At 49.4% G+C, this 57,671-nt stretch carries 49 protein-coding genes, 1 tRNA gene and 1 pseudogene (2 of these 51 only partly in view); 33 read left to right on the forward strand and 18 right to left on the reverse strand.

From position 1 onward, the window contains the following. Positions 1-852: the 5' portion of an RluA family pseudouridine synthase gene (locus ACTHUG_RS01115; protein WP_440385958.1), read on the reverse strand. Its footprint begins 135 nt before the window's first position; the window shows 852 of its 987 coding nt (coding positions 1-852); the start codon lies at positions 850-852; its stop codon lies beyond the left edge, outside the window. A gap of 515 nt (positions 853-1,367) precedes the next feature. Here ACTHUG_RS01115 and ACTHUG_RS01120 point away from each other — a divergent pair. Further along, positions 1,368-4,259, forward strand: a complete 2,892-nt coding sequence (locus tag ACTHUG_RS01120) for an Rne/Rng family ribonuclease (RefSeq protein WP_440385959.1) — start codon at positions 1,368-1,370, stop codon at positions 4,257-4,259. Between the two features lie 233 nt (positions 4,260-4,492). Then, positions 4,493-5,212 (forward strand): hypothetical protein, encoded by a 720-nt coding sequence (locus ACTHUG_RS01125; protein ID WP_314512747.1) that lies wholly within the window; start codon positions 4,493-4,495, stop codon positions 5,210-5,212. A 119-nt stretch (positions 5,213-5,331) separates the two neighbouring features. On the opposite strand, the gene mscL is transcribed toward ACTHUG_RS01125, so the two are convergent. Next, a complete protein-coding gene (gene mscL / locus ACTHUG_RS01130) occupies positions 5,332-5,775 on the reverse strand; it encodes a large conductance mechanosensitive channel protein MscL (protein WP_440385960.1) in 444 nt (147 codons plus the stop codon). Positions 5,776-6,223: 448 nt separating this feature from the next. Further along, positions 6,224-7,012, reverse strand: coding sequence for an enoyl-ACP reductase FabI (fabI, locus tag ACTHUG_RS01135; protein ID WP_003748060.1), 789 nt, complete (start codon positions 7,010-7,012; stop codon positions 6,224-6,226). 208 nt (positions 7,013-7,220) lie between these two features. Between fabI (ACTHUG_RS01135) and ACTHUG_RS01140 the strand changes: the two are divergent. After that, a pseudogene (locus ACTHUG_RS01140) lies at positions 7,221-7,535 on the forward strand (polyphosphate kinase 1); the annotation flags it as partial. Positions 7,536-7,594: 59 nt separating this feature from the next. On the opposite strand, the gene fabI (ACTHUG_RS01145) reads toward ACTHUG_RS01140, so the two are convergent. Further along, the gene (gene fabI, locus ACTHUG_RS01145; RefSeq protein ID WP_003748060.1) at positions 7,595-8,383 is read right to left on the reverse strand and encodes an enoyl-ACP reductase FabI; all 789 of its coding nucleotides are present in this window, start codon (positions 8,381-8,383) and stop codon (positions 7,595-7,597) included. Positions 8,384-8,591: 208 nt separating this feature from the next. Here fabI (ACTHUG_RS01145) and ppk1 point away from each other — a divergent pair, with 208 nt between their 5' ends. The 7 genes from ppk1 (at position 8,592) to ACTHUG_RS01180 (ending at position 20,375) form a co-directional block, all read left to right on the forward strand. Continuing rightward, positions 8,592-10,649: a polyphosphate kinase 1 gene (ppk1, locus tag ACTHUG_RS01150; RefSeq protein WP_440385961.1), complete on the forward strand. Its 2,058-nt coding sequence runs from the start codon at positions 8,592-8,594 to the stop codon at positions 10,647-10,649. 102 nt (positions 10,650-10,751) lie between these two features. After that, the gene (locus tag ACTHUG_RS01155; protein ID WP_440385962.1) at positions 10,752-12,767 is read left to right on the forward strand and encodes a prolyl oligopeptidase family serine peptidase; all 2,016 of its coding nucleotides are present in this window, start codon (positions 10,752-10,754) and stop codon (positions 12,765-12,767) included. A gap of 235 nt (positions 12,768-13,002) precedes the next feature. After that, positions 13,003-14,928: a site-specific DNA-methyltransferase gene (locus ACTHUG_RS01160; RefSeq protein WP_440385963.1), complete on the forward strand. Its 1,926-nt coding sequence runs from the start codon at positions 13,003-13,005 to the stop codon at positions 14,926-14,928. 10 nt (positions 14,929-14,938) lie between these two features. Beyond that, the gene (locus ACTHUG_RS01165; RefSeq protein ID WP_440385964.1) at positions 14,939-17,566 is read left to right on the forward strand and encodes a restriction endonuclease; all 2,628 of its coding nucleotides are present in this window, start codon (positions 14,939-14,941) and stop codon (positions 17,564-17,566) included. Positions 17,567-17,856: 290 nt separating this feature from the next. Next, the gene (gene acpP, locus ACTHUG_RS01170; RefSeq protein ID WP_003679644.1) at positions 17,857-18,093 is read left to right on the forward strand and encodes an acyl carrier protein; all 237 of its coding nucleotides are present in this window, start codon (positions 17,857-17,859) and stop codon (positions 18,091-18,093) included. A 161-nt stretch (positions 18,094-18,254) separates the two neighbouring features. Continuing rightward, entirely contained in the window at positions 18,255-19,502 is a 1,248-nt protein-coding gene (fabF, locus tag ACTHUG_RS01175; protein WP_003748072.1) for a beta-ketoacyl-ACP synthase II, read from the forward strand. Between the two features lie 183 nt (positions 19,503-19,685). Further along, complete coding sequence (locus tag ACTHUG_RS01180) at positions 19,686-20,375, forward strand: hypothetical protein (RefSeq protein ID WP_440385965.1); 690 nt, start codon at positions 19,686-19,688, stop codon at positions 20,373-20,375. Between the two features lie 55 nt (positions 20,376-20,430). On the opposite strand, the gene ACTHUG_RS01185 is transcribed toward ACTHUG_RS01180, so the two are convergent. Next, positions 20,431-20,760 carry a rhodanese-like domain-containing protein gene (locus ACTHUG_RS01185; protein ID WP_070824119.1) on the reverse strand — a complete coding sequence of 110 codons (330 nt, stop codon included), beginning with the start codon at positions 20,758-20,760 and terminating at the stop codon, positions 20,431-20,433. A gap of 52 nt (positions 20,761-20,812) precedes the next feature. Next, positions 20,813-21,469 (reverse strand): protein-L-isoaspartate O-methyltransferase family protein, encoded by a 657-nt coding sequence (locus ACTHUG_RS01190; RefSeq protein WP_440385966.1) that lies wholly within the window; start codon positions 21,467-21,469, stop codon positions 20,813-20,815. 182 nt (positions 21,470-21,651) lie between these two features. Between ACTHUG_RS01190 and tpiA the strand changes: the two genes are divergently transcribed. The 5 genes from tpiA (at position 21,652) to ACTHUG_RS01215 (ending at position 24,030) form a co-directional block, all read left to right on the forward strand. After that, positions 21,652-22,425 carry a triose-phosphate isomerase gene (gene tpiA, locus ACTHUG_RS01195; RefSeq protein ID WP_003748082.1) on the forward strand — a complete coding sequence of 258 codons (774 nt, stop codon included), beginning with the start codon at positions 21,652-21,654 and terminating at the stop codon, positions 22,423-22,425. A gap of 7 nt (positions 22,426-22,432) precedes the next feature. Next, positions 22,433-22,792, forward strand: a complete 360-nt coding sequence (secG, locus tag ACTHUG_RS01200; RefSeq protein ID WP_036492092.1) for a preprotein translocase subunit SecG — start codon at positions 22,433-22,435, stop codon at positions 22,790-22,792. Between the two features lie 15 nt (positions 22,793-22,807). Then, positions 22,808-22,893, forward strand: a tRNA-Leu gene (locus ACTHUG_RS01205). A 90-nt stretch (positions 22,894-22,983) separates the two neighbouring features. After that, positions 22,984-23,541, forward strand: coding sequence for a UbiX family flavin prenyltransferase (locus ACTHUG_RS01210; RefSeq protein WP_440385967.1), 558 nt, complete (start codon positions 22,984-22,986; stop codon positions 23,539-23,541). A gap of 54 nt (positions 23,542-23,595) precedes the next feature. After that, positions 23,596-24,030, forward strand: a complete 435-nt coding sequence (locus ACTHUG_RS01215; RefSeq protein ID WP_036492087.1) for a pyridoxamine 5'-phosphate oxidase family protein — start codon at positions 23,596-23,598, stop codon at positions 24,028-24,030. A 63-nt stretch (positions 24,031-24,093) separates the two neighbouring features. Here the strand turns inward: ACTHUG_RS01215 and ACTHUG_RS01220 are convergent, their stop codons facing one another. Both ACTHUG_RS01220 and ppk2 read right to left on the reverse strand, forming a co-directional pair. Next, positions 24,094-24,342: a hypothetical protein gene (locus ACTHUG_RS01220; RefSeq protein ID WP_070824122.1), complete on the reverse strand. Its 249-nt coding sequence runs from the start codon at positions 24,340-24,342 to the stop codon at positions 24,094-24,096. A 113-nt stretch (positions 24,343-24,455) separates the two neighbouring features. Next, the gene (ppk2, locus tag ACTHUG_RS01225; protein WP_003748092.1) at positions 24,456-25,385 is read right to left on the reverse strand and encodes a polyphosphate kinase 2; all 930 of its coding nucleotides are present in this window, start codon (positions 25,383-25,385) and stop codon (positions 24,456-24,458) included. 166 nt (positions 25,386-25,551) lie between these two features. Between ppk2 and ACTHUG_RS01230 the strand changes: the two genes are divergently transcribed. The 11 genes from ACTHUG_RS01230 to ACTHUG_RS01280 all read left to right on the forward strand — a co-directional run bounded on the left by ACTHUG_RS01230 (position 25,552) and on the right by ACTHUG_RS01280 (position 35,495). Continuing rightward, a complete protein-coding gene (locus tag ACTHUG_RS01230) occupies positions 25,552-27,333 on the forward strand; it encodes a chorismate-binding protein (protein WP_440385968.1) in 1,782 nt (593 codons plus the stop codon). A gap of 101 nt (positions 27,334-27,434) precedes the next feature. Further along, positions 27,435-28,292, forward strand: coding sequence for a ParB/RepB/Spo0J family partition protein (locus ACTHUG_RS01235; RefSeq protein WP_070849077.1), 858 nt, complete (start codon positions 27,435-27,437; stop codon positions 28,290-28,292). 280 nt (positions 28,293-28,572) lie between these two features. Further along, entirely contained in the window at positions 28,573-28,926 is a 354-nt protein-coding gene (locus tag ACTHUG_RS01240) for an ATP synthase subunit I (protein ID WP_188214028.1), read from the forward strand. Then, entirely contained in the window at positions 28,916-29,782 is an 867-nt protein-coding gene (gene atpB, locus ACTHUG_RS01245) for a F0F1 ATP synthase subunit A (RefSeq protein WP_003748099.1), read from the forward strand. The genes ACTHUG_RS01240 and atpB overlap by 11 nt, the downstream gene beginning before the upstream one ends. A 64-nt stretch (positions 29,783-29,846) precedes the next feature. After that, positions 29,847-30,083 carry a F0F1 ATP synthase subunit C gene (gene atpE, locus ACTHUG_RS01250; RefSeq protein WP_003748101.1) on the forward strand — a complete coding sequence of 79 codons (237 nt, stop codon included), beginning with the start codon at positions 29,847-29,849 and terminating at the stop codon, positions 30,081-30,083. Positions 30,084-30,156: 73 nt separating this feature from the next. Further along, complete coding sequence (locus ACTHUG_RS01255) at positions 30,157-30,627, forward strand: F0F1 ATP synthase subunit B (protein ID WP_003708446.1); 471 nt, start codon at positions 30,157-30,159, stop codon at positions 30,625-30,627. Positions 30,628-30,631: 4 nt separating this feature from the next. Continuing rightward, a complete protein-coding gene (locus ACTHUG_RS01260; RefSeq protein ID WP_440385969.1) occupies positions 30,632-31,165 on the forward strand; it encodes a F0F1 ATP synthase subunit delta in 534 nt (177 codons plus the stop codon). 10 nt (positions 31,166-31,175) lie between these two features. After that, positions 31,176-32,723: a F0F1 ATP synthase subunit alpha gene (gene atpA / locus ACTHUG_RS01265; RefSeq protein ID WP_003748105.1), complete on the forward strand. Its 1,548-nt coding sequence runs from the start codon at positions 31,176-31,178 to the stop codon at positions 32,721-32,723. Positions 32,724-32,747: 24 nt separating this feature from the next. Continuing rightward, positions 32,748-33,623 (forward strand): F0F1 ATP synthase subunit gamma, encoded by an 876-nt coding sequence (gene atpG / locus ACTHUG_RS01270; protein ID WP_440385970.1) that lies wholly within the window; start codon positions 32,748-32,750, stop codon positions 33,621-33,623. Positions 33,624-33,661: 38 nt separating this feature from the next. Further along, positions 33,662-35,059 carry a F0F1 ATP synthase subunit beta gene (atpD, locus tag ACTHUG_RS01275; RefSeq protein WP_003748111.1) on the forward strand — a complete coding sequence of 466 codons (1,398 nt, stop codon included), beginning with the start codon at positions 33,662-33,664 and terminating at the stop codon, positions 35,057-35,059. A 10-nt stretch (positions 35,060-35,069) separates the two neighbouring features. Further along, the gene (locus ACTHUG_RS01280) at positions 35,070-35,495 is read left to right on the forward strand and encodes a F0F1 ATP synthase subunit epsilon (RefSeq protein WP_036492070.1); all 426 of its coding nucleotides are present in this window, start codon (positions 35,070-35,072) and stop codon (positions 35,493-35,495) included. Positions 35,496-35,870: 375 nt separating this feature from the next. On the opposite strand, the gene ACTHUG_RS01285 is transcribed toward ACTHUG_RS01280, so the two are convergent. The 6 genes from ACTHUG_RS01285 to ACTHUG_RS01310 form a co-directional block, all read right to left on the reverse strand. Then, entirely contained in the window at positions 35,871-37,583 is a 1,713-nt protein-coding gene (locus ACTHUG_RS01285) for a flotillin family protein (protein ID WP_049323103.1), read from the reverse strand. 91 nt (positions 37,584-37,674) lie between these two features. Next, the gene (locus ACTHUG_RS01290) at positions 37,675-38,361 is read right to left on the reverse strand and encodes a hypothetical protein (protein ID WP_440385971.1); all 687 of its coding nucleotides are present in this window, start codon (positions 38,359-38,361) and stop codon (positions 37,675-37,677) included. Positions 38,362-38,594: 233 nt separating this feature from the next. After that, on the reverse strand, positions 38,595-39,260 hold the full coding sequence (locus ACTHUG_RS01295) for a YqiJ family protein (RefSeq protein WP_440385972.1): 666 nt from the start codon (positions 39,258-39,260) through the stop codon (positions 38,595-38,597). A 214-nt stretch (positions 39,261-39,474) separates the two neighbouring features. Then, a complete protein-coding gene (locus ACTHUG_RS01300; protein WP_440385973.1) occupies positions 39,475-40,137 on the reverse strand; it encodes a PspA/IM30 family protein in 663 nt (220 codons plus the stop codon). A gap of 42 nt (positions 40,138-40,179) precedes the next feature. Next, positions 40,180-40,941, reverse strand: coding sequence for a hypothetical protein (locus ACTHUG_RS01305; protein WP_440385974.1), 762 nt, complete (start codon positions 40,939-40,941; stop codon positions 40,180-40,182). A gap of 71 nt (positions 40,942-41,012) precedes the next feature. Beyond that, positions 41,013-41,513, reverse strand: a complete 501-nt coding sequence (locus ACTHUG_RS01310) for a hypothetical protein (RefSeq protein WP_004518995.1) — start codon at positions 41,511-41,513, stop codon at positions 41,013-41,015. 181 nt (positions 41,514-41,694) lie between these two features. Here ACTHUG_RS01310 and polA point away from each other — a divergent pair, with 181 nt between their 5' ends. From polA to ACTHUG_RS01335, 5 genes are all read left to right on the forward strand, one after another. Beyond that, complete coding sequence (gene polA / locus ACTHUG_RS01315) at positions 41,695-44,490, forward strand: DNA polymerase I (protein WP_440385975.1); 2,796 nt, start codon at positions 41,695-41,697, stop codon at positions 44,488-44,490. A 45-nt stretch (positions 44,491-44,535) separates the two neighbouring features. After that, positions 44,536-46,491: a tetratricopeptide repeat protein gene (locus tag ACTHUG_RS01320; RefSeq protein ID WP_440385976.1), complete on the forward strand. Its 1,956-nt coding sequence runs from the start codon at positions 44,536-44,538 to the stop codon at positions 46,489-46,491. A 183-nt stretch (positions 46,492-46,674) separates the two neighbouring features. Then, positions 46,675-49,962: a DUF2339 domain-containing protein gene (locus ACTHUG_RS01325; RefSeq protein WP_440385977.1), complete on the forward strand. Its 3,288-nt coding sequence runs from the start codon at positions 46,675-46,677 to the stop codon at positions 49,960-49,962. Positions 49,963-50,209: 247 nt separating this feature from the next. Then, positions 50,210-50,563, forward strand: coding sequence for a helix-turn-helix domain-containing protein (locus ACTHUG_RS01330; protein ID WP_204788040.1), 354 nt, complete (start codon positions 50,210-50,212; stop codon positions 50,561-50,563). A gap of 16 nt (positions 50,564-50,579) precedes the next feature. Beyond that, positions 50,580-51,047 (forward strand): ImmA/IrrE family metallo-endopeptidase, encoded by a 468-nt coding sequence (locus tag ACTHUG_RS01335; RefSeq protein WP_239651999.1) that lies wholly within the window; start codon positions 50,580-50,582, stop codon positions 51,045-51,047. Between the two features lie 467 nt (positions 51,048-51,514). Here ACTHUG_RS01335 and ACTHUG_RS01340 read toward each other — a convergent pair whose 3' ends face one another. After that, positions 51,515-51,961 (reverse strand): DUF1775 domain-containing protein, encoded by a 447-nt coding sequence (locus ACTHUG_RS01340; protein ID WP_440385978.1) that lies wholly within the window; start codon positions 51,959-51,961, stop codon positions 51,515-51,517. Positions 51,962-52,436: 475 nt separating this feature from the next. Between ACTHUG_RS01340 and ACTHUG_RS01345 the strand changes: the two genes are divergently transcribed. Together ACTHUG_RS01345 and ACTHUG_RS01350 are read left to right on the forward strand one after the other, a co-directional pair. Further along, on the forward strand, positions 52,437-52,817 hold the full coding sequence (locus tag ACTHUG_RS01345; RefSeq protein ID WP_003748129.1) for a putative zinc-binding protein: 381 nt from the start codon (positions 52,437-52,439) through the stop codon (positions 52,815-52,817). A gap of 42 nt (positions 52,818-52,859) precedes the next feature. Beyond that, positions 52,860-53,660, forward strand: a complete 801-nt coding sequence (locus ACTHUG_RS01350; RefSeq protein WP_003748132.1) for a sulfite exporter TauE/SafE family protein — start codon at positions 52,860-52,862, stop codon at positions 53,658-53,660. 52 nt (positions 53,661-53,712) lie between these two features. On the opposite strand, the gene ACTHUG_RS01355 is transcribed toward ACTHUG_RS01350, so the two are convergent. The 3 genes from ACTHUG_RS01355 to gap form a co-directional block, all read right to left on the reverse strand. Further along, the gene (locus ACTHUG_RS01355; RefSeq protein ID WP_440385979.1) at positions 53,713-54,246 is read right to left on the reverse strand and encodes an SMI1/KNR4 family protein; all 534 of its coding nucleotides are present in this window, start codon (positions 54,244-54,246) and stop codon (positions 53,713-53,715) included. Positions 54,247-54,400: 154 nt separating this feature from the next. Next, on the reverse strand, positions 54,401-56,608 hold the full coding sequence (gene uvrD, locus ACTHUG_RS01360) for a DNA helicase II (RefSeq protein ID WP_440385980.1): 2,208 nt from the start codon (positions 56,606-56,608) through the stop codon (positions 54,401-54,403). Between the two features lie 100 nt (positions 56,609-56,708). Next, on the reverse strand, positions 56,709-57,671 hold the 3' portion of the coding sequence (gap, locus tag ACTHUG_RS01365) for a type I glyceraldehyde-3-phosphate dehydrogenase (protein ID WP_440385981.1). Its footprint extends 66 nt past the window's final position; the window shows 963 of its 1,029 coding nt (coding positions 67-1,029); the start codon falls outside the window, past its right edge — the gene reads right to left on this strand; it ends in the stop codon at positions 56,709-56,711.

The following is a 57,671-nucleotide window of genomic DNA, read 5'->3' on the forward strand; positions in this document are numbered from 1 at the left end:
TTTTAAACCGAGTTTCTGCAGGCGTTTGTTGGCTTGATAGTCGCCGTAGCGTTCGTCACCGGCAATGGGGCAGTCTTGCGATTGCAGGTGGACGCGGATTTGGTGGGTGCGGCCGGTTTTCAGGGTGGCTTCAACAAAGGTCAGGTCGGATAGGCCGACTTGGTGCAAAAGGCCGTCTGAAAAACGGTTTAACACGCGGAAGATGGTGTGGGCGGATTGGCCGTCTTCGCTGACGCGCACCATTTTTTCGCCTTGTGCGCCGGTGTATTTGAACAGGGGGAGCTTGACGTGGAAGCGGTCGTTCGGCAGCCTGCCGACACCCAGTGCGAGATAGATTTTTTTCGGATGGTCGTTGCGGATGGCTTCGTGCAGCTTCACTAAGGCGCTGCGCTTTTTGGCAATCATCAAAAGGCCGCTGGTGTCTTTGTCGAGGCGGTGGACGAGTTCGAGATAACGCGCTTCGGGACGGGCGCGGCGGATTTGTTCGATGACGCCGAAACTCACGCCGCTGCCGCCGTGGACGGCAACGCCGGAAGGTTTGTTGATGACCAACAGCGCATCGTCTTCGTAAATGATGTCAAATTCGCGCGCAGGCGCGGCCTGGCTTTCAGACGGCCTTTGTTTTTCGGCGATGCGTATTGGTGGAATGCGGACGGTATCGCCTGCCTGAATGCGGTTGTCGGGTTTGCAGCGTTTTTTGTTCAGCCGCACTTCGCCGGCGCGGATAATGCGGTGGATATGGCTTTTCGGGACGCCTTTGAGGATTTTTATCAGATAGTTATCAAGGCGTTGGCCTTCCTCGTGTTCGGCAACGGCAATCAGGCTGACTGAATCTTTGCGTATTGCGTGCATTTTCTCTATAATCCCAAACGTCCGTTTCGGGACCCGAACCTGCCGTTGCAGGCCGTCTGAAACGGATTTATTGTTAAAACGAGATTTTATATTAAAAACGCACTCCGCAAAGCATTTCCTTGTGTTTGTTCAAAGCCGGCAAACGCAATCCCGTAATTAAGTTTGAATTGAACCTGCCGTCCGGCCGGGCGTAAGACGCAGTCCGCGCAGCACCGTCCGAAATTACCGGCGCTACGATAATAAGAAGATGTAGGCTGCCTTCATTTTGTCCGAAACATCAGCATTCGGACGGCAGCGGAACCATCAACCTTTCCGCCGCATTGTTCTTTATTTCCTTCTTTATCCGAATCCGTCCGCACATGGCTTGAGTTCAAGCATGCAACCTTGCGGATTTCAAATCAAAAACTGGTTACACAGGGGTTCCCCCATCTTGCCTTTGCAGAGTGCCAACCGGACAGACAGGCCGTCTGAAAAAGATATTCACAAATCAAACGGCCGCTGTTCACGAGGTGACTATGAAAAGAATGTTATTCAACGCAACGCAGGCCGAAGAGCTGCGCGTTGCCATTGTCGATGGCCAAAACCTTTTGGACTTGGACATCGAAACGCTGGGTAAAGAACAGCGTAAAGGCAATATCTACAAAGGTATCATTACCCGCATCGAGCCGTCGCTGGAAGCGTGTTTCGTCGATTACGGAACCGACCGCCACGGCTTTTTGCCGTTTAAGGAAGTGTCGCGTTCGTATTTCCGCGACTACGAAGGCGGCAGGGCGCGTATTCAAGACGTGCTCAAAGAGGGCATGGAAGTCATCGTCCAAGTCGAAAAAGACGAGCGCGGCAACAAAGGCGCGGCACTGACTACCTTCATCAGCTTGGCCGGCCGCTATCTGGTATTGATGCCCAACAATCCGCGCGGCGGCGGCGTATCCCGCCGTATCGAAGGCGAAGAGCGTCAAGAGTTGAAAGCCGCCATGGCCGAACTCGACATTCCGAACGGCATGAGCATCATTGCCCGCACCGCCGGCATCGGCCGCAGCGCGGAAGAGTTGGAATGGGATTTGAACTACCTCAAACAGCTTTGGCAGGCCATTGAAGAAGCAGGAAAAGCACACCATGACCCTTACCTGCTCTTTATGGAAAGCTCGCTGCTGATTCGTGCGATTCGCGACTATTTCCGTCCCGACATCGGCGAGATTCTGGTGGATAATCAAGAAGTTTACGACCAAGTTGCCGAGTTCATGAGCTACGTCATGCCGAGCAATGTAGGCCGTCTGAAACTCTATCAAGACCACACGCCGCTGTTCTCCCGTTTCCAAATCGAACACCAAATCGAAAGCGCGTTCGCCCGCAGTGTCAGTCTGCCTTCAGGCGGCGCGATTGTGATCGACCACACCGAAGCCCTGGTTTCCATCGACGTCAACTCCGCCCGCGCCACCCGCGGCTCGGACATCGAAGACACCGCGTTCAAAACCAACATGGAAGCCGCTGAAGAAGTCGCCCGCCAAATGCGTTTGCGCGACTTGGGCGGTTTGGTCGTGATCGACTTCATCGACATGGAAAATCCAAAACACCAACGCGATGTTGAAAACGTCCTGCGCGACGCGCTCAAAAAAGACCGCGCACGCGTGCAAATGGGCAAACTTTCGCGTTTCGGCCTTTTGGAATTGAGCCGTCAACGTTTGAAACCGGCTCTGGGCGAAAGCAGCCATGTTGCGTGTCCGCGCTGTGCCGGTACCGGCGTCATCCGCGGCATCGAATCCACCGCCCTGCACGTTTTGCGCATCATTCAAGAAGAAGCAATGAAAGACAACACCGGCGAAGTACACGCACAAGTGCCTGTCGATGTTGCCACCTTCCTGTTGAACGAAAAACGCGCCGAGCTGTTTGCGATGGAAGAGCGCTTGGATGTAAACGTCGTCCTGATTCCAAACATCCACTTGGAAAATCCGCACTACGAAATCAACCGCATCCGCATTGATGACGTAGAAGAAGACGGCGAACCGAGCTACAAACGCGTTGCCGAGCCTGAAGAAGACGAATCTGCCAAACCTTTCGGCAGCGAAAAAGCCAAAGCGGCCCGTCCTGAGCCTGCCGTCAAAGGCGTGCGCCATACCCAGCCTGCGCCGACTGTCGCCCCTGAGAAAAAAGCCTCTTGGTGGGACAGCTTCAAAGCCTGGTTGAAACGCATTTTCGGCGGCGAGCCTGCACCTGCGGCAGTCGCTCAAGAGCCTGCCGAAAAACGTACTACAACCAACCGCAGCCAAAACAGCAACCGCCGTTCAAACAGCCGCCGTCAAAATCCGCGCCGCAACAACAAACACGACGGCAGCAAAGTTGAAGTGCGCGAAGTAGGTGCCGAAGCCGCCGACAGTAAGTTTGAAGAAAGCAAATCAAACGAAAGCCGCAACGACGAGCGTAAAGAAAGCCGCCGCGGCCGCAACCGCAACAACCGCCGCGATGAGCGTAACAACGAGCTCAACCGTGTTGAGGAAACGGTTGAAGACGTAAACGTTCAAGAAGTGGCCGCACTGGCTGAGATGCCGTCTGAAAACCAAGCGGAACAAAACGGCAATAAACGCCGCCGCAACAACGGCCGCAACGAGCGCAACCGTAACCAATATGCGGAAAGCCATGTTGAGGACGCAAACGTTCAAGCCGATGGCGAACAAGCACAAGCGGAAGCGGACGACAACGCCCGCAGCGAAGAGGGTGTGAAAAACAACGGCCGTCAAGGACGCGACCGCAACAACCGTCAGCGCAACAACCGTAACGACCGCCGTTCAAACAGCAAAAAACGCAATATTCCGTCTTCGGCAAAAATCGAGCAATACCTGAACATTACCGATACCGCCGACAAAGTCCTCTTTGCCGTGGTGCATGTTTTGGGTTTGAACGAAACCGCCGAAACTGAAAATGTGCCTTTGCCGCAGGAAGATGATCATGCCGAGCCACTGGTGATTGTGGTATCCGAGCCTGAAGTTGCCAGCGCAGAGCCATTCGTATTTGCCATTGAAAGCGAAGACGAGCCTGCCGTCGCGCAAACCGAAAGCGCCGATGCCGAGCAAACCCTGTTGGCTTCTGCGGTCAGCAACGTCAAAGAAGCCATTTCCGCGGTATTGTCTCCGAATGAAACTGCCGTTGCAGAAGTCGCAGAACCGGTTGAAGCGGCAACTGAAACTGTGACAACGCAAACTGAGGCCGTAGCTGAAAAAGTGCCTGTTGCCGCTGTTTTGCCGGAAGGTTTGGGCGATTTGATTTTCGTTGAAACCGATCCGCAAGCCGTTGCCGCTTTTGCCGCGCAGCCGCAACCCGAACCGGTTGCCAAAACACGCCGTTCGGATGTGCCTAAAGTAGAAGTGGAAGACGTAGCAGTCGAAATGATTTTGGTGGAAACACGCAAAGACTAAGATTGGTTTTCCAGTTAAAAGCCCGATGTTGAACGCATTGGGCTTTTTTACAGGAGAAGTGCTACGACTATAGGGAATAGTTAAGAAAAGGAAATTTCTTTTGAGGAGGGTGAGAAGTATGAAGCATCAAGAAGTTGGAGTTCTCGATATGTAGAGCTCAGAATCATTGCTACCTTGAAAGACTTAGCCTTTACATAGGGTTGGTCCTGTATAAAAAATAAGATCATGGAAGTATGAATATGAAGTTAAGATATTTTGAATTAGATAGACCTTATGTGGAAAATCGCCAAAGGATCGAGGAGTTGATGGACTCAGCTTCATTAAGATACGAGGAGGCCAGGATAGAGGACTACAATCAAAATTGGAAATGCCATAGAAAAGCGTTTGTATATGAATCGAAGTGTATGACATCTATGTTGGAGCGACTCTTCAAGCCTGTTCCAACTAAGGATTGTTGGAAAATCATCATAGAATGCATGGATAAGGTCTGCAATCCTTGTATCATAAACTTACTTGGTGTCTATACTGTTCAGGTTCCATTTGATTTTTGTACCTATGAAGCTTTAGATCCTGTTGATAAGAAAAAGATGCTCTTGGCTGCTTTAGTTGAAGGGGCAAACCGTGTGTTTCATAAGCTTTCTATTCCATTCTGCTTACTTGGGGATGTAGTGAATGAAATAGAAAGAAACCATTATGAAAATAGTTGGGTATGGAAAAAGAAAAAGATTCAATCCACCACTTTTTCCATTCAAGTGGAACATCAGATCGATAAAGTTGACTTGTTTTGGAATATTGAAAATAAAGACAAGAGTATTCGTCATTTGATTAAAACCTGTCCTGCTCATGAAATGGATTATGGCGTTTATCTTGGTAAATTAGAGGTAAATGATAATTTCCTTTATCTATTGGGTAAAAATAATGAGGTCGTAAGCAAGGTTTCTATAAATAAATGAAGGATAGCTGCTTGTAGTTTTTCTTAAACAGCCAACTATGTCAGAGCGATGGAGTTAGAAAAGGCCGTCTGAAATGGTTTCAGACGGCCTTAGTTTGTGTGTATGTTTGGGTATTGTGATTATTTTTTGTTCAGAGAATCACGGATTTCGCGCAACAACAGAACTTCTTCGCTAGGCTCTGCCGGTGCTTCTTCAGCAGGAGCTTCGGTTTTTTTCACAGAGTTGATGGCTTTAACCACGCAGAAGATGGCAGCGGCGATGATCAGGAAGCTGATCACGGTGTTGATGAACAGACCGATGTTCAGGGTAACGGCACCGGCTGCTTGGGCGGCTGCCAGGTTGGCGTAACCTTCTGCAGGAGCGGCTTGTGCGCCGTCTTTCAACGTAATGAACAGGTTGGAGAAATCAACGCCGCCGATCAACAGGCCGATAGGGGGCATGATTACGTCGTCAACCAATGATTTGACGATGCCGCTGAATGCTGTACCGACAACCATACCGACTGCGAGGTCGATCACGTTGCCACGCATAATAAATTCTTTAAATTCTGAAGCGATTGACATAATTAATCTCCTGTATGTGTTTGAGTCAAAATCAGATGTAGTTCAATAAAACGGCAGGCATATTAACGCTTTATCGGTTAAGAAAATTTCAATAATGTTAAATTTTGTATTTTATGCTAAAAATGCCCGGCTTCTATGCCTTCTGTATGAAAAACAGGCCGTCTGAATTTTTTTTGTTACTTTTTTGCACCACTTTTTATCCGTGGCTAAGTATCAGATAATATGAATGTTATCTTTAGAATCAATGCTCTATCAAATCTTTAGGTTAAGGTGGAATGATAATATAATAATGTTGAAAACATAATCATTGAAAGCCTGTAAAGTTAATGTTTCGTATCCGTATTTGACTTTCAGACGGCCTTTTGGGTTATGCAGTTATTCAAGCCATAATGTAACGGCCATAAAAAACGCACTTTCATGATGAAAGTGCGTTTTGCGTGAAAACCGTTTAGTTCTCTTCGTCATTCAGCGCGTTAATGCTGTAACCGCCGTCAACGTAGGTAATCTCGCCGGTGATGCCGGAAGCGAGGTCGGACAAGAGGAAGGCGGCGGTGTTGCCGACTTCTTCGGTGGTAACGTTGCGGCCCAGCGGGTTATGGGAAGCGACGTGGCCCAAGAGTTTGCTTAAATCGGCGATGCCGGAAGCAGCCAGGGTTTTGATCGGGCCTGCGGAGATGCCGTTGCAGCGGATGCCTTCTTTGCCCAGGCAGGCGGCGGTGAAGCGGATGCCGGCTTCGAGGCTGGCTTTGGCCATGCCCATAACGTTGTAGTTAGGAATGGCACGAACGGCGCCCAAGTAGCTCAGGGCGACGATTGCGGCGTTGCGGCCCTGCATCATCGGACGGGCGGCTTTGGCCAGCGCAGGCAGGCTGTATGCGGAGATTTCGTGAGCGGTGTTGAACGCTTCGCGGCTGATGCTGTCGAGGAAGTCGCCGCTCAATGCTTCTTTGGGGGCGAAGCCGATGGAGTGGACGAGGCCGTCCAAGCCGTCCCAATGTTTGCCCAAGTCAACGAAAACTTGGTTGATTTCGTCGTCGCTGGCAACGTCGCAGCGGAACACGAGTTCGGAGCCGAGTTCGGCCGCCATTTTACGGACGCGCTCTTCCAGTTTGTCGACAACGTAGGTGAATGCCAATTCCGCGCCTTGTTCGCGGCAGGCTTTGGCGATGCCGTAAGCGATGGAACGCTCGGAGATCATGCCGGTAATCAGAATTTTTTTGCCTTGCAAAAAGCCCATTTTCTTATCCTTTAGCAGTGGTATTGCGGTTGCATTAAACTGCGCATTATAGCAAAAACCGCTGTTTCGGCATAGAAAACAACGGATAACCCTTTGTCTTGCCTCAAATAGGGATAAGGTTTTCTGCCAAGGCCGTCTGAAACCTGACGGAACGGCGGCAAAACGTTATACTTGATCATCTTAATGACCGATGTTTCAGGAGGAAACCATGCCCGAACAAAACCGAATTCTTTGCCGGGAACTCAGCCTGTTGGCGTTTAACCGCCGCGTATTGGCTCAGGCGCAGGATGCGAATGTTCCTTTGTTGGAGCGTTTGCGTTTTTTGTGCATTGTTTCTTCCAATTTGGACGAATTTTTTGAAGTGCGCATGGCGTGGTTGAAACGCGAAAACAAACTGCGTCCGCATCAGCTGCTCGATAACGGTAAAACCGCAGCCGAGACCATTGAGGCGGTGGCAAAAGAGGCGCAGGCGCTGATCCGCGAGCAATATGATTTGTTTAATTATGCAGTTATTCAAGCCATAATGTAACGGCCATAAAAAACGCACTTTCATGATGAAAGTGCGTTTTGCGTGAAAACCGTTTAGTTCTCTTCGTCATTCAGCGCGTTAATGCTGTAACCGCCGTCAACGTAGGTAATCTCGCCGGTGATGCCGGAAGCGAGGTCGGACAAGAGGAAGGCGGCGGTGTTGCCGACTTCTTCGGTGGTAACGTTGCGGCCCAATGGGTTGTGGGAAGCGACGTGGCCCAAGAGTTTGCTTAAATCGGCGATGCCGGAAGCGGCCAGGGTTTTGATCGGGCCTGCGGAGATGCCGTTGCAGCGGATGCCTTCTTTGCCCAGGCAGGCGGCGGTGAAGCGGATGCCGGCTTCGAGGCTGGCTTTGGCCATACCCATAACGTTGTAGTTAGGAATGGCACGAACGGCGCCCAAGTAGCTCAGGGCAACGATTGCAGCGTTGCGACCCTGCATCATCGGACGGGCGGCTTTTGCCAGCGCAGGCAGGCTGTATGCGGAGATTTCGTGAGCGGTGTTGAACGCTTCGCGGCTGATGCTGTCGAGGAAGTCGCCGCTCAAAGCTTCTTTAGGGGCGAAGCCGATGGAGTGAACGAGGCCATCCAAGCCGTCCCAGTGTTTGCCCAAGTCAACGAAAACTTGGTTGATTTCGTCGTCGCTGGCAACGTCGCAGCGGAACACGAGTTCGGAGCCGAGTTCGGCCGCCATTTTACGGACGCGCTCTTCCAGTTTGTCGACAACATAAGTAAATGCCAATTCCGCGCCTTGTTCGCGGCAGGCTTTGGCGATGCCGTAAGCGATGGAACGCTCGGAGATCATGCCGGTAATCAGAATTTTTTTGCCTTGCAAAAAGCCCATTTTCTTATCCTTTAGCAGTGGTATTGCGGTTGCATTAAACTGCGCATTATAGCAAAAACCGCTGTTTCGGCATAGAAAACAACGGATAACCCTTTGTCTTGCCTCAAATAGGGATGAGGTTGTCTGCTAAGGCCGTCTGAAACCTGACGGAACGGCGGCAAAACGTTATACTTGATGGTGTTAATGACTGATGTTTCAGGAGTAAACCATGCCCGAGCAAAACCGCATTCTTTGCCGAGAACTCAGCCTGTTGGCGTTTAACCGCCGTGTACTGGCTCAGGCGCAGGATACGAAAGTTCCTTTGTTGGAACGTTTGCGTTTCCTGTGCATCGTGTCTTCCAATTTGGACGAATTTTTTGAAGTGCGCATGGCGTGGTTGAAACGCGAAAATAAACTGCGTCCGCATCAGCCGCTCGACAACGGCAAAACCGCGGCCGAAACCATCGAAGCGGTGGCGAAAGAAGCGCAGGCCTTGATCCGCGAGCAGTACGATCTGTTTAACAAAGTATTGCAGCCTGCACTCAGCCGTGCCGGCATTCATTTCTATCGCCGCCACAAATGGACGGCCGCACAGAAAAAATGGATCGAAAACTATTTCGACAACGAGCTGTTGCCTATTCTCACGCCCATCGGCCTTGATCCGTCACACCCGTTTCCTCGCCCGTTAAACAAATCGCTCAACTTTGCCGTCGAACTAGAAGGTACGGATGCGTTCGGCCGTCCGTCCGGGATGGCGATTGTGCAGGCTCCGCGCATTTTGCCGCGCGTCGTCCCCATGCCGTCTGAAATTTGCGGCGGCGATGCAGGCTTTGTGTTCTTGTCTTCGATTTTGCACGCCCATGTCGGCAAACTCTTTCCCGGCATGAAGGTTAAAGACTGCCATCAGTTCCGCCTCACGCGCGACAGCGATTTGACGGTCGATGAAGAAGATTTGAAAAACCTGCGTGCCGCGATTCAAAACGAATTGCACGACCGCGAATACGGCGACGGCGTGCGCTTGGAAGTGGCGGATACTTGTCCGGCGCATATTCACGACTTCCTGCTTGCCCAGTTCAAGCTGACTTCTGCCGAGCTGTATCAGGTCAAAGGGCCGGTCAATTTGGTGCGCCTCAATGCCGTCCCCGATTTGGTGGACAGGCCGGATTTGAAGTTTCCGCCACGCAATGCAGGCCGTCTGAAAGCCTTGCGCAAAAACGGCTCCGTATTCAAACTGGTCAAACAGTCGCCGATCTTGCTGCACCACCCGTATCAATCTTTCGATCCGGTTGTCCAAATGATACGCGAGGCTGCTGCCGATCCGGATGTGTTGGCCGTCAAAATGACCATTTATCGTACCGGCAGCAATTCCGAGCTTGTGCGCGCATTGATGAAGGCTGCACTGGCGGGCAAGCAAGTTACCGTCGTGGTTGAACTGATGGCGCGTTTTGACGAAGCCAACAACGTCAACTGGGCGAAACAGCTCGAAGAGGCGGGTGCGCACGTCGTGTACGGCGTATTCGGCTACAAAGTCCACGCCAAAATGGCTTTGGTTATCCGCCGTGAAGACGGCGTGCTCAAGCGTTATGCCCACCTCGGTACCGGCAACTACCACCAAGGCACATCGCGCATTTACACCGACTTCGGCATCATCACCGCCGACGAACAAATTACTGCTGATGTGAACACTTTGTTTATGGAAATCACAGGCTTGGGCAAGCCGGGCCGTCTGAACAAGCTCTATCAAAGCCCGTTTACCCTGCACAAAATGGTCATCGACCGCATCAAGCAGGAAACCGAACACGCCAAAGCCGGCAAACCGGCGCGGATTACCGCCAAGATGAATTCCCTCATCGAGCCGAGTGTGATTGATGCGCTGTATCAAGCCAGCGCGGCAGGCGTACAAATCGACCTGATTGTGCGCGGTATGTGTACTTTGCGCCCGGGTGTCAAAGGCTTGTCCGAAGACATCCGCGTCCGCTCCATTATCGGCCGCCAACTCGAACACTCGCGCGTGTATTGCTTCCATAACAACGGCGCAGACGATACCTTTATCTCCAGTGCCGACTGGATGGGTCGTAACTTCTTCCGCCGTATTGAAGTCGCCACGCCGATTACCACGCCCGAACTCAAAGAACGCGTGATTCGCGAAGGTTTGGAAATGGCTTTGGAAGACAATACCCAGGCTTGGCTGATGCAGCCTGACGGCAGCTACGTCCGCACCCAGCCGCAAGACGGCGAGCCTGCGTTTGGTTTGCAGGAAGGTTTGTGGAAAATATACGGACGTTGAGTTGAATAATGTCTCAGGCCGTCTGAAATGCAGGTTTCAGACGGCCTTTTTTGATTTTGCCGTTATAATTCCGTTTCCCAATCTTTCAGACGGCCTTTTCCTATGAAATCTTACCCCGATTCCTATCTCCATTTTGAAAACCTCGAATCTCCCGAAACGCAAAATTTTGCCGCTGCGGCGGATGCCGAAACGCGCGCCCGTTTTTTAGAAAACGACAAGGCGCGCGAATTGTCTGACGGCATTTTGGCGCAGTTGCAGGACACGCGGCAGATTCCGTTTTGTCAGGAACACCGCGCGCGGATGTACCATTTCCATCAGGACGCGGAATATCCGAAGGGCGTGTACCGCGTGTGTACCGCGGCGACGTACCGTTCCGGCTATCCTGAGTGGAAAATCCTGTTTTCAGTGGCGGATTTCGACGAATTGCTTGGCGACGATGTGTATTTGGGCGGCGTGTCGCACTTGGTGGAAAAGCCCAACCGCGCGTTGTTAACACTGAGCAAATCGGGCGGCGATACGGCGTACACGCTGGAAGTGGATTTGGAAGCAGGGGAGTTGGTAGAAGGCGGTTTTCACTTTCCGGCAGGCAAAAACCATGTGTCGTGGCGCGATGAAAATAGCGTGTGGGTGTGTCCGGCTTGGGACGAACGCCAGTTGACCGAATCGGGCTATCCGCGCGAAGTGTGGCTGGTGGAGCGCGGCAAAAGTTTCGAGGAAAGCCTGCCGGTGTATCAAATTGCTGAAGACGGCATGATGGTGAACGCTTGGCGCTATCTCGATCCGCAGGGTTCGCCGATTGATTTGATTGAAGCGTCGGACGGTTTTTACACCAAAACTTATTTGCAGGTGTCGGCCGAAGGCGAGGCAAAACCGTTGAACCTGCCCAATGATTGCGATGTGGTCGGCTATCTGGCGGGGCATCTTTTGCTGACGTTGCGCAAAGACTGGAACCGTGCGAACCAAAGCTATCCGAGCGGCGCGCTGGTGGCGGTGAAGCTGAATCGGGGCGAACTCGGGGCGGCGCAGCTTTTGTTTGCGCCCGATGAAACGCAGGCATTGGAAAGCGTGGAAACGACCAAGCGTTTTGTGGTGGCGAGCCTTTTGGAAAACGTACAAGGCCGTCTGAAAGCGTGGCGCTTTACCGATAGCAAATGGCAGGAAGTCGAGTTGCCGCGCCTGCCTTCGGGTGCGTTGGAAATGACTGACCAACCGTGGGGCGGAGACGTGGTTTACCTTGCCGCCAGCGATTTCACCACGCCGCTGACGCTGTTTGCGCTGGATTTGAACGTGATGGAACTGACCGTCATGCGCCGCCAGCCGCAGCAGTTTGATTCAGACGGCATCAACGTGCAGCAGTTTTGGACGACTTCGGCCGATGGCGAGCGCATTCCTTATTTCCACGTCGGCAAAAACGCCGCCCCCGACACGCCAACGCTGGTCTATGCCTACGGCGGTTTCGGCATTCCTGAATTGCCGCATTATCTGGGCAGCGTCGGCAAATATTGGCTGGAAGAGGGCAATGCCTTCGTGTTGGCGAACATACGCGGCGGCGGCGAGTTCGGTCCGCGCTGGCATCAGGCGGCGCAGGGAATCAGCAAACACAAAAGCGTCGACGATTTGCTGGCCGTCGTGCGCGATTTGTCCGAACGCGGCATGAGTTCGCCCAAACACATCGGTTTGCAGGGCGGCAGCAACGGCGGCCTGATTACCGCCGCCGCCTTCGTGCGCGAGCCGCAAAGCATAGGCGCGCTGGTGTGCGAAGTGCCGCTGACCGACATGATCCGCTATCCGCTGCTCTCCGCAGGTTCAAGTTGGACGGACGAATACGGCAATCCGCAGAAATACGAAGTCTGCAAACGCTGGCTGGGCGAATTGTCGCCGTATCACAATCTTTCAGACGGCATCGATTATCCGCCAGCACTCATTACCACCAGCCTCAGCGACGACCGCGTCCATCCCGCCCACGCACTCAAGTTCTACGCCAAACTGCGCGAAACCTCGCCGCAATCGTGGCTCTACGCGCCTGACGGCGGCGGCCATACCGGCAACGGCACGCAACGCGAATCCGCCGACGAACTTGCCTGCGTCTTGCTGTTTTTGAAAGAGTTTTTGGGGTAGAAGCAAGCAGCAGGACTGACCGTTTTGTAAAGTTGAGAAACAAAATACTCTTGTTTCGGCAAGTGAAAAGAAGGCCGTCTGAAAAACGAATATTAAAGTTTTCAGACGGCCTTCTTTTCTTTTAACTTTCAACATATCCCGATAAAATGGACACTTTGTAAGTAATCATTGATGGAAGACGCAATTATGGCAACCGAACCGAACCGAACCGAACCGAACCGAAATTATACACGATTTGGAAAATAATTTCAAACAAAACAACATATTAAAACTCAAACAAATCTTTCCCGAAGTCTTTTGCGAAGACCAAATCGACTTTGAGAAGCTCAAACTCGTCCTCGGCGCCGAAAACCTTGCCGGCGCGGGCGAACGTTATCAACTCGATTGGGCGGGCAAAACCGCCGCCTATCTCAACCTGCAAAGCCCCACTTCCCGAACCCTCGTTCCCTGCAAAGAAGAATCCGCAGATTTCGACGGCACGCAAAACGTGTTTATCGAAGCCGAAAACCTCGAAGCCCTGAAAATCCTGCAAAAAGCCTACGCCGGCAGCGTGAAGATGATTTACATCGACCCGCCCTACAACACCGGCAGCGATTCCTTTATTTATCCCGACAAATTCTCCGAAAGCCGTGAAGAATACGCCCGCCGCGTGGGTGATACCGACGACGCGGGCTACCTGAAGCGCGACGGCGTATTCCAAGGTGCATGGCGCAAAAACGGCAAAGACAGCGGCCATTACCACAGCAACTGGCTCTCCATGATGCTGCCGCGCCTGCATCTGGCAAAAACCCTGCTGCGCGAAGACGGCGTAATCTTTATCTCGATAGACGACAACGAACAGGCACAGCTGAAACTGCTATGTGATGAAGTGTTTGGGGCGGAGAATTTTGTTGCTGAGTTGCCATGGAAGGGGCGTGGTGGCGGTGCAGATGACAAGAATCTATTGCAAAACCATGAATATATTTTGATGTATGCAAGAAATAAAGAACAATTTACTGTGGGTAGGAAAATCAAATCTGATGAGAAATTTCCCAAGTTTGATGCTGAAAAAAATAGATTTTATAAAACACAATTAGCAAGAAAATGGGGAAGTGGTGCAACACGCCAAGATAGACCAAATCTTTTTTATCCGATTAAGACATATGATGGAATTGAAATTACACCAAAACTTCCTGATGGTTCTGATGGACGATGGCGGTGGAATGAAAAAAGAATGAAAACATGTTTATCAAATAAAGATATTGAATTTCAAAAACGTGATGATGGAGAATGGGAAGCATATGAGAAAGTTTATCAACCATTAGAGGGCGAATTCCGCACACAGCTTTATGCCGCATGGTTGCAAAGCGAAATTGCGGAAGAATTAGAAGAAATTTTAGATGAAACTGATGGTAAAAATACAGCTTTTGGTACAAAACAAACAAAATTGCTTTTTGATAATCAAGCATATTTTAGTTATCCAAAACCAACACCTCTCATCAAAATTTTGATGAAAATTGCATCTTTAAATAACAATGAAATTATTATGGACTTCTTCTCCGGCAGCGGCACCACCGCCCATGCCGTGATGCAACTTAACGCCGAAGACGGCGGCAGCCGCCGTTTCATCTGTGTGCAACTCCCCGAAGAAACCGACGAAAAATCCGAAGCGCGCAAGGCTGGTTTTGACACGATTGCCGAAATTGCCAAAGAACGCATCCGCCGCGCGGGCAGGCAGATTTCAGACGGCCTTCAAGACGGATCGGAAATAGATACGGGTTTTAAAGTTTTCAAACTTGCCGAAAGCGGTTTCAAACAATGGCGGCAGCCCGGACAGGCCGATACGGAAGCCCTGCAACGCGAATTGTATTTGAATATCGATTCCGTGCTGTCTGAAACATCGTCTGAAAATCTGCTCTACGAATTGATGCTGCGTATGGGCTTGAAGCTGACTTGCAAAGTTTCGTTTTCAGACGACGTGTATTTCGTGGAAGACGAGGATACGGGCGGGCTGTACGCTTTCCTGTTGGAACGTGTGGATCAAGGTTTGATTGATGCCGTGCTGTCGAAGCATCCCGCCAAAGTGGCGACATTGGACAGGCTGTTCGAGGGCGACGATGCGCTTAAAAGCAATACCGTATTGCAGATGAAGGATGCGGGCGTGATGTTCGAGTGTGTGTAGGGAGAAAACGATGGAACTGAAATTTGAAGAACTGCCCTATCAGCTTGATGCGGTAAATGCCGTTGCGAATCTTTTTGCAGGACAGCCGAACCATGCCCGGACATTTGATTTGACCAGTCAGGGGACGGGGCGGTTTGTCGGCAACAGCTTGGATTTGGATTGGGAAACGCTAGGTAGGAATCTGAATGCGGTACAAAAGCAAAACAGACAGCCTGAAACGGAAATCGGCGCGCACGGGCTGAATTTTTCTCTGGAAATGGAAACGGGTACGGGCAAAACCTATGTCTATCTGCGCACGATTTATGAATTAAACCGCCGCTACGGCTGGAAGAAGTTTGTGATTGTCGTACCGAGCGTACCGATACGCGAAGGCGTGTTGAAAAGCCTGGAAATTACGAAGGCACATTTTGACGGGGTGTTTGGCAGGCCCGTGATGCGTTATGCGGAATATTCAAGCGGCCGGCTGTCGGACTTGCGCGCTTTTGCGGTAAACGACCACATCGAAATTTTAGTGATCAACATCCAGTCGTTTGAAAAAGACGGAAACGTTATCAATAAGGTAAACGAAAGCGGGGAAGCACCGATTAAGTTTATTCAGGAAACGTGTCCCATCGTCATCATCGACGAGCCGCAAAATATGGAAACGGAAGGCCGTCTGAACGCTTTGGAATCGCTCCATCCGCTTTTTACCCTGCGCTATTCGGCAACGCATAAAAACCCTTACCACAAGGTTTACAGCCTGAATCCCGTGCAGGCATATAATTTGAAGCTGGTCAAACAGATTGAAGTCTTGCCAGTATTGGCGGAAAACGATGTGAACGGCGCATTTGTTGAAATCGTAGAAATCAAACAGGGCAAACGCAAAATAACCGCCAAACTCAGCATCCATTATCAGGACAAAAAAGAAACTAAAAAGAAACCTGTCAGCGTGTCCGTAAAAGACGATTTGTTTGAGAAATCGGGCGGAAATCCCGCCTACCGCTACGGCTTTGCTGTAAACGATATCGATATCGGAACCGGGGAAATCAAGTTTTCAGGTGGCCTGAAAATCAGCCGTAGCAGCAACAGCGACGTAGTGCGCGATGAAATCATGAAAAACCAAATCCGCGAAACGGTAAGGGAGCATTTGGCGAAGGAGAAACGGCTGAATCCGCTGGGGATTAAGGTGTTGTCGCTGTTCTTCATCGACCGCGTGGAGAACTACCGCACAGCAGATGGAACAGCGGGCAAGTTTGCCCTTTGGTTTGAAGAAATTTATCGAGAGCTTTCAGGCAGCACCGATACGGCAGGCGTACACGACGGCTATTTCTCGCAAGACAAAGGCTGTCTGAAAAACACCGACGGCACAATGCAGGCGGACAACGATACCTACCGCCTCATTATGCGCGATAAGGAAACCCTGCTTTCCTTTGATAGCCCGCTGCGCTTTATCTTTTCCCATTCCGCGCTGAAAGAAGGTTGGGATAACCCCAATGTATTCCAGATCTGCACGCTCAACGAAACCCGCTCGCCGCTGAAAAAGCGGCAGGAAATCGGGCGCGGGCTACGTATAGCCGTCAATCAGGAAGGGCGTCGCGTGCGCGATGAAAAAGTGAACGTACTGACTGTAGTGCCGAACGAAAGTTATGAATTGTTTGCCGCCAATCTGCAAAAGGAATACGAAGACGAATGCGGTATCAAATTTGCCGCCGAAAACATCAAGGACGGCAATAAGAAGAAAAAACAGCTATTTCGCAAAGATTTTCCGCTCGACCCCGAATTTCAGGCAATTTGGGAGAGATTGAAATACAAAACGCGCTACCGCGTGCGCTTCGATACGGAAGAATTGATCAAACAGGCTTCGGCGGCAGTGGCAAACCTGCCAGAAATCCAAAAGCCGAGAATCCGCGTCCGCAAGGCGCAATTGAAACAATCCCAAACCTACGGTATCGAAACAGTCGAAATTGCCAGCCGCAGCCGCGAAATGGACGTTCAATGGGAAATCCCGGACATACTCGGCGAGATCCAAAAAAAGACGGGGCTGACACGGCGCACGGTGTACGAAATCATCACACAGTCGGGTCGTCTGAAAGATGTAGCTGGTAATCCGCAACGCTTCATCGACCTTGCTGCTGAAGCGGTAAACCGCAGCCTGTACGCACTGATGGCGGCAGGAATTGAGTATGAACAAACCGGCGAAGTGTACGACCAAAAGCTGCTGGAAAATATGGTGTGCGAAGGTATTGAGTTTTATGAGAACAGCTTTACATTTGCAGTAAGTAATCCGCAAAAAACCATTTGCGAAAACTATATCCCATTGGATTCCGGAACGGAAAAAAACTTTGCCGCCGATTGCGAGCATTATGATGCTGACCATGAAGGTGGTGTAGCGTTTTATTTCAAGCTACCCGGATGGTTCAAAATTCCTACCCCACTGGGCAATTACAATCCCGATTGGGCAGTGGTAAAACAGGTTCAGGGCAAAGTGTACTTTGTTGCAGAAACCAAAAATACTGGCAAAGGCATTCAGGCGGGTGTGGATACGGACAAACTACGCCAGAATGAGAGGCTGAAAATCGAATGCGGCAAGCGGCATTTTGCGGCATTGGACGGGCTGGAATATCGTGAAACGGATGATGTGGGCGGCTTGGAAAAATAATTGGAGAAAATATTTGAAATTACCTTAAAGCCGTTTGAGAAGCCGATATTAGGGTTTTCAGACGGCCACGAATCACGATAATCAAACTTAACCCTATGATATCAAATAAAAACAATTTCCTGCTTGTAGGTTAAAATCAGCCTATGCTAATATGCGCAACAACAGGTTTTTACTGAATAATCTGTGCTAAAATGCAGGATTAGATGGAAAACTCTATCCGAATTCGGTACAATACCGACGAATTATTTCTCTTAAACAACCTGCCGCAAGGCGAAAAGGAACGACTAATTATGTCAAACATCGAACAACAAGTTAAAAAAATTGTTGCTGAACAACTGGGCGTAAACGAAGCCGAAGTGAAAAACGAATCTTCTTTCCAAGACGATTTGGGTGCTGACTCTCTGGACACCGTGGAACTGGTGATGGCTTTGGAAGAAGCTTTCGGCTGCGAAATCCCTGATGAAGACGCTGAAAAAATCACTACCGTACAATTGGCTATCGACTACATCAACGCCCACCAAGGCTAATCGGTCGCCTCAAACACCCAGCCTCTGCTGCGCTATCGCAATAGAGGCTTTTACCTTATTATCAAACCCCTGAAATTTCAGACGGCATGAGTTTTGCCCGTTTCCACGAAGAAAAGAGCAAGTCTGCCGCGAAAATCCCGACAACCAACAGCGAGATTATCATGAGTCAGAGAAGAGTAGTCATCACAGGTCTTGGCCAAGTATCACCGGTCGGCAACGACGTCGCCACCGCATGGAGCAATCTGCTCGCAGGCAAAAGCGGCATCGGACGGATTACCCGCTTTGACGCATCCGACATCAACAGCCAAATCGCCGGCGAAGTGCGCGATTTCGACATCGGCCAATACATCAGCGCGAAAGAAGCGCGCCGCATGGACGTGTTTATCCATTACGGTATCGCCGCCGCCCTGCAAGCCATCAATGATTCAGGCTTGGACGATTTGGAAACCCTCGACAAAGACCGTGTCGGTGTCAACATCGGCTCCGGTATCGGCGGCCTGCCGAGCATTGAAGCTACCGGCAAAGCCGTACTCGAAGGCGGCGCGCGCAAAATCAATCCTTTCTTTATTCCTGGCTCGTTGATCAACCTGATTTCCGGCCACGTGACCATCCTTAAAGGCTACCGCGGCCCGAGCTACGGCATGGTTTCCGCCTGTACCACCGGCGCACACTCCATCGGCGACTCTGCACGACTGATTAAATACGGCGATGCGGATGTGATGATTGCTGGCGGTGCGGAAGGCGCGATCAGCACTTTGGGCGTGGGCGGCTTTGCTGCGATGAAAGCCCTTTCCACCCGCAACGACGATCCTGCCACCGCATCCCGTCCGTGGGACAAAGGCCGTGACGGTTTTGTTATCGGCGAAGGTGCGGGCGTGCTGGTGTTGGAAGAATTGGAACACGCGAAAAAACGCGGTGCGAAGATCTACGCCGAAATCGTCGGCTTCGGCATGAGTTCCGATGCCTACCACATTACCGCGCCTAACGAAGAAGGCCCGGCATTGGCGGTTACCCGTGCGCTGAAAGATGCCGGCCTGAACCCTGAAGACGTTGATTACGTCAACGCACACGGTACGTCCACTCCGCTGGGCGATGCCAACGAAACCAAAGCCCTCAAACGCGCTTTGGGCGACCATGCGCACAAAGTCATTGTCAACTCTACCAAATCCATGACCGGACACTTGCTCGGAGCGGCTGGCGGCGTGGAAGCGTTGTACAGTGTGTTGGCAGTGCACGAGCAAAAATCTCCACCGACCATCAACATCTTTGAACAAGACGTTGAAGCCGGTTGCGATTTGGACTACTGCGCCAACGAAGCGCGCGACGCGAAAATCGACGTTGCCATCTCCAATTCCTTCGGCTTTGGCGGTACCAACGGCACATTGGTATTCAAACGCTTTACAGGCTGATATAGGTTTTAAGCCAGATTGAAAAGGCCGTCTGAAACTTGGTTTTCAGACGGCCTTTATATTGTCCGTATTATAAATATTGTTGATAATCTATATCATTTATAGAATAATATGGTTTCGTCTAAAATTTGTCCGAGTTTTTCGGATGAATAGTCTAACCATATTCTACATCAGGAGTAAGCGATGAAACGCATCGGCATTTTGACATTGGCCGCCTTAGCTGCCATACCTGCATTTGCAGCTGATTTCGGCCATGAACAAGCATTGGCCATAGACGGCAAACCTGCTTATCTGGCAGAAACATCGGCCCGTATTTTGGCAAGTGAAGATTTGACTGCGCCGCAGTTGGTTGAAGATATTGCCGATGGGTTGGGGTCGAAAAAAATTCCGGGTTATAAATTGATGATTATGGGCCGTACTTATTCGGTGGCGGCGGAAACCAAACCGCCCAGAGAGGGCCAAACTCAGTGGCGAGATAATACGTTCATTCATCGCGGCGTAAAACTGTTTGTCGGTATTCCGGTTAAAAACGGCAAGATGGATTTGGCAGCTGCCCGATTGATTAATATCGGCGTGGTTGACGATAACGGTGGTGCCGCGCCTCATGATGAGGGTGAAAAAATCCGTCCGGTCGGCAAGCAGCTGATGTCTCCCGATACCAAAGTGGAAAATGTGAAACTCAATATTGCCAAACTGACATTCCCAAATATGAAATTGGGCGAAACCAGTGGCGGTGGTGTGAAATTGGAAGCATCGGCAACATTGGACGGTAAACCGATACAAACCAAAATTGACAGCACTTTCTCCCGCTTCTATTCGGCCAAACCAGCCGCTACACGGCCGTTTATGGCAGATGCACGGTTTGTGAAATAATCGCAAAGGCCGTCTGAAATCCAGTTTCAGACGGCCTTTTATTCATAAAAGCAATTTAATACCGCATCATCTTGGCATCGATTTGCTCCGCCCAAGCATCAATACCGCCTTGCAGGTTGTAGAGGTTTTCAAATCCGGCGTCTTCCAAATACATAGCCGTGTGCAGGCTGCGGATGCCGTGGTGGCAATAGACGACGATAGGTAAATCATCGTCGGGCAGCTCGTTTTGGCGCAGGGGGATGAGGTTCATCGGAATATGAATGGCAGCGGGCAGGGTGCAGATGGCGCGTTCTTCATCAGTTCGGACGTCGAGCAGGTGAAATGCGCGGCCTTCGTCCTGCCATTGTTTCAATTCGGTGGGCGGGAGTTGGATGATGTCGGTCATAAAGGTGGGGATAAAAGCATGAGGCCGTCTGAACTTTCGGACGGCCTGTTGTTTAAAAATCGAAATCGCCGAACGGATTGGCCGATTTATCTTCCAAGTGGGCCACGACGGTGTCGAACAATACTTTTTCGGAAAACTCATTGCCGTTGCGCGTCAGCAAAAGCGCGTGTTGTACCGGTTTGCGGCCGACAATGATGACCATGCGGCCGCCGTCTTTCAATTGCTCTTTTAAGATTTTAGGCACTCGGTCTACTGCGCCGCCCACATAAATTGCATCAAAAGGCGCGCCTTGCGATGCTTCGGTCAGGCCGTTGTTTTGCACATAATCGACGTTGGCAAAGCCCAATTCGTCCAAAACTTTTTTGGCGCGTTGCTGCTGCTCGGCATCGATGTCGTCGGTGACGACTTTGCCGGCCAGTTTGGACAGCAGGGCGGTTGCATAGCCTGAGCCTGTACCGATTTCTAAGACGGTTTCGTCTTTTTTCAGTTTCAAACCTTGAGCCAGGCGGGCAACGACTTTAGGTTCCAACATCTTATGGCCGTTGGCCAGCGGCAGCTCCATATCCGCATAGGCCAAGCCTTGAAAAGCCTCGCCGACGAAATGTTCGCGCCCGATCTCCTCCAAAGCATCCAAAATGTCGAAGTCCAAGACATCCCACGGACGAATCTGCTGTTCAACCATATTGAAACGCGCTTTTTCAAAGTCCATATTTGTGCTCCGTTCAATTCTTAATTTTATCGAAGCATACATTATAAATCCTTGTCGGAGAGTGTGCCATCTTTCAGACGGCCCCGAGGCTTGTTAATAATTGCCAAGCGCACATATATCCACTAAACTTTCACATTACACCACGCTACAACAAGCAACAATCAACACACGGAGCAATAAAGATGTATCACCAAATCGGAATGTGGGATCAAAAATGGGTTATCGGCAACTGGAAAATGAACGGCCGACTCCAAAACAACAATGCACTTATGCACCGCTTCCGCGTCATGCCAACCGCCGAACGCGTATTAATCGGCCTGGCCGCCCCTACCGTGTATCTGTTGCAACTGCACAACGCTATGCAAATCGTTTTGAACAACCGCATCTTGACCTGTGCGCAAGATGTGAGCCGTTTCCCGAATAACGGCGCGTACACCGGCGAAGTGTCCGCCGAAATGCTTGCCGACATCGGTACAGACATCGTCCTCATCGGCCACTCCGAGCGCAGCCTTTATTTCGGCGAGAAAAACGAAATCCAACGCCGCAAAATGGAAAACGTCCTCAATGTCGGCCTGATTCCATTGTTGTGCGTCGGTGAAAGCCTGGAAGAGCGCGAAGCCGGTAAAGAACACGAAGTCATTGCCCATCAGCTTTCCATCCTGCAAGGTCTGAACACCCAAAACATCGCCGTTGCCTACGAGCCGGTTTGGGCGATCGGCACAGGCAAAGTCGCCACCGTCGAACAAATCGCCGACATGCACGCATTTATCTACAAAGAAATCTTGTCTTTGTGCGGAAGCGATGTTAAAATCCGCGTTCTTTACGGCGGAAGTGTGAAAGCGGATAACGCAGCCGACATCTTCGCAGTACCTCATGTAGACGGCGCATTGGTTGGTGGCGCGTCATTATCCTATGACTCCTTTACCGCCATCATCAACGCAGCACAAGCCTCGTAGAAAACATATGGAAGCCTTTAAAACCCTTATCTGGATTATTAATATTATTTCCGCTCTATTCGTAATCGTGTTAGTATTGCTGCAACACGGTAAAGGTGCGGATGCCGGCGCAACATTCGGTTCCGGCAGCGGTAGCGCGCAAGGCGTATTCGGTTCTGCCGGTAATGCCAACTTCCTCAGCCGCTCGACTGCCGTTGCTGCAACATTTTTCTTTGCGACCTGCATGGCAATGGTGTATATTCACACCCACTCCAATAAGCACGGTTTAGACTTCAGCGATGTGAAGCAGACCCAACAGGCTCCTAAGCCTGCAACGCCTGCACAAAACAATACAACTCCTGTTGCTCCGAATCCTCAGCAGCAGTAAGACAATTTGATTTATGCCGACATGGTGGAATTGGTAGACACGCTATCTTGAGGGGGTAGTGGCCGTAGGCTGTGCGAGTTCAAATCTCGCTGTCGGCACCACATTAGAAAATCTAACCGCTTTTTAGCGGTTATTTTTTCGTCTTGAGAATCTGCCTTTCCTTTATTTTTAGGCCGAGACAGGGAAATACAATGAAGCGTTTGGTTGTCGGCATCAGCGGTGCCAGCGGTTTTCAGTATGGCGTGAAGGCTTTGCAGCTTTTGCGTGAGCATCAGGTAGAAACGCATTTGGTGGTTTCGCAAGGGGCGGAGATGACCCGCGCTTTGGAAACGGATTACACCAAAGAAGACGTTTATGCTTTGGCGGATGTCGTGCATTCTGTCCGTAATGTCGGCGCAAGTATTGCCAGCGGTTCGTTTTTGACGGACGGAATGTTGATTGCGCCGTGTTCAATGAAAACTTTGGCTTCGGTTGCTCACGGGTTTGCCGATAATTTGCTCAGCCGTGCGGCGGATGTAACGTTGAAAGAGCGGCGCAGGCTGGTGTTGATGGTGCGTGAAGCGCCGTTAAACTTGGCACACATCGACAATATGCGCCGTGTAACAGAGATGGGCGGCATAGTGTTTCCTCCTGTTCCGGCTCTGTATCAGAAGCCCGAATCCATTGATGATATGATTACGCACAGCGTGTCTCATGCTTTGGACTTGTTCAGTATTGTTCAAACCGATGCGCCGCGCTGGCAGGGCTGATGTTTCAGACGGCCTGAAAATAAATTTAATACACTGAGAAAGAGGATAAAAATCATGCAAGCGATTCCTGCCAATATCGTTAAATTCTTGAGCAATCATCATGTCGTCAGTATTGCCGCTGCGGCAGACGGCGAAGTTTGGGCGGCTTGTTGTTTTTATGTGTTTGATGAAGCCAATGCCCGCCTGATTGTGCTGACTTCTTTGAAAACAAAGCATGGCGGACTGATGAGCCGTTCTGCCAAAGTAGCCGGCACCATCGCCGGTCAGCCCGACAGTATCACAAAAATCAGCGGTGTTCAGTTTGCGGCGACTGCCGCTTTGATTGAAGATGAAGCGGATTTGAAAGCGGCGCAGTCTTTATTTTACAAAGCGCATCCTGCCGCCAGGGTGATGAAAAGTGATGTCTGGGCGTTGAATTTGGATAATGTAAAATTCACTGACAATAAATTGGTATTCGCACAAAAAACGTATTGGAATCGTGAGGATTAAGAAAAGGCCGTCTGAAAGATGAAATTTCAGACGGCCTTTAGCTGTATGATTTCGTATTTAATATTATTGCCAAAGTTTTTCAAATTCTGATGGGCTGATGTACTCGCTGTATGATAAATCTAAATCGGTTAATTCCCCATGTAATAAGTTGTCGCGTTCGGAGATGTTTTCGGTATGCCCATCTGCATGTAAATAGATTCGGCGAGTGTTGATGCCGTCAATGTATTCGTCAAACTGCCATACGGGGACAGCATCTAATGTTTCGGTGTTGAAGAATTTGGTATAGATATTTGTTTTGTTGTTAGATGTCATTGCGTAGCCAAATAGTCTGATGACGGTTTTCCATAAAGTAAGTGGATTTTTATTCCGAAAATATCAGAACAAAAATCCACTTAATTGAGTCAATAACTACTCGATCTTAGATTTTAATCGTGTCCGATGTCTACAGTTTTTTCTTTGTAACGTGTGTCGGGAATCAAAACAATTTTATCGTCCACTTTGCCGATGGCTTTCACGTCTTTGCCCGGATAGTCCAGCTGGTGCAGGAAGTAGCGGATACAATTCAAACGTGCGCGTTTTTTGTCATCGGAGCGGATGATGACCCAAGGCGCGTCACCGGTGTGGGTGTGGAAGAACATGGCGTTTTTGGCTTCGGTGTAGTCGTCCCAGCGGTCGAGTGACTGGATGTCCACGGGGGACAGTTTCCAGTGTTTCAGGGGGTCGTCACGACGGGAGATGAAGCGGCGGAGTTGTTCTTCACGGGATACGGAGAACCAGAATTTGAACAGGTGGATGCCGCTGGCAACAAGCATGCGTTCCAATTCAGGGGTTTGACGCATGAAGAGCAGGTATTCGTTAGGTTCGCAGAAGCCCATGACGCGTTCTACGCCGGCACGGTTGTACCATGAGCGGTCGAAGAATACCATTTCGCCCGCGGTCGGCAGGTTTTGGATGTAGCGTTGGAAATACCATTGGCCGCGTTCGGTAGTGGTCGGTTTTTCCAGTGCGACAACGCGTGCGCCGCGCGGGTTCAAATGTTCCATAAAGCGTTTGATGGTACCGCCTTTACCGGCTGCATCGCGGCCTTCAAACAGGCTGACGATGCGTTGGCCAGAATCTTTAACCCAGCTTTGTACTTTCAATAATTCGATTTGCAGCTTCTGTTTTTCTTTTTCGTAAACAGAACGGCGCATACGTTGTTTGTACGGGTAGTTGGCAGGAAGCGGTGCGCTGCTGGAATCTTCGTCTGAACCGCGTCCTTCGTGTTCCAAAACAGCCTTTTCGAATACTTGCAGCTGGTCTTGTTTCTCGCCCAGTTCAACATTCTCGAATGGTTCTAGTTGGTGGTCTGCCATAAAGTCTCCTTATCGATTAAGTTTTAAATGATATAGTGTGGTATGGTTTGATTCTACCCTTTTATGCCTCGTTCGACTACATAAAATTACATTAGAGTACTTTTTTTGAATTTGTCTGCTAACTTATGTAAAAGCAGCGTATAATCAGCCTATTTGTACAGCAATCATGCCTTATTTCGCCCTGTTTGACGATGCCGTGAGCGGCCGAGCAAAACTCTATCAAAATCATGTAGAAAGCCATCGGTTTTATCATAACGAACTGGATTCGTTAACAAGTATTTTGCAAGCCGGCTGGAAAAAGGGTTTGCATGCAGTGTTGTTTGCAGACTACGAATTCGGATTGCTGCTGATGGATATTCCGTCTGGCCGCAGTGGCAGTCTGCGTTTGCACTGGTTTGCCGATTATTCCGAAATCGATGCCGAAAACTGGCTGGCCAATCATTCAGACGGCCTTGAGGCAGGTATTTCTACTCCCCGATTCTCCGTATCCGAAGCCGATTATCTCGAGCATATCCGTCAAATCCACGAAGCCATCCGCCGCGGCGATACCTATCAAATCAATTACACCGCACGCCTGCACCTGCAAACTTACGGCAATCCGATCCAGCTTTATCGCCGCTTGCGCCAGCCTGTGCCGTATGCCGTTTTGTCTTGTCTGCCCGACGGGGTAGGGCAGGAGGCGTGGACTTTGTGTTTTTCTCCCGAACTTTTCCTCAAAATCGATTTAGACGGCCTGATTACAACCGAGCCGATGAAGGGCACTGCGCCGATTCTTCACGATGGGCAAGATGAACGCCGCGCCGTTGAATTGCAAAACGACCCGAAAAACCGCGCCGAAAATGTGATGATTGTCGACTTGTTGCGCAACGACCTCGGCAAAATCGCGCAGACAGGCAAAGTACGCGTGCCTGAACCGTTTAAAGTTTCCCGTTTCGGCAGTGTTTGGCAGATGACCAGTGCCATCGAAGCGCAGGCGCTGGCTGATGTTTCGGTTGCCGATATTATCCGCGCAGCCTTCCCGTGCGGCAGTATCACCGGCGCACCCAAACGCATGAGTATGCAGATTATTGAGTCCCTTGAATTTGAGCCGCGCGGTTTGTACACAGGCAGCATTGGCTTTTTGCATCCGTGTGATACGGGTTTGGGGTTTGAAGGTGTGTTCAATGTCGTGATCCGTACTTTATCTCTGAAGCCAATTTCAGACGGCCTTTATCAAGGTGTTTATGGTGTGGGTTCGGGGATTGTGATTGATAGCGATCCTGAAGCCGAATATCGCGAGTGCGGTTGGAAGGCGCGTTTTCTCAATGACTTGCGGCCTGATTTCGGTATTTTTGAAACCATGCGCGTGGAAGACAAACAATGCCGTTTGCTTGATTTGCATTTGGGCCGTCTGAACAGCTCGGCGCAAGCACTCAACCTGACTTGGCCTGAAAACGCAATAGAGCAAATCCAACATTATATAGATGCGTTGCCAAATGGGTTGTTTAGAGTCAAAGCCGCCTTGTTTTCAGACGGCCTTGCATTGAGCCATGCGGCTGTTTCTGAATTGGATGGGCAACAATACGTCGTCCTGAGTGAACACACATTAAGCCAACGCGATTATCTGCGCCGTTTCAAAACTACGCGCCGTGAAATTTTTGACCAAGCATGGAAAACGGCAGAAGGGCAGGGTGCATTTGACAGCCTGTTTTTCAATTCAGACGGCCTTTTGTTAGAGGGTGGAAGAAGCAATGTGTTCGTCAAATATCAAGGACAATGGCTCACGCCGTCTTTGGATTTGGATATTTTGAACGGGGTAATGCGCCAAGCGGTATTGAAGCAGCCGCGGCTTTTAGGTGCGGATACAATCAAAGAAACCCACATCTCGCGTTCTATGTTGGAAAATGCGGAAGAAATCCGCTTGAGTAATGCTTTAAGGGGCGTGTTTGCGGTTTCGCTCCGTAAATAAACGGCAAGGGTCAAATCATCGTGATTCAAATTGTCGTAAAGCGGCAATATCCGATAGAATACGTCATTTCAACATTGAGGCCGTCTGAAAGGGAAAACAATATGGCAAAAGCAAAAGGATTGGGACGCGGTTTGGATTCGCTGATATCCAATGCGGTGGACAGCAGCAGTAGCGATCGCCTGACAACGGTTGCCATCGCCGATATTCAGCCCGGCCGCTATCAGGCGCGTGTGCAAATGGATGACGAAGCCTTGCAGGAATTGGCTGACTCCATTAAAGCGCAAGGCATTATCCAGCCGGTTATCGTACGCGAACGTGGTCTGTCTCAATATGAATTGATTGCCGGCGAACGCCGTTGGCGCGCTTCCCAGTTGGCCGGTTTGACCGAAATTCCCGTCGTCATCAAAACCATCAGCGACGAAACCGCGTTGGCCATGGGTTTGATTGAAAACCTGCAACGCGAAAACCTCAATCCGATTGAAGAGGCGCAAGGTTTGAAACGCCTCGCCGACGAATTCGGCCTGACCCACGAAACCATCGCAAAAGCCGTCGGTAAAAGCCGCAGCGCCATTTCCAACAGCCTGCGCCTGTTGAGCCTGCCTGAGCCGGTTCAAGAAATGCTTTACCAACGCCGTCTGGAAATGGGTCATGCCCGTGCGTTGCTGACCTTGCATGTAGTTGACCAATTGGAATTGGCGCAAAAAGCCGTCAAAAACGGCTGGTCGGTGCGCGAGGTAGAGCGCCGCAGCCAATTGGCGCATCAAAAAGCCAAGCCCGAAGCAGCCAAAACCATCAGCCCGGATATCCGCCGCATCAATGATGCATTGACCGAGCATTTGGGCGTTAATGCCGAAGTCAAAACCAGCAATCAGAAAAAAGGCAAAATCGTGCTGCATTTTGATACGCCGGAAACATTCGAATATTTGCTGAAGCAGTTGGGCATCAATCAAGCGTTCTAACGGCTTTATAAACAGAACGGGCCGTCTGAAAAAAGCTTTTCAGACGGCCTCAATTTTTGAAAAAGCGTAGAGCGTATAAATGTTTACAATACAAATCAAAATCTTCTGTAAAATCTATGTAACAACATGTAATTTGTGTTAAACTCCATTCCAGCAAAGATTTGTTTTATATGTGTTAATCATTTATTTATGAAAGGTTCACAAAGATTAACATATTGCTTGACGTTAACAAACTTCTTGATTATATTAGCCTGCCTTGCTTTTTGGGGTGCAAAGTACAATGAATCAGATAGTCCCATTGCAAGTGATTGTATTATTAATAATTTCAGTTGTTTGTGCATTATTCTCCGGATTGCCCGGCTTCCTCTCTGCTTTGGCGGGAGGATTTTCGTACATTGTGCCTACCCTTGTTGCAGTTTTACTTTTAAAGTTTTCCCGACGAAATCCCGATCTGCAAAGTTCGATGTTTATCGGCGGAGAGGTTTTAAAAGTAGTGCTGTCGCTGGTATCTATGTTGGTCGTTTTTGCGATATGGCATCGATCACTGGTATTTTACCCATTTTTATTGGCGTTTCTTGGCGTCAGTCATTTGGTTTTTTTAGTATTGTTGAGAGTAAAACACTATGGCAGGTGAAACTATGACCGCTGCCGACTACATCAAGCACCACTTGCAAAGCTTGACCAGTATGTCGGATGTTACTCAGGGTCAAGGACTGAAAAACATTGCTGATTTTTCGTTCATTAACCTTGATGCAATCTTTTTTGCTGTTCTGTTGGGCGTAATCGGTAGCTTCCTTTTGTGGCGCGGTGCCAAAAAAGCGACGGCCGGTGTTCCCGGTCGTTTCCAAGCGGCTGTTGAAATTCTGTTCGAATTTGTGGACGATATGTGTAAAAGCATTATCCATAACGAACAATCGCGTAAAGCCGTTGCCCCGTTGGGTCTGACCTTGTTTGTCTGGATTCTCTTGATGAATGCCATGGATATGCTGCCGGTTGATTTGCTGCCGATGGCATGGCAAGGCATTACCGGTAATCATCATGCTCTGTTGCGCGTCGTGCCGACAGCTGACTTGAATACGACTTTGGCTCTGGCGATTGGCGTATTGCTGATCTGTATTTACTACAATGTCAAAATCAAAGGCCTTGGCGGTTGGATTCACGAGTTGTTCTGCGCACCTTTCGGTCCGTGGCTTGCTCCAGCCAACTTCCTGCTGAACTTGGTAGAGTTTTTGTCCAAAACCGTATCCCACGGTATGCGGTTGTTTGGTAATATGTATGCCGGCGAGCTGGTGTTCCTGCTGATCGCTTTGTTGGGTGGTGCATGGGCATCAACCGGCAGTGTCGAGACTTTGGATCCAATTTTATTTGTGTTCCACCTGATTGCCGGTTTGGCTTGGGCGATTTTCCACATTTTGGTTATCACCTTGCAGGCATTTATTTTCATGGCGTTGGCGTTCGTATATATCGGACAGGCGCATGATGCACACTAATCAAGTAGTTTTTTCGTAGTTTGTTTTTTGTAGTTTAACCTTTACTATTTTAAGGAGTTTAAAAATGGGTTTGATTGCTATCGCATGTGGTTTGATCGTTGCCTTGGGCGCATTGGGTGCCTCTATCGGTATCGCAATGGTTGGTTCTAAATACTTGGAATCTTCTGCCCGCCAACCTGAGCTGATCGGTCCACTGCAAACCAAACTGTTCTTGATCGCTGGTCTGATCGATGCGGCTTTCTTGATCGGTGTGGCTATTGCCCTGTTGTTCGCCTTCGTTAACCCGTTTGGTGGTGCGTAATCAAGACGGAGCGATCCGTTCAGATACAGGCTTGCCGTCTGTTTGATTAACCCAGATACGAAGGTTAAGTAACGTGAATATTAATGCAACCTTATTTGCGCAAATCCTAGTTTTCTTTGGCTTGGTTTGGTTTACGATGAAATTCGTATGGCCTCCGATTGCCAAAGCATTGGATGAGCGTGCCGCAAAAATCGCCGAGGGCTTGGCTGCCGCCGAGCGTGGTAAGAGCGATTTTGAGCAGGCAGAGAAAAAAGTTGCAGAACTTATGGCCGAAGGGCGTAATCAGGTAACCGAAATGGTTGCCAACGCCGAAAAACGTGCTGCGAAAATTGTAGAAGAAGCCAAAGAGCAAGCTTCTCATGAAGCAGCACGCATTGCAGCCCAAGCAAAAGCTGATGTAGAGCAAGAAGTTAACCGTGCACGCGAAGTGTTGCGTGAACAGGTCGCTTCATTGGCTGTTAAAGGTGCGGAATCTATCCTGCGTAAAGAAGTCGATGCTTCCAAACATGCAGATCTGCTCAGTGCCTTAAAACAGGAGCTGTAATCTTATGGCAGAGTTCGCAACGATTGCCAGACCTTATGCGAAAGCATTGTTTAGTCTGGCTCAGGAAAAAAAACAAATCGAGTCTTGGTTGGGCGAACTGAAAGAACTCGCAGCGGTTGTTCAGGATGAGAAAGTCATTGCTTTCATCGAGCAGCCGGAAACGGGAGCTTCCGAAAAGGCAGAAACGCTCAAAGGTCTTGTCGGTATCAAAAATGTCGAATTGGCAAATTTTATTACCGTTTTGGCCGAGCAAAAGCGTTTGCTGGTATTACCGGAAATTTATGCCCAATATCAAGATTTGACCTTGATACACAACAATACGAAATCGGCAGTAATTTACAGCGCGTATGAGCTCAGTTCTCAGCAGTTGGCCGATGTTACCGATATCCTGACAAAACGCTTCAACAGCAAATTGGATGTGGTAACTAAAGTTGCCCCTGAATTAATCGGCGGCATCAAAGTAGAAGTGGGTGATCAGGTCTTGGATTTGTCCGTACAAGGCAAACTGAATGCTTTGTATGCGACTATGACAAATTAGGAGAGTTTTCATGCAGCTTAATCCTGCTGAAATTAGCGATTTGATTAAAGCCAAAATCGAAAATCTGTCCGTCAATACAGAAGTGCGTACCCGTGGTACCGTTGTTTCTGTTACAGACGGCATTGTGCGCATTCATGGCTTGTCAGACGCGATGCAAGGTGAGATGCTCGAATTCCCCGGTAACACTTTCGGTCTGGCCATGAACTTGGAGCGCGACTCCGTCGGTGCCGTAGTGTTGGGTGAGTACGAACACATTAAAGAAGGCGATACAGTTACCTGTACCGGCCGTATTTTGGAAGTGCCGATCGGTCGCGAATTGGTTGGCCGCGTAGTTGATGCATTGGGTCGTCCTATCGACGGTAAAGGTCCAATCAATACAACTTTGACTGCTCCAATCGAAAAAATCGCACCGGGTGTGATTGCGCGTAAATCGGTTGACCAACCCATGCAAACCGGCCTGAAAGCCATTGACTCTATGGTTCCGGTTGGTCGTGGCCAACGTGAGCTGATCATTGGTGACCGTCAAACCGGTAAAACTGCCGTAGCACTGGATGCCATCGTTAACCAAAAAGGTACAGGCGTTATCTGTATTTATGTGGCTATCGGTCAAAAAGCATCTTCTATTGCCAACGTAGTGCGCAAATTGGAAGAGCATGGTGCGATGGAACATACTATCGTGGTTGCTGCGACTGCTTCTGAAGCCGCTGCGCTGCAATACATTGCTCCTTACTCCGGTTGTACCATGGGTGAATTCTTCCGTGACCGCGGTGAAGATGCTCTGATTGTATACGATGACTTGTCTAAACAAGCCGTTGCATACCGTCAAATTTCCCTGCTGCTGCGCCGTCCACCTGGCCGTGAAGCCTATCCTGGCGACGTATTCTACCTGCACTCCCGTCTGTTGGAACGTGCAGCCCGTGTCAGCGAAAACGAAGTTGAAAAACTGACCAATGGCGAAGTAAAAGGCAAAACCGGTTCTCTGACTGCATTACCGATTATTGAAACCCAAGCCGGTGACGTATCAGCATTCGTACCAACCAACGTAATTTCGATTACAGACGGCCAAATCTTCTTGGAAACCGACTTGTTCAACGCCGGTATCCGTCCCGCAATCAATGCCGGTATTTCCGTATCGCGCGTAGGTGGTGCGGCACAAACCAAAGTCATCAAAAAACTGGGTGGCGGTATCCGTTTGGCGTTGGCACAGTACCGTGAATTGGCGGCGTTCTCACAATTTGCTTCTGATTTGGACGAAGCAACACGCAAACAGCTGCAACACGGTGAAGTGGTTACTGAATTGATGAAACAAAAACAATTCAGCACATTGAACACTGCCGAAATGGCATTGACTTTGTGGGCGATCAACAACGGTTCTTACGCAGATGTTCCGGTATCCAAAGCCTTGGCTTTCGAAGCAGAATTCCTGAGTTTCGTACGTACGCAACATCCTGAGGTTCTGGATGCGATTAATGCATCAGGCGCAATGTCTGACGAAAGCGAAAAAGCATTGACCGAAGCCATGAAATCTTTCAAATCTTCTTACGCTTACCAAGCATAAGTATTGAGATGAAAGGAGTCTGAAATGGCAGTCGGAAAAGAGATTCTCACCAAAATCCGTAGTGTTCAAAATACCCAAAAGATCACTAAAGCGATGCAAATGGTGTCTACCTCTAAAATGCGGAAGACTCAAGACCGGATGCGCTTAGCGCGTCCGTACGCCGAAAAAGTGCGTACAGTGATGAGCCATCTTGCACAGACCAATGCCGATCATGGTATCAAATTGTTGGAGCCGCACCGCGAAGTGTGTCGTGCCGGTTTCATTTTGATTACCTCGGACAAAGGTTTGTGCGGCGGCTTGAACGCAAACGTACTGAAAAAGTTTTTGGCGCAAGTTCAAGAGTATCAGGAACAAGGCATCGAAGTCGAAGTCGTGTGCCTGGGTAGCAAAGGTTTGGCTGCATGCCAAAGCATCGGTTTGAACGTTATTGCCAGTGCAACCAATTTGGGCGATACCCCGAAAATGGAAGCGTTGCTTGGCCCTTTGACCGAAATCTTCCAACGTTATGAGAAACATGAATTAGACCGTATCCATATGGTTTACTCACGTTTTATCAACACAATGCGCCAAGAGCCGCGTATGGAAGTTTTGCTGCCTATCGGTGAAAACGTTATTGACGACGGAACAGGTCATTCTTCATTTACTTGGGAATACCTCTACGAGCCGAGTCCTATCGCCGTATTGGAATATTTGGTTCGCCGCTATTTAGAGTCTGTGGTTTATCAAGCATTGAGCGACAACATGGCATCTGAACAAGCCGCGCGTATGGTAGCGATGAAAGCCGCAACCGACAACGCAGGCAATGCCATCAAAGAATTGCGCTTGGTGTACAACAAATCGCGTCAAGCCGCGATTACCACAGAATTGTCAGAAATTGTAGCAGGTGCAGCGGCAGTTTAATGCCGTCTGAAGCCTGAACAGGAAATTAGGATACGATAATGAGCCAAGGCAAAATCGTACAAGTTATTGGTGCGGTGGTTGACGTGGAATTTCCACGCGACGCTATCCCGCATGTTTACGATGCCCTGAAATTGGACGAGAACGGTCTGACTCTGGAAGTTCAACAGCTTCTGGGCGACGGCGTTGTCCGTACTATTGCAATGGGTAGTTCAGACGGCCTGAAACGCGGCATGTCTGTAAGCAATACTGGTGCGCCAATCACTGTGCCGGTAGGTAAAGGTACATTGGGTCGTATTGTCGACGTATTGGGTACGCCTGTTGATGAGGCAGGTCCGATCGATACCGACAAGAGCCGTGCCATTCACCAAACTGCTCCGAAATTCGACGAGTTGTCTTCAACTACCGAATTGCTGGAAACCGGTATTAAAGTGATCGACTTGCTGTGTCCGTTTGCTAAGGGCGGTAAAGTAGGTCTGTTCGGTGGTGCCGGTGTGGGCAAAACCGTAAACATGATGGAATTGATCAACAACATCGCCAAAGCGCACAGCGGTCTGTCCGTGTTCGCAGGTGTGGGTGAGCGTACCCGTGAAGGTAACGACTTCTACCACGAGATGAAAGATTCCAACGTATTGGATAAAGTAGCCATGGTGTATGGCCAAATGAACGAACCTCCGGGCAACCGTCTGCGCGTTGCTTTGACCGGTTTGACTATGGCCGAATACTTCCGTGACGAAAAAGACGAAAACGGTAAAGGTCGCGACGTATTGTTCTTCGTTGACAACATCTACCGTTACACTCTGGCCGGTACCGAAGTATCTGCACTGTTGGGTCGTATGCCTTCTGCAGTGGGTTACCAACCGACATTGGCTGAAGAAATGGGTCGTTTGCAAGAGCGTATTACCTCTACCCAAACCGGTTCCATTACTTCCATCCAAGCCGTATATGTACCTGCGGATGACTTGACTGACCCGTCTCCAGCGACAACTTTCGCCCACTTGGACGCAACCGTCGTATTGAGCCGTGATATTGCCTCTTTGGGTATTTACCCGGCAGTTGACCCGCTTGATTCTACTTCACGCCAATTGGATCCGATGGTATTGGGTCAAGAACACTACGACGTAGCGCGCGGTGTACAGTCCACTCTGCAAAAATACAAAGAATTGCGCGACATTATTGCCATTCTGGGTATGGACGAATTGTCTGACGAAGACAAACTGACTGTAATGCGTGCCCGTAAAATCCAACGCTTCCTGTCTCAACCGTTCCACGTTGCAGAAGTGTTTACAGGTTCTCCAGGCAAATATGTCGCCCTGCGCGATACCATTGCCGGCTTTAAAGCCATCTTGAACGGCGAATACGACCATCTGCCTGAACAAGCGTTCTACATGGTAGGCGGCATCGAAGAAGCAGTTGAGAAAGCGAAAACCTTAAACTAAGGAGGTCGGCATGAGCGTCATGCAAGTTGAAGTGGTCAGTAGCGAGCAAAACATCTATTCGGGCGAAGCCAGCTTTGTGGTGGTTCCGACCGTTCAAGGTGAGCTTGGTATTTATCCACGACACGAGCCGATTATGAGTTTGGTGCGCCCCGGCGCATTGCGTTTGACTGTTCCGGGTGAAGCTGAAGAAGTGCTGGTTGCTGTTTCCGGCGGTGTTTTAGAAGTACAGCCTGACAAGATTACCGTATTGGCAGACGTTGCCGTTCGCAGTACCGAAATGGATCAGGCACGTGCTGAAGAAGCTAAGAAAGCAGCCGAGGCAGGTGTTTCTGCAGCCAAAGATGATAAATCTCTGGCCGAAGCGCACAAAGCATTGGCAGCAGCCATTGCCCAGCTGAAAACTTTGGACTACCTTCGTTCGCAAAAAAACAAGTAATGTGGGTTCATCAAGAAAAAGCACAACGAAATGTTGTGCTTTTTTATTTGCCTGAAGATAAGCGGCTTGGTATTGAAATGTCGATAGATGAGTAGATGGCAAACTTGAAATCGAAACGCTAGAATCAGTTTTTATGACTCAATTGTTGATGGATCATTGTCAAAGCAGTTAGCCTTGTTATTTGGCTAAGAATAGCCCACTCAATCTTTTTTAACCACAAAAAGCAGGTTGGATAATTCCTAATTTATTGCAACCGCAACAGATCTGAATTGATCAGTATTGAAAATATTAGAATTTGCGGAAGCTCTTGTATAAACAAAAGGCCGTCTGAAAACCTATTTCAGACGGCCTTTAAACCATTATGACGGTATCTGTTTATGATTGGTCGATGCTTTTATCCAACCCTTGGGTCAGACCGTTGATGTCGCCACCATTCAGTCCCAACTCTTTCAAGAGACCGTCAACCAACGGGGCTTGGCTGCGGTAGCGCAGGGCGCTGTTGACCATTTGGTCTGCAAGGCTGGCTTGTGTGGTTTGGCCGTCTGAAGCACCTTCTGCGCCGTTTGCACCACCGGCAAAGCCACCCAGACCATTGACTTGCAAAATCTTGATGTCTTCGATTTTTTCCATTGGGCGGACGGATTCGCGGATGATGTCAGGCAGGTGTTTCAAGAGGGCAAGGCGGACTTGCATTTCAACCTGCTCGACGCTCAGGACATTGGCAGCTTCGTTGACGGCACGGGTACCTTCGGCGTCAACCTTGTATTGTTGCTCTTGCGCTTGCGCCAACAGAATTTTGGCATCGGCTTCACCTTTGGCTTGAAGGCGTTGTTTCTCGGCTTCGGCTTCGGCGGCGATACGCACGGCTTCAGCTCGGTCTTGTGCAGCTTGTTTTTCAGCTTCAGCGGCGACGGTGAGCGAAATCGCGTCTTTTTGTGCGGCTTCTTCGGCGGCAATTAACTCGACCGCTTTGGCACGCTCGGCGCGTTCGGTTTCGCGTACGGTAATCACGCTCTCTTCCTCGCGAACGGCAGCGGCGCGGGCTTTGTCGGCCTCTGCTTTGGCTTCGGATTCGGCACGCGATTTCTCGGCAACGGCGATGGCGCGGTCTTGCTCGGCCAACTCGATGGCTTTGCGGCGTTCAACCTCTGCCTGCTCAACGGCTTGAGCTTTGCGGATGTCTTCGTTTTTAATGTCGCGTTCGGCGGCAATGCGTTTCAAATCCACTTCGCGTTCTGCGGCAATTTTGGCTTCTTCCGCCTCGCGTTTTTTCTGAGATTCTTGTTCGGCAATGCTGGCCTCTTGTTCGGCGCGGCGGACGGCAATCTCACGCTCTTGTTCGAGTTTGGCGTATTCTTCTTCGCGTGAGATTTTCAGGCGTTGCTGCTCGGCTTCGAGGTTTTTGGTTTTAATCGCCAAGTCAGTGTCTTGTTCGATTTCGTTACGTTTTTTGCGGCGGCCTTCGATGGTTTCGGTCAGTTTGGTCAAACCTTCCGCGTCAAAGGCGTTTTGAGGGTTGAAGAACTCAAAGCTGGTTTGGTCGAGGCCGGTCAGGGAAACGGTTTCAAGTTCAAGACCGTTTTTGAACAAGTCTTCGCTCACGACTTGTTGTACTTTCTGAACGAAATCAACACGTTTCTCATGCAGCTCTTCCATCGCCATTTCGGCGGCAACGGCGCGCAGGGCATCAACGAATTTACCTTCGACGAGGTCTTTCAGCTCATCGGGGGACATGGTTTTCATACCCAGCGTTTGTGCGGCGGTCGCAATGCTCTCGGCGCTGGGTTTGACGCGGACGTAAAATTCAGCCATCACGTCAACGCGCATACGGTCGCGGGTAATCAAGGCTTGTTGGGCAGCGCGGCGCACTTCGAGGCGCAGTGTATTCATGTTGACGGGGATGATTTCGTGCAGCACGGGCAGCACCATCGCGCCGCCGTTCATGATGACTTTTTCGCCGCCGAAACCGGTGCGTACGAAGGAGACTTCTTTGCTGGCGCGGCGGTACAGACGGGTCAGGATGAGGCCGAGTACAATTAGCGCGACGAGTATGACGCCGGCGATGGTGCCGATGGAGACCAAGTTCATGGTTTTTCCTTTCTTCTTGTTAATATGCCTTTGAGGGCGGTGGATTCAGAAGGCTTTGAGGGAAAGAGGCCGTCTGAAAGGGTTAAAATTCTTAGTTTTCTCGTTCAGGTTCTTTTGTTTCAGGTTCATTTGCTATTAAAGTTTCAAACTCTGATTCTTTAAACGTTTCGGCTTGAAGTTTCATGAATTTTTCTGCAAAATTCAAATCCGATGCTTCAGACAAATAAACAAATGATAAACCTATAAAAGGTAATGATATAATTGCTAAAAACATGAAAGAATAATAAGAGTTTTTAAAATCAACTTGGGTAGGCACCCATAAAATTACTGCTGCTATTATTGCAAAAATAAAATATCTAATATAATTCAATATATAAATTTTTAACCTTCTCTTTCTATCATTGAATTTCTCTTTAAAATATACTTTTCCAACTATTGCAGAATATTCCAAGTATTTCAATCCCAAAGTGTAATACCTTAAAGCTCGATTAGGAGACTTCATCCCTAAGCAATAAATAATCTCCTCAGAATCTAATTTATTTGTACCAGAAATTGCCCCGTATCCTTTTTCTATTAAATAAGCATGAGGCTTTCTACCTTGGCATTCTGCTTGCGTAATAAGATGAATTAATTCTTTTGCCTGTCTATATTCAATTTGACTTTTAGAAAGTCTTTCTAACCCACCAAACCTGCGTATTAAGTTAGGAAAGCCAAACATACTGATGATGGATACGATCAAACTAAGTATGTTTGGCCAATCCTTTAACCATTCAGACATTTCTTATTGCTCCTCTTTACAAATAAATTATCAAAAAACTTCATTATTGATAATAAAGAATACAAATGTATCATAGTCATTCCTGTGTAGGTGAAAATCTAGAACTTTAAAAATTACAGGTATTTATAAATCTTACTGAAATTCCAAGAACTGAATTCCTACCTTAGCTAGAATGATGGCAGTCGATATTCGTATTTTTGGCGGTGCCACAAAATTTGCAGTTTCAGACGGCCTCAATCCACCAAGCTTCCGCTCGGATTCAAAATCGCTTTAAATGTATTTCCGTCCAACGACACCAGCAATACCGCATCGCCTTGTTTCAATACATCATCAGAGTCAGGCTCTACCATCACATAATGCTGTTGGCCGTAAGCATCTTTCACGCGCACCTGCGCCGCATTGCCTACCCGAGCTTCGCCCAACACCACTGTGCCGACGCGGCCGATTAAACTTTCCTGCAAAACGGCAGTGGTTTCATCTTTCGGCATAATTTTGTACAAACCGCCAGCCGTCACGCGCACCAAGGGCAAGGAAAGAAACCAAACGATGACTGCTGCCAGCGTGCCATTCAGATAACTGCCGAATACAGTGGCAAAGGCCGTCTGAAACAGATAACCCGTCAGTCCGTATACGGCAAGAAACACCACCATCAACATCAATACCGGGATACGTCCGACATACAGCCAGCTCAGGAAACGCACGAATATGCCTGCGTCCGCCACATCCAATCCGACCTCGGCGTGCGCAGTTTCGGTCAGACTGTCGGGCAACAGGTTGTCCAACCAATCGCTGATACCGCCTGCCAGCATGGAAATGACTTCAAACACACCGAGCAAAACCATCAGCGCAATGGCAATGCCGAAGATTTCAGTTTCGGGGGCGTTGATTAAATTCCACATATTGCATTTCCTTATTCTTTTTAATTTTCAGACGGCATATATTTTATTTTAAAGTTAAGCCGATTGGATATGGATATTTTTATTAATTTGTTATAACTGACAGGATTTTTCCCAATCCGGCATCTTTTTGTTATTGAAGCGTGTATGGTTTTCTTTTTTCAGACGGCCCTGTGAGGATAGGGACCGTCTGAAACCGCAATTTCCTCAATATGGCTTATGATTTCGCCTTCAACGCCGCCAATCGTTCGGCAATGCGGTTGTTGCGGCTTAAGTCTTCCAGTTCTTTCAGCTTGGCCAACTGCGCCGCATCGGTGCTGCTGTGTACCGAGTTTTGGCGACCCATCACACGGTCGAAGGCATTGCCGCTTTTTTCGGCATCACGGGCGATGCGGTTGAGGTCGCTGCCGCCTGCTGCTTTGCCTGCACCCGCGTTCTGTTGTGCGGCACGCCAGCCTTGCAACTGCTGCTGCATCTCGCGTTTTTTCGCCTGCAAGGCGGCGATAAAGCCTTCGAGCTCTTTTTCCTGCGCGGCGCAGTCGGCAATGGTGTTTTCCAAAACAGGCAGACGCGCTTCGATGTCCATTTGTTCGGCGATGCCCGCTTCGGCAAGATCATCACGACCGGCAGCTACGGCGGCTTGCAGATTGGCATCGATGGCTTCGTGACGGTTGCTCTCGTCCGCCATTTTCTTGGCGGCAAGGTGTTTCTGCGCCAACACTTTGCCCAACTCGGCGCGTACTTCGTCTACCGCTCTCTCGATTTCGCGGATGCTTTCGTTCATTACTGCTTCAGGCGCAAGGTTCTCCGCCGCATCAATCAGGGCATGAAAACCGCCGCTTACCAGACGGCCTACTCGGCGGGATAGGGTTTCGCTCATTTGGATTTTCCTTTCTTTATGAAATCATGAGAAATATTGTGTTTAGCCAGCATCCGATTGTGCCAACCAGTCGTAACATTGCTCCCATAACAATGTTTCGTTTTCGTCTTCTTTGCCTTCCAGCAGGGCTTGTTCTAAAGCTCGTCTGAATGTGGCGCGGGTATCCGGGTGGGTAAACCAAGCCGACAGTCGGGCGGCGAATTGCGTTCTATTCGGACAATGCTCGGGCAGATAGCAGACTTTGTACCAATCCGGCTCGTCGCTTCCATACGGAATCTTTAAATACAAGTCGACAAATTCGCGTAAAGCTGCCGTTTTATCCGCCTGCTCCGTCCACACTGCCAGCAGTTCGTCGACAACATCCAATCCAGCAAATTGAAACATATTCAGCCAAACGACCAAGCAGCCTTCGTAGCGGGGTGCAGTCAGTTGCGAGTCAAACCAAGCGGCGGCGAAACGTTTTAGCCAATCGATTTCTTCTTTTGTCCAGCATTCGGGAAAATGGCAACACAACTTATCGAGCAACATTTCATCAAGCGATCGGACATCTTCGTCGTTGACCAAAGCCTGCAAAATACGCGGCAGAAAATGTTTCATGTCTAAAGCTGTTGCGGCTGCGTCGTCTAAAGGTACGCTGCCCAAATACGCCTGCAACATATCGACAGGAATCTCGCGTAACGGATATTCCAACAACGCCTGTTGGAAATCTTCGGGAGAGCAGCTATTGCAAGTGCAGATATTCAGCGGGAAGCGCACGCTGTAAGGTGCAAATAATTCGTATGCTTCTGCTATCCATTTTTCCATCTTGTCGCTTCAGTCTTCGATGTTGAGCATTGGTATTTAGAAATGGGGGAAGGGGCGTTGTTCAGACGGCCTTAAACTTCATTTGCCTGCTGCACAATCTTTGCCAGTTTTAAAGTGTTTTCAAGCTGTTGCAGCACGCTGTCGTCGTATGCCGCGCCTTTGCCGGTTACGGCGAGTTGCAAGATGCTGTCGGTCAGGCGGACGATGCGCCACATCAGTTCGCGTTCGTATTTTTTCAAATCGTCGAGGTCGGCTTCTTCGGGCAGGTCGGCGGCGAGTGTTGCGCCTAAGTCGGGAAGCTGTTCAAACAACCTCGCCACGATATGCGAATGCACTCCGGCCTGTTTTTCAGCATGCAAGATTTCGTGTTTTGCCGCTTGGAAAAATTGCTCCTGCGCCGTCAGTGCGGAGCTGTAATCGCGTGTCTGCGTATGCGCCAAGCGCGCCAGTTTGAGCAGTTCGCGGATTTTTTCAGACGGCGTATTCGCACCTTCGATTTTGAGTTCAGCAATAAAATCAGCATCTTCCTGAGTAATGCGCACGCTGATTGGGATACGGTTCGTTGCATTCATATTCGTTTGTTTTAGTTTGTATTCATTTGAATACAAATATACAAGATGGGATTCTGCGGCGCAATACCTGAAACCGTATATTTATGTAAACATCAGGCCGTCTGAAACTTGATTTTCGGTTTTCAGACGGCCTTTTCCTTTATAATCCGTACATTATTTTCATACACACAGCAGGTCCTCCATGTCCAACAAACCCACTCTCCTTCTCGTTGACGGCTCTTCTTATCTTTACCGCGCCTATCATGCTATGGGTCAGAATTTATCTGCGCCAGATGGTGCGCCGACGGGTGCGCTTTATGGCGTGTTGAACATGTTGCGCCGGTTGCGGGCGGATTATGTGCACGACTATTGCGCGGTGGTGTTTGATGCGAAGGGCAAGAATTTCCGCCACGAGATGTTCCCCGACTATAAGGCGACGCGCCCGCCGATGCCGGACGATTTGCGCCCGCAGGCGGAAGCCTTGCCGGATTTGGTGCGCCTGATGGGCTGGCCGGTATTGGTGATTCCGCAAGTGGAAGCGGACGACGTTATCGGCACGCTGGCGGCGATGGCTGGCGAAGCGGGTTGGAACGTGGTGGTGTCCACCGGCGATAAGGACATGGCGCAGTTGGTGAACGAGCGCGTGACGCTGGTGAACACGATGAGCGGCGAAACGCTGGACATTGAAGGTGTGAAAGAAAAATTCGGCGTGCGCCCCGACCAAATCCGCGATTATCTAGCGCTGATGGGCGACAAGGTGGACAACGTGCCGGGCGTGGAGAAGTGCGGCCCGAAAACAGCGGTGAAATGGCTGGAAGCCTACGGCTCACTGGCCGGTGTGATGGAACACGCTGAGGAAATCAAGGGCAAGGTAGGCGAAAACCTGCAAGCCGCGCTGCCCCAATTGCCGCTGTCGTATGATTTGGTAACGATTAAAACCGATGTGGACTTGCACACCGAGCTTTCAGACGGCCTCGAAAGCCTGCGCCGTACTACACCTAAATGGGCGCAGCTGGTTGTCGATTTCAAACGCTGGGGCTTCCGTACTTGGCTGAAAGAGGCGGAAAGCCGTATGCACGAAGCGCAAAGCACTGATTTGTTTGGCAGCGAGCATATCGGCGAACAAGCCGCATTGGCGATGGAAACACAGCCTGAAAAACAACCCGAACTCGCCCCAGCCCCTGAAAAGCTGGATTATCAAGCTATTACCACCGAAGCGCAGTTTGCCGCTTTGTTGGACAGACTGGCGCAGGCGGAAAAAATCGGCATTGATACGGAAACCACTTCCCTAGACGCGATGAACGCCACGCTGGTCGGTATCAGCATCGCGTTCCAAGCAGGCAAAGCGGTTTACATCCCCGTAGGACACAGCCTGACTGCCGCGCCAGAACAGCTTGATTTGCAAGACGTATTAGGCCGTCTGAAACCGCATTTGGAAAACCCCGCCCTGAAAAAAATCGGGCAAAACCTCAAATACGACCAACACGTTTTCGCCAACTACGACATCGCCTTGAACGGCATTGCCGGCGATTCCATGCTCGCTTCCTACATCATTGAGAGCCATCTCGGACACGGTTTGGACGAATTGTCCGAACGCTGGCTCGGCTTGGAAACCATTACCTACGAATCGCTGTGCGGCAAAGGCGCGAAACAAATCGGTTTTGCCGATGTCGCCATCGGGCAAGCAACCGAATACGCCGCCCAAGACGCCGATTTCGCCCTGCGCCTCGAAGCGCACCTGCGCGCGCAAATGGACGCCAAACAGCTTGAAATGTATGAAAAAATGGAGCTGCCCGTCGCGCAGGTATTGTTTGAAATGGAACGCAACGGCGTACAAATCGACCGCGCCGAGCTCACCCGCCAAAGCGCGGAACTCGGCGCCGAGCTGATGAAGCTCGAACAAGAAGCCTATGCCGCCGCAGGGCAGCCGTTCAACCTCAATTCGCCCAAACAGCTGCAAGAAATCCTGTTCGACAAAATGGGCATTCCCACCAAAGGCCTGAAAAAAACCGCCAAAGGCGGCATTTCCACCAACGAAGCCGTGCTCGAACAGCTCGCGCCCGACTACCCCCTGCCCAAAATCATCCTGCAAAACCGCAGCCTGGCAAAACTCAAATCCACCTACACCGACAAACTGCCCGAAATGATTTCCCCCAAAGACGGCCGCGTGCATACCACCTACGCCCAAGCCGTCGCCATCACCGGCCGCCTCGCCAGCAACAACCCCAACCTGCAAAACATCCCCATCCGCACCGCAGAAGGCCGCCGCGTGCGCCGCGCCTTCACCGCACCGCAAGGCAGCGTCATCGTTTCCGCCGACTATTCCCAAATCGAGCTGCGCATCATGGCGCACCTCTCCGGCGACAAAACCCTGATTACCGCGTTCCAAAACGGCGAAGACGTACACCGCCGCACCGCCGCCGAAGTATTCGGCCCCGCCCCCGAAAACGTCTCGTCCGAACAACGCCGCTACGCCAAAACCATCAACTTCGGCCTGATTTACGGCATGGGCCAATACGGCCTCGCCAAATCATTGGGCATCGACAACATCTCCGCTAAAAACTTTATCGACCGCTACTTCGCCCGCTATCCCGGCGTCGCCGAATACATGCAGCGCACCAAAGAACAAGCCGCCGCACAAGGCTTTGTCGAAACCCTGTTCGGCCGTCGCCTCTACCTGCCCGACATCCACAACAAAAACGCCAATGCCCGCGCCGGAGCCGAACGCGCCGCCATCAACGCCCCCATGCAAGGCACCGCCTCCGACCTCATCAAACGCGCCATGATAGACGTATCCCGCTGGCTGGCTTCAGATGACCTGAAGAGCAAGCTGATTATGCAGGTGCATGACGAATTGGTGTTGGAAGTACCCGAAGCCGAACTGGATTTAGTCAAAGAAAAACTGCCGCGGATTATGGCGAAAGTGGACGAAGGGATGTTGAACGTGCCGCTGGTGGCAGAAGTGGGCATGGGTATGAATTGGGAAGAGGCGCATTGAGATGGTATGGAGTTTAAGAGATTGTTTGGAGAAAGGGATAAAGTAATGAATGTTCAAGATTTAATTAATGAAGGCGTAGAGTTATTCGAGAACAAAAAATTTGACGAAGCGATTGAGAAGCTGAATCAGGCTTTAGATGGAATCGAAGATAAAAATAGCCAAATTCAAGAGCAAAACGATATTCAGTATTGGCTTGGTCGCTGCTATTTAGAGCAAGCGATGAAAGCCAAGGGCAAGGAGTCGGAACAGTTATTTGGACAGGCAGTTGAACATTTCCAACAGCAATTGAGTCTTGCCAACCAGAACAGCCTTCAAAGACAAATTTATGCCCAAGCTTGGTTAGGTCGCTGCTATTTAGAGTATGCGAAAAAAGCAAAAGGCAAGGAATCGGAGCGGTTATTTAGAGAGGCAGTTAAACACCTGCAGCAGCGATTGAGTCTTGCCAACCAGTTGGAAGACAATGACAACAGCCTTCAAAGACAAATCAATGCCCGACATTGGCTTGGTCGCTGCTATTTAGAGCAGGCGATAAAAGCCAAAAACAAGAAATCGGAACAGTTATGTAGAAAGGCAGTTAAGCATTTCGAACGATCGTTGGAATTTGCTAAACAGTTGGAAAACAAGCAAAACAGTCTTCAAGAACAAGTCTATGCTCAATCTTGGTTAGGCCGCTGTTATTTAGAACAGGCTATAAGGTCGGAAGTAGAGTTGGCGGATCGATTATTTGAAACAGCTGTTGATTGCTATAAAGAGCAATTGTCTCTTTCTGAGGATATGGAAGATGAGCAAAACAGTCTTCAAGCACGAAATAGTGCACAATCTCGGTTAGGCCGTTGTTATTTCGCACAAGCCAAAATTCAACAAAAATGGGAAAGATATTTTGACTGGAAAAAACAGAAAATACAGGGAGATTTATTTGGAACTCAAGAAGGAACTCAAAAAGAAAAAACTGTAATAGACGACATCACTACCATTCTGGCAGTTTTAAATATCCCACCTATGGAATTAGGGTCAATTCCTCTTGCCCATTACACTTCGCCTTCAGTATGCGAAAGATTATTCGGTATTGTCAGCGATCAAACTAATGATAAAACTCCTGTTGACAGGAGTAAGGTTAGTCCAATGAGAATCGGTAGCTCCACTTATATGAACGACCCGACTGAAGGGGAAGGACTGTTGGAGCTGCTGAATCTGCAAGATTTGGAATTGGAAAACAAGGCTGATTGTCCTGTCCATAATGCTTTCTTTACCTGCTTTTCCAGCCGCGTAAACGATTTGAACCAGTTTCGTCTATATGGTAAAGAAAATGGCGTGGAAGCATCGGGCTGCTGCTTGGTATTTAATAAAAGCGGGGATTGGTTGAAAGAGCCTGATGTTTCTGCTTCGTTCAAAAGTTTTACAAATAAACAGAATGAAGGTTTCAAAGAACCAATAGAGGCAGATGTAGCGGGTTCGAAAGATGAAAACCTACCGCTTTATCAGGTAGCTTATATCGCTTATCAAGATGAATATATTGCTGAGGAGAAATGTGGGAAATGGTTGTTGAATAAGAATAATCAAAGTTTTGGTATCCGATTAAAGCCTGTAGGAAAAAATCCAAGTTGGCATCAATTTCGTATCAAGAAACTTGAAGAAGCACTGATAGAGCTAATTAAAAAATCTAATAATATCAGTGATGAAGACAGAAAAGCTTTGGAATATATCCGCTATCTGTTTAAAGATTTTGCTTTCCGCGATGAAGAAGAGTTCCGTCTGCTGAAAATCGAACAAATCGGTTCGGATAAAATCGAATATTGCAATACTACGCAATCTATCTATCTGCCTTATGCCGATGTACGTGATATGGTGGACGAGGTAATTTTGGGGACGAATTACGAAAAGAGTGGAAATCATCGCAAGGCTGAAGTGTTTCAGCACTTAATGCGCAAGCATTATCCAAATGTTAAAGTGTCCCGCTCATCGTTGCCGATTAATGCGAATCCGCCGATTAAGAAGGATTAATCAATCCAAGGCCGTCTGAAAATCCCTAAATATTTTCAGACGGCCTTTTTCCTTTTTCTATGCCGATTCTTTATATTCTATTTGCCGTATGCTTTTATTCTCGGCCTTTTGTCTCTTTTTTTCATGAATAATGTTGCTGGTGTTACAATCGGCATATTCTTATTGTTATCAAACAGGTGTTTCATGCAGTTTTTTGGCCTGCTTATTCCTATTATGATCGGCTATTTTCTTGATGAGATGGCCACGGGCGTGATTATTGGGTCGTTGTTTTGGCTGGTTGCTTGGTCGATTGCCAAACAGCGTCAAGAAGAGCGTTTGGCTGAATCTGCTACGGCAGGCGACAAGATGCAGAAGCTGGAGCAGGAAATCGAGCTGCTGAAACGGCGTTTGTCGGTGTTGGAGCATGAGGCTGTCCGTGATGAGGCGAAGATAGGGCAGGGGCTTGAGGCTCGGGCTGTTGCCGATGTTCAGACGGCCTCTGAGCCGCTTCATGTCCGGGTTGAGCCTGAAGCGGAAGCTGCGCCTGTTAAGCAGAAGATTGAAGAGGCGTTTGCTCCTTCTTTTTCTATACCTATTGATCCTGTTTCTGCCAAGGCTGCTGCTTCGTCTGAGCCTGTTGTGGAAGAAGTTGTCGAGGCGGTTGTTCCGGTTGTCGCTGAACAAGCAGGGCTGCCTAAGGAAGAGGTTGTTATTGCTTCGATGCCGTCTGAAAATAAAGATGCGCCATCGCGTCAATTCGTTATCCATAAAGATAAGGTGGAAGGCGGAGAGTACAAGTTTTCCGACAATCCGATGGTTGCTTGGTTCTTGCGCGGTAATCCGCTGTTGAAAACCGGTATTGTGGTGCTGTTCCTCGGCTTGGCGTTCCTCTTGCGCTATGCCTCCGAGCGGGTTCATGTGCCGGTGGAGCTGCGTTATCTGACTGTGGCTGGCGCGGGTTTGGCGGCGGTGGTCGGTGGCTGGAAGCTGCAAAGCCGTAAGCGTGAATATGGCTTGGTGTTGCAGGGTTTCGGCGTGGCAGTGATGTATTTGACGGCGTTGGCGGCGTTGAAACTGCATCCGCTGCTGCCTGTGTCGGTCGTGTTCGGGCTGATGGTGGCGATGGTGGTGCTGATGGCGTGGCTGGCGGTAAGGCAGAACGCGCAGATTATGGCGCAGGTTGCTTTAATCGGCGGTATGGCCGCGCCTTTGCTGACTTCAGACGGCAGCGGCAATTATTTGGTGCTGTTTTCTTATCTTGCCCTGCTCAACGGCGGTGTGGCCGCGATTGCTTGGTTTAAGGCATGGCGTCCGCTGAACCTGACGGGTTTTGTCGCTACTTTTGCCATTGCCGCGCTGTGGGGCATGCGAAGTTATACGCCGCAACATTTCGCTACTACTGAGCCTTTCCTGATTTACCACTGGCTGCTCTATACCTTTATCGCGTATCTGTTCGCACGCCGTAAGCTGACGGAAAACAGCGAAGACAGCGTTACGCCGATTGCCGACAATGCGACTTTGGAAGAAATCGGCAAGAGTATTTATACACACGGCCTGCGCGTGCATGTCCTCGACCATACTTTATTGTTTGGCACGATGGCGGCGGCGTTCGGCCTGCAATATCGCATGGTGGAGCATTGGCCGTCTGCGGATGCGCTTTCCGCATTGGGTTTTGCCGCTGTTTACGGACTGGCCGCTCTGCTGCTGAAACGTCAGCAGGGTTTATATATTTTGCGTCAGGCGTTTTTTGCGTTGGCGGTGTTGTTCCTCACGATTGCCGTTCCGCTTTATTTTGAACCGAGCAATACGGTTATCTTGTGGAGTGCCGAATCCGCACTGGTTTATTTCTTCGGTTTGCGCCAACAGCGTCCGCATATCCGTTTGGGTGCGCTGATGGTTTATCTCTTGGCGGCACTGATTCAGCTGGGCAATTATCAGGGCTTCGGCACGGATACCGTTCTGGAAGGGCAGTGGTTTACGACGGTTGTGGTGTTGCTTGGCGGAGCGGCGATTTATTTATTGTGGAATTTCTCGCGGCGCGAAGGTTCGGCGCAATGGGAAAAATCCGTTCAGACGGCCGTGTTGTCTGCCGCCTTGCTGTACATCTCTATTTTGCCTTTGCTTTTCTTGGCCGACCAAGGCAGCATTGTCGCTCTTTCCGCTTTGGCGGCGGCGTGCGCATTCTGCCGACGCAAACACGAGCCAAATGTATTTATCACATTTGCCTTGGGCAATGTATTGTTCGCCCTGTTGCTGCAATCCAGCATCATTTATGAATCCCAAGGCTTCCTGAGCCATCTGTACCTTATTGCCGCTACGCCTTTGCTTTTTGCGGCTGCCTACGCGCTGCAATATCCGCGTGTGCCGGTTGCAAGTGAAAAGCCGGAAGGAAACGAGGTTTACTTTGCGCAGGTTTCAGGCTGGATCATCCTGCTTACAGCGTTGGCAACAGGCAGCTACGCCCTCTATATGCAATGGACAGGCGAGGAAACCCTGTTTATTGAGTTGTGGATGTGGCCGATATTTGCCGGCCTGCTGCTGTTTGCCAAACGTTTGAAATGGGAAGAATTGCTGCAGGCAAACTTGGCATTCCTGCCCGTGTTTGCCCTGCATTTTGTCTTCTACCATACCGAACACGCATGGACAGCCGCCGCAGCCTTGCCGCTTGCCGCCGCTACCGTGTTGAACTTCATCATTCTGAACAACTATCCGCGCCCTGATCTGATTTGGTTGCACAAACTCAATATTATGATACTCGGCGTGCTTTGGACGCTTTGGACCGCGCTGTATGTTGGCGGCCTCCTCTCCGGCGTTTGGACTCAGCTTTCATGGCTGGTCGTGCCTTTGGCGATGTGGATTGTTTTCCATACGCAGCGCCAACGCGCATTTTTCAGACGGCATCAAACCATTTATCAGCATTTCGCCTTGCCGTTGTGCGCCCTTGCCGCCGCTTGTTGGATGCTGTGGACCAACTTCTCCACGCCGTTCCAACCTGCGCCGTTGCCGTATATTCCCGTGCTTAACCCATTGGAACTCGCCAGTGCCGGTATGCTTTGGTTTGCCCTGAAATCCCTGCCCGACGCCTTGCCGCCCGACCTTCGCCGTACCACGGCAACTACAGTCGCCTCCTTGGCATTTATGCTGATCAGCGCAGGCGTGATGCGCGTATGGCATTTCTACGACGGCATCACTTGGCGTCTCGACATCATGCTCCAATCCTTCGGCCTGCAAGCCAGCCTCTCCGTCGTTTGGGCAGTAACCGCCATCATCTTGATGGTACTCGGCAACCGCCGTAAACAGCGTTCCTACTGGATGACAGGAGCGACGCTGATGGGCATCGTAGTCGTCAAACTCTTCCTGATCGAGCTTTCCAACAGCGGCGGTATCGCGCGCATCGTCTCCTTCATCATCGTCGGCCTGTTGCTGCTTCTGGTCGGCTGGTTTGCCCCCGTTCCGCCTAAAGAAGAGAATGATGGCGAACACAACTCCTAATCATTAATCTCAAATAAAAAGGCCGTCTGAAAACTGATTTAGTTTTCAGACGGTCTTTTCCTTTGCAAAATTATCCTTAAATGTCTTATTAGGAATTTAGGGGACGTCTCTTGTTGTATTTATCACACTGATTTTAATAGAATTCAACTTTTCAACTAAAATGCTTGAATTATGCTTTGTAATTTGCTATTATTGTTCCGAGTCAAATGCAATATGTACTGCAAATATAAGAAAAGGAGCTTGAACAATGGGACTGACTACATTTGGCGAGACCGTTCGGGCGGCTCGTCGTCAAACTAAACAGACGTTAAAAACAATGGCTGATACATTAGGTACTTCTCCCGCTTTCTTAAGTGCTATTGAAACTGGTCGCAGTAAAGTACCAATGGATTTTGTAGAAAAAATTGAAGATTTTTTCCAAAGTTTAGGCTATCCAGTTCATGATTTGAAGCAAAAAGCGATGGTTTCTAATGAAAATGTATCGTTAAGTGGCTTAAGTTTACAACAGCAAATGTTGGTAGCTGGTTTTGCCAGTTCGGATTTTAGCAAAGAACAATTGGAGCGATTTGCTGAATTGTTAAGAAGTATTCATCAGAGATAATCATTGAAAGAAAATAATGATGCAACCAATTAATTATTTAATGCGTGGTGTGCGCGTGGAAATATTAAGTGAAGATACAATTGATTTTTTTGCAAATGAAGCTGCCAAGTTTTTGGGAGTGGATAAGCGTACCCGTAAAAAAATGGATACGTTTATGGAGATGCTGGAAGAGTACGGCATTGTAATTGATATTGTGGCGGATGATGAGTGGCTGGATATTACCAATGCTATGTGTAATAACGGCACTATTCTACTGCCCAATAGCCTCTATTCGCGTATTTGCCTTGGCGAAGATGAGGCTATTTTTATTTTCTTTCATGAGTTAGGACACCTACTATTAGGTCATAAAGCGATGCTTCATCACAGTGATACATTACCTACGAAGCAGGAAGATTCCGAATGGCAAGCTGATGAGTTTGCAAAATGTATTTTGAGAAAAATGGGGATTAATTATATCCCAGAGCAGTTGAGTTTGAAATTTTAAAAAAGAAAAACGACTTGGAATGCTGCTAACATCCCAAGCCGTATATAGTTAGTGGTTTGAATGTGCAACTTTACACTAACCAGCGTGTATAGAGATAATACACTTGATTGACAATCTGATGATTATCTAACTATACAGTTGAGAGCGCAAATTTTTTACACTCCAAAACGGTTGTAAAAGTTTGGAAATGTGGCATGCCTTTAACAAGGAAAGGTTAAATATATGACCTGCAACTGTAACTGTACTAGTTTAAAACCAGTACGTGTTCGACAATATGACCGCTACCGCAATGGTCAGTGGGAAGTTGTATGTACTCATTGCCGCAGTTTACCTAATCGATAACTGACAGTGAAGCTACAGCCCTTAAACGATAATTAAACCTAATTTATCAATGGCTTAATCAACGTTTAAGGGCTTTTTATGTCTTGATTGGACCTATGGGCATTAGGGCAAACATCCCTAACCAATTATTTCAGGTGAATTGTAGGCTGATAACCTTTTGCTTCTTCCGAACCGTCGAAAGGCACCACAACACCATCTTCGTAGGTGATGTATGCTTTGTATTTAACGGAAACATCGCCTTTAGGATTGAGCGCAATAAAAGGGAACGCAGTAAATTCGCTCGCTTCCATGCGGCCTTTGTAAGTAATGCTGGCGATATTGCCCTCAGCATTTTTCTCGGTCGTATAAGTCCAACCCGGCATAGGATGGACAAACAACAATTTAACGCCTTCAGCAACAACCATTTTCACTTTAGTCACCGCTTTTCCGCGATTGGTAGGCACATTCAGGCGGAAATGGTCTGATTTTCCTGCAATACTGTCCACACCGTTGGCGTAATTGCGAATAGTTACGTGTGCCTGAGCATCCATCATAAACGCGGACAAGGCTAAAGCTGAAAACAATAGTTTCATTTTTATTAGAGAATCTCCGTTGTAAGAATAAATAAAAATCTCACCGTTGAAGGCTTGCCCGCATCCTAGCAGAGAACGTCTATCAGATAAGCATATCTTTTATTTGTGTGATTCAGAACAAATAATCCAATATGGATATAAAATTTTCGTTAATCTCTGATGGATTAATTGCTAGATGAATTATTAATCTTATTAATAAATAATGGGTATTTTAGACAAAAGGCCGTCTGAAAAAAGCAGCGTTATCTGTTTTCAGACGGCCTTTATTTTTTAGAAGGTAGCATCTGCTTTGTTCTAGAATGTCTAATCGTATTGAGTTATGATGCCTTTTAATATATAAATGGATACGCCGTAGGCCGTCTGAAAAAAGAAAACGGGTGCAACCCGAATATCCGCATACCACGCATAATGCGCCCGACAGACTGACCATGGGCGGACACATAAAGATAAAAACCGCTACCGAAGGAAATAGAAAATGCCTAACCGCAATGAGCTTCCCTTAATTTATTCTTGTTCCGGATGTTCCGATGTGGCGCAGCTGGCCAACAACACTGCCGTAGCGCTCGACCATGCCGGAGAATTTGAAATGTCGTGCATTTCCGGCGTGGGCGGCAAAGTTGCGCCGTTGGTACGCAAAGCTCAGTCCGGACGGCCGATGTTGGTTATTGACGGCTGTCATCTGCATTGCGCCAAATCGTGTTTGGAAAATGTGGGCGTTGAAATCCCGGAAGGGCATCATGTGAAACTATACGAACTGGGCTACAAAAAACGCTTTGGCAAAAGCTATGACGAAGCTACGGTAGAAGAAGTTTATCAATATGTTTTGACGAAGAAGGGCGATGTATTGAGCAGTTAATAACTTTTAATAACAAAAAATTTAATCAAGAGGAAACAATCCATGGAACAATTATTTATTCCTGGCAGTATTATTGCCGATTATTTTTATCTCGGCCTTTTCCTGCTGGTTGCCGCGTCTTTGATTGCGGGCTATGTCGATGCTATTGCGGGCGGAGCAGGGCTGATTTTGATTCCCGCATTTTTGATGGTAGGTTTACCGCCTCAGGTCGCGTTGGCACAGGAAAAATTGGTGAGTACCATCGGTACGGTGGCTGCGATTAAAAATTTTATGAAGAGCAGTTCGATCGTATGGCATATTGTGCCGGTTGGCATTGTTGCGGCTTTAATTGGGGCATTTGTCGGTGCAAAAGTCATTTTGATTCTTCCGGTGGAAACCATCAATTACATTATTCTTGCGTTTTTGCCCATAGGCTTGCTGGCAACTTTGTTTAAAGGTGTTTTGCTGAAAAAAGAAGACGAGCGTGGCGAGATAAAAAAATCCGTTATCGCCGTATTTTTAACTTGTCTGATTGTTGGTTTTTATGACGGTTTTTTTGGCCCGGGTACAGGTAGTATTTTCATCATTGCTTTGTTTGTCATTAACAAATTGTCGTTGTTGCAGGCTTCGGCTACTTCCAAGATTTTCAATTTTGCTTCTAACATCGGGGCATTTGTTGCCTTCTTGATAGCAGGGAAAATGGCGTTCCTAATCGGAATCCCGATGATTTTGGCAAATTTGTTGGGCAACCATTTTGGCAGCCTCCATGCTATTAATTCAAACGGAGAAGTTATTCGTAAGGTTTTGGTTGTAACGGTTTTGCTGATTATCGTTTCAATGGCATATAAGGCTTTTTCGGCTTAGTAGGTAGATGTTAAAAGGCCGTCTGAAAAATTTTCAGACGGCCTACTTTTTATTAGTTATCTAAAAACTCATCTTCATGCCGCAAGCTGCGGATAAAGGTTTCAAAATCGGGGGCAAGTTCGACTATTTCAAAATCCCATTCTTGTTCGACAAGCACCACTTTCGGCTCTCCGTCTTTTCCATACTCTCGATAGTCCAAGGCAAACATGGCATGTCCTGCAGATGGGTCGTTAGCAAAATACACGCCGATAGGCGGATATTCCCATTCTTCCAGCCAAAGTTTTTGCCCCATCGCGCCGCACAGACTCCCTTCTTTTTCAAAACCGATTCCTGATACCTCGCAAATTTGCACATGATCTTCCGCCCACGAATTTCTCTGAGTAGTCGGAAAGCAGTTTTTGATAAATATCCCGCCGTTTTGTACTGCCATCAATGCAATAAAACTTTGTGGCAATTTATAGCCTAGCTCACTTTCTACAGCAGCCAAAATCTCAGGGGTAAATGAGGCTTCTTTGTAGTCCTTATCCGCCCAACTATTAGATTCCCAAACGGAGGACAAATCAAAATCTTTAAAAACTTGGGGCATAATGTTTTTCCTTATTGATTTCAGTTATAACAGGTGGGTGGATATTTATACCCGACTTTTACTGTCTGTCATTCCCGTCTGAGCGGGAATGACGGCGGAATTTGGGGCAAAGCTTGTTGCCCTCGTTTTTCAGACGACCTCTGTCATCTCCCTTTTACATCTCTTCCAATTTCGCAAACTTGGTGTCCAGCTCTTTTACGCCCTGTTTGCCGAAGTTGATGGTCAGTCGGGCGGATTCGCCTTTGTCCACGGCATCGATGATGACGCCGGTGCCGAATTTGGCGTGGCGGACGTTTTGTCCGATGCGGAAGCCTGCGTAGGTTTGCGGCTGTTTGTAGTCGTTGATGATTTTGTCTTTGGGCGCGGCGGTTTGGCGCGGGCTGCCGTAGCTGTCGTAGGCGGGTTTTTTGACGGATAGGTAGTGCAATACTTCGGGCGGGATTTCTTCGACGAAGCGGGAGACGATGCCGAATTGGGTTTGTCCGTGCAGCATGCGTTGTTGCGCCATGGTGATGTAGAGGCGTTTTCGGGCGCGGGTGATGGCGACATACATGAGGCGGCGTTCTTCTTCGAGGCCGCCGCGTTCGGCAAGGCTCATTTCGCTGGGGAAGCGGCCTTCTTCCATGCCGGTGAGGAAAACGGCGTTAAATTCCAAGCCTTTGGAGGCGTGGACGGTCATCAGTTGGACGGCTTTTTCGCCTGCACCTGCTTGGTTTTCGCCGGATTCGAGGGCGGCGTTGCTGAGGAAGGCGAGGATGGGGAAGGCGGGGTCGTCTGAAATGTTTTCAGGCAGGGTTTCAAAGTTGCTGTCTTCGGGTTTGAACTCGATGGCGGCGTTGACGAGTTCGTCGAGGTTGTCGAGGCGGTCTTGGTTGTCGCCTTTTTGGGTTCGGTAGTGTTCGGTCAGGCCGCTGTCTTTGAGTATGCCGACGATGATTTCGGACAGGGGCATTTGTCCGACTTGGTTGCGCAGGGCTTCAATCAGGTGGACGAAGGCGGCGATTTTGGTGGCTTTTGCGCCGGCATTGCAGGCTGCCTGCCAAAGGGTGATGCCTTGTTCGTTTGAGGCCGTCTGAAGGTTTTCGATGGTGCGTGCGCCGATGCCGCGCGGTGGGAAGTTAATCACGCGCAAGAGGGCGTTGTCATCGTCGGGATTGACGGCGAGGCGCAGGTAGGCGAGCGCGTGTTTGATTTCTTGGCGTTCGTAAAAGCGCAGGCCGCCGTAGATTTTGTAGGGAATGCCGCTGCGGAACAGGCTTTGTTCGATAACGCGCGATTGGGCGTTGCTGCGGTAGAGGACGGCGATTTCGTCCAAATCCCAGCCTTCGCGTTCGAGGGCTTTGGTTTCGTCAACGATGAATTGGGCTTCTTCGAGGTCGGTAAAGGCGGAATAGTAGCGGATTTTGTCGCCTGCTTCGGCGTCGGTGCGCAGGTTTTTGCCGAGGCGTTCGTCGTTGTTTTCGATAACGGCGTTGGCGGCGGCGAGGATGTTGCCGACAGAGCGGTAGTTTTGTTCGAGTTTGACGGGCGCGTCGATGTGGAACTCTTCCATCAGCGCGGTCATGTTGCCGACGTTTGCGCCGCGGAAACGGTAGATGCTTTGGTCGTCGTCGCCGACGGCAAACACTGCCGCGTTGCCGCCCGCCATGAGTTTCAGCCAGGCGTATTGCAGTTTGTTGGTATCTTGGAACTCGTCAACGAGAATGTGATTGAAGCGGTTTTGATAGTGTTGGCGCAGGATTTCGTTGTTTTGCAGCATTTCGTAGCTGCGCAGCATGAGTTCGGCAAAATCGACCACGCCTTCGCGTTGGCAGATTTTGTCGTATTCGGCGTAGCACTCAATCATGCGGCGCGTGTGCGGATCGGGCGCGCTCAACACGGAAGCGCGCAAACCGGATTCTTTTTGCGCGTTGATAAAGCCTTGCAGCGAACGCGGTGCGATGATTTCTTCAGCGATGTTGAGGTTTTTGAGCAGGCGTTTGATCAGGGAAAGCTGGTCGCCGCTGTCGAGGATTTGGAAGGAAGAGGGCAGGCCGGCATCGCGGTGGTGCAGGCGCAAAAAGCGGTGGCAGAGACCGTGGAACGTGCCGAGCCACATGGCGCGGACGTTGACGGGAATCATCGCGCCGAGACGGGTTTGCATTTCTTTGGCGGCCTTGTTGGTAAACGTTACCGCCATAATGCTGTGTACGCTGGCTTGCCCGCTTTGCAAAAGCCATGCGATGCGCGTGGTCAGCACGCGCGTTTTGCCGCTGCCCGCGCCTGCCAAAACGAGAGCGGATTGCGGCGGCCAGGTTACGGCGGAGAGTTGTTCGGGGTTTAAGCCTTGCAGGAGGTTGGGGGCGGATTCGTTGGGAAACATGAAGAGGCCGTCTGAAAATAAATGGGAATGCGATATTTTAAAGGAAATACAAAAGGCCGTCTGAAAAGATGTTTCAGACGGCCTTTGCGTTGGAAGCCGATTAGAACGGACGTACTTCCAAACCGAACATACGGCGCGCGGTGTTCAGCATTTGGCAGCTGAAGCCCCACTCGTTGTCGTACCATGCGAACACTTTAACCATTTTGCCTTCGGTTACTTTGGTCAGCGTAGAGTCGAATGTGCTGGCTTGGGTGGTGTGGTTGAAGTCCATAGAAACCAGCGGCAGGGTGTTGTAACCCAAAACGCCTTTCAGACGGCCTTCTTCGGAAGCGGCTTTCATCAGTGCGTTGATTTCTTCGACAGAAGTGTCGCGGCTTGCTTGGAAGCTCAGGTCAACCAGGGAAACGTTGACGGTCGGTACGCGGATGGCGAGGCCGTCGAGTTTGCCTTTCAGGGCAGGTAATACCAAGCCGACGGCTTTTGCCGCGCCGGTTTTGGTCGGAATCATGTTTTCCACGCCGCTACGCGCACGGCGCAGGTCTTTGTGGCGTACGTCGGTGACGGTTTGGTCGTTGGTCAGTGCGTGGATGGTGGTCATCACGCCGTTTACGATGCCGATGTTTTCGTTCAATACTTTGGCTACGGGTGCCAGGCAGTTGGTGGTACAAGACGCGTTGGAGATAACGGTCATGTCGCCGGTAATCACGTCGTCGTTTACGCCGTAAACGATGGTTGCGTCAACGTCATCGCCGCCGGGAGCGGAAATCAGTACTTTTTTCGCGCCGCTTTCCAAGTGGATTTTGGCTTTCTCTTTGCTGGTGAACGCGCCGGTACATTCCATGACCAGGTCAACGCCCAATTCGCCCCATGGCAATTCGGCTGGGTTGCGGGTAGAGAAGTAAGGGATTTTTTTACCGTCGATGATGAGGTGTTTCTCATCGTGGGAAACTTCAGAGTTGAAGCGGCCGTGAACAGTGTCAAATTTGGTCAGGTGAGCATTGGTCTCGATGCTGCCGCTGGCGTTGATGGCAACGATATCGAGTTGGTCTTGCAGTTTGTAGTC

The organism is Neisseria sp. P0022.S009 (assembly GCF_051956675.1).
GTDB lineage: Bacteria > Pseudomonadota > Gammaproteobacteria > Burkholderiales > Neisseriaceae > Neisseria.

Coding starts and splice junctions, on each gene's coding strand:
- ACTHUG_RS01345 (WP_003748129.1), top strand. CDS start 52,437: ATGCCTAACCGCAATGAGCTTCCCTTAATTTATTCTTGTTCCGGATGT.
- ACTHUG_RS01185 (WP_070824119.1), bottom strand. CDS start 20,760: ATGACCGACATCATCCAACTCCCGCCCACCGAATTGAAACAATGGCAG.
- ACTHUG_RS01335 (WP_239651999.1), top strand. CDS start 50,580: ATGATGCAACCAATTAATTATTTAATGCGTGGTGTGCGCGTGGAAATA.
- atpA (WP_003748105.1), top strand. CDS start 31,176: ATGCAGCTTAATCCTGCTGAAATTAGCGATTTGATTAAAGCCAAAATC.
- mscL (WP_440385960.1), bottom strand. CDS start 5,775: ATGTCAATCGCTTCAGAATTTAAAGAATTTATTATGCGTGGCAACGTG.
- secG (WP_036492092.1), top strand. CDS start 22,433: ATGGAAGCCTTTAAAACCCTTATCTGGATTATTAATATTATTTCCGCT.
- ACTHUG_RS01310 (WP_004518995.1), bottom strand. CDS start 41,513: ATGAATGCAACGAACCGTATCCCAATCAGCGTGCGCATTACTCAGGAA.
- ACTHUG_RS01235 (WP_070849077.1), top strand. CDS start 27,435: ATGGCAAAAGCAAAAGGATTGGGACGCGGTTTGGATTCGCTGATATCC.
- ACTHUG_RS01230 (WP_440385968.1), top strand. CDS start 25,552: ATGCCTTATTTCGCCCTGTTTGACGATGCCGTGAGCGGCCGAGCAAAA.
- ACTHUG_RS01280 (WP_036492070.1), top strand. CDS start 35,070: ATGAGCGTCATGCAAGTTGAAGTGGTCAGTAGCGAGCAAAACATCTAT.
- ACTHUG_RS01290 (WP_440385971.1), bottom strand. CDS start 38,361: ATGTCTGAATGGTTAAAGGATTGGCCAAACATACTTAGTTTGATCGTA.
- ppk1 (WP_440385961.1), top strand. CDS start 8,592: ATGCCCGAGCAAAACCGCATTCTTTGCCGAGAACTCAGCCTGTTGGCG.
- ACTHUG_RS01125 (WP_314512747.1), top strand. CDS start 4,493: ATGAATATGAAGTTAAGATATTTTGAATTAGATAGACCTTATGTGGAA.
- ACTHUG_RS01295 (WP_440385972.1), bottom strand. CDS start 39,260: ATGTGGAATTTAATCAACGCCCCCGAAACTGAAATCTTCGGCATTGCC.
- ACTHUG_RS01190 (WP_440385966.1), bottom strand. CDS start 21,469: ATGGACTTTGAAAAAGCGCGTTTCAATATGGTTGAACAGCAGATTCGT.
- fabF (WP_003748072.1), top strand. CDS start 18,255: ATGAGTCAGAGAAGAGTAGTCATCACAGGTCTTGGCCAAGTATCACCG.
- fabI (WP_003748060.1), bottom strand. CDS start 8,383: ATGGGCTTTTTGCAAGGCAAAAAAATTCTGATTACCGGCATGATCTCC.
- polA (WP_440385975.1), top strand. CDS start 41,695: ATGTCCAACAAACCCACTCTCCTTCTCGTTGACGGCTCTTCTTATCTT.
- tpiA (WP_003748082.1), top strand. CDS start 21,652: ATGTATCACCAAATCGGAATGTGGGATCAAAAATGGGTTATCGGCAAC.
- ACTHUG_RS01210 (WP_440385967.1), top strand. CDS start 22,984: ATGAAGCGTTTGGTTGTCGGCATCAGCGGTGCCAGCGGTTTTCAGTAT.
- ACTHUG_RS01120 (WP_440385959.1), top strand. CDS start 1,368: ATGAAAAGAATGTTATTCAACGCAACGCAGGCCGAAGAGCTGCGCGTT.
- ACTHUG_RS01320 (WP_440385976.1), top strand. CDS start 44,536: ATGAATGTTCAAGATTTAATTAATGAAGGCGTAGAGTTATTCGAGAAC.
- acpP (WP_003679644.1), top strand. CDS start 17,857: ATGTCAAACATCGAACAACAAGTTAAAAAAATTGTTGCTGAACAACTG.
- atpD (WP_003748111.1), top strand. CDS start 33,662: ATGAGCCAAGGCAAAATCGTACAAGTTATTGGTGCGGTGGTTGACGTG.
- ACTHUG_RS01355 (WP_440385979.1), bottom strand. CDS start 54,246: ATGCCCCAAGTTTTTAAAGATTTTGATTTGTCCTCCGTTTGGGAATCT.
- ACTHUG_RS01220 (WP_070824122.1), bottom strand. CDS start 24,342: ATGACATCTAACAACAAAACAAATATCTATACCAAATTCTTCAACACC.
- ACTHUG_RS01285 (WP_049323103.1), bottom strand. CDS start 37,583: ATGAACTTGGTCTCCATCGGCACCATCGCCGGCGTCATACTCGTCGCG.
- ACTHUG_RS01165 (WP_440385964.1), top strand. CDS start 14,939: ATGGAACTGAAATTTGAAGAACTGCCCTATCAGCTTGATGCGGTAAAT.
- uvrD (WP_440385980.1), bottom strand. CDS start 56,608: ATGTTTCCCAACGAATCCGCCCCCAACCTCCTGCAAGGCTTAAACCCC.
- atpG (WP_440385970.1), top strand. CDS start 32,748: ATGGCAGTCGGAAAAGAGATTCTCACCAAAATCCGTAGTGTTCAAAAT.
- ACTHUG_RS01330 (WP_204788040.1), top strand. CDS start 50,210: ATGGGACTGACTACATTTGGCGAGACCGTTCGGGCGGCTCGTCGTCAA.
- atpE (WP_003748101.1), top strand. CDS start 29,847: ATGGGTTTGATTGCTATCGCATGTGGTTTGATCGTTGCCTTGGGCGCA.
- ACTHUG_RS01340 (WP_440385978.1), bottom strand. CDS start 51,961: ATGAAACTATTGTTTTCAGCTTTAGCCTTGTCCGCGTTTATGATGGAT.
- ACTHUG_RS01300 (WP_440385973.1), bottom strand. CDS start 40,137: ATGAGCGAAACCCTATCCCGCCGAGTAGGCCGTCTGGTAAGCGGCGGT.
- fabI (WP_003748060.1), bottom strand. CDS start 7,012: ATGGGCTTTTTGCAAGGCAAAAAAATTCTGATTACCGGCATGATCTCC.
- ACTHUG_RS01350 (WP_003748132.1), top strand. CDS start 52,860: ATGGAACAATTATTTATTCCTGGCAGTATTATTGCCGATTATTTTTAT.
- ACTHUG_RS01240 (WP_188214028.1), top strand. CDS start 28,573: ATGAATCAGATAGTCCCATTGCAAGTGATTGTATTATTAATAATTTCA.
- ACTHUG_RS01215 (WP_036492087.1), top strand. CDS start 23,596: ATGCAAGCGATTCCTGCCAATATCGTTAAATTCTTGAGCAATCATCAT.
- ACTHUG_RS01305 (WP_440385974.1), bottom strand. CDS start 40,941: ATGGAAAAATGGATAGCAGAAGCATACGAATTATTTGCACCTTACAGC.
- ACTHUG_RS01260 (WP_440385969.1), top strand. CDS start 30,632: ATGGCAGAGTTCGCAACGATTGCCAGACCTTATGCGAAAGCATTGTTT.
- ACTHUG_RS01155 (WP_440385962.1), top strand. CDS start 10,752: ATGAAATCTTACCCCGATTCCTATCTCCATTTTGAAAACCTCGAATCT.
- atpB (WP_003748099.1), top strand. CDS start 28,916: ATGGCAGGTGAAACTATGACCGCTGCCGACTACATCAAGCACCACTTG.
- ACTHUG_RS01180 (WP_440385965.1), top strand. CDS start 19,686: ATGAAACGCATCGGCATTTTGACATTGGCCGCCTTAGCTGCCATACCT.
- ACTHUG_RS01325 (WP_440385977.1), top strand. CDS start 46,675: ATGCAGTTTTTTGGCCTGCTTATTCCTATTATGATCGGCTATTTTCTT.
- ppk2 (WP_003748092.1), bottom strand. CDS start 25,385: ATGGCAGACCACCAACTAGAACCATTCGAGAATGTTGAACTGGGCGAG.